Below are 46,624 nucleotides of genomic sequence, written 5' to 3' on the forward strand. Positions count from 1 at the left end.
CATTCATCCTCGAACTGGACCGGCTCACAATTTCCGGCGGCTGGTCCATCGGCCTCGTCGCCATGACGGTGGAAATCGCCGCGGGCCTTGCCGCCGCCATCCTGGGCGAAGCGCTGGGGCGCGGCCGCGAGGTACGACGATGACGGCCGTTGCCCTGCATGCGCTCTTTGCACTCGGCGGCGGTCTCGGGGCGGTCCTGCGCCACTGGGTCGCGCGTCGCGTGACACATGACCTGCCGCTCGCAACCCTGGTGGTCAATGTGCTCGGTACCCTGCTGCTGGGTATTTGGCTCGGCCAACCCGCAAGCGGTGCAGCGGACCCGGACCAAAGCCGCCAGCTGATCCTCGGTTTCTGTGGCGGGTTCACCACCTTCTCCAGCTTTGCCTATCAGACGCTCGACCTGCATCGCGCCCGCTCGATCGCCAGCGCCGCCGCCAACATCCTCGCCAGCGTGGCGCTCTGCGCGCTTGCCTACCTGTTGGGGACCTCTCTGAGCGGCTGAGCCGGGCGACAGCGCTGGGGGACCAGTCCCCCAGACCCCCTGGAGTATTTCCGACCAGAAAGAAACAAGAGGGTCCCTGCTTCTTTCTGGTTCACAATACTCCCGCCGGAGGCGCCGCACCCGGCAAACCGCGCAGCCGGGGCGAGGATACGTCACCTCTCGTCCCGCGCCGAGGAGGAGGAACGACGACGAGATCCCGAGCGCGCCGAAGGCGCACTGCCTGGTTACAGCGTCTTGAGGTATTCGACCAACGCGCGGCGGTCCTCCTCGCTCAAACCCGCGGTGCCATAATCGTGGCCCGAATTGAAGTTGCCCGGGATCGGCTCGCCATCCTCGCCACGGGCGCGGAAGGTGAACGGGTTCTGGTCAAGACCCGACACGAAACCGACCTTGACCGGGTCAAACTCGCGGCTGCCGACGCCAAAGACCTCGGGCCGCGTGGCCGCGTCCTCGGGCAGTTCCGCGTCAAGCGCGGTGGCGACGTTGCGCATGCGCGCGGGCAACAGCAGGTCATAGAGCGTCGGCACCGAACCATTATGCAGATAGGGCGCGGTGGCCCAGATCCCGTTCAACGAACGGGCCTTGTAGGCCAAGAGGGGATGCTCCTGCGTCAGGCATTCCTCGGCATCGGCTTTCTTCTTCGCGTCGCTGACACCGGGAAGGTATTCGGTCACCAGCCCGGTCTCGGTGCGAATCCCGCTGGGCCGATCATCCTCGCCCAGGATCGCGGCCAGAACCTCGAACAACTTGCCACGGATGGTGCCCACGGTCGCGTTGACCAGCATCAGGCGGGTATAGTCCTCGTCCCGGTCGATGCGGGTGAATTTCGTGTCCACAAGCTGGCCGCCGAAATTGCCCGATTTCGAGCGATGCAGGAAGGTATTGCAGGTGGTGAACACATCCGTCCCCAACTCTGCCAGCGGCGTCATGCTGATTTTCATATTGCTGCTGGTATCGGTCGGCGCCATGTGGCTGTGGCAGTCTGCGCAGCTTTCACCGTCGATCTTGCGGGCAAAGACCTCGCGCCCACGTGCTGCGAGATCCCAGTCGATGGCTCCCAGCATCTCCTCGGGCCAGCGCGGCGATTGCAGGCTTTCGAGCTGGCGTTCCAGCGAAATCAGCTCGCGCACCCGGGCGCTGGAGGGGTAGCCGCGCAGGACCTTGGACTTGTCCGTTTCGAGATGAGCAAAGACGCCAATCACCTCGGAGGTATTGCGCACCAGCGCGCCCAGCTCGGTATTCTCACCCAGGAACCGGATCTTGAACATGCGCGGCGCGATACCGTTCCATTGCAGCTGGTCCTGCTGTGAGGTGTTCCAGATATGCGGATAGCTGGCCGGCGCGTCGGCAAGCACATTGGTGATCTGGTTCGGGTGGCGGATGGTCAGCGCCACCTTGTTCAGGATATGGCCCTGCGCATCCAGCCGGGCATGGCCATAGCGTACCTTGGGTGCTGCGTTCTTGTCGGCCAGCGCCTGTTGCCAGACGATCTGTTCGTTGAGTTGCAGTTCCAGCGACTCGCGCCCGTCGATCGTCTGGTCGGACCCCAGCACCGCGCGCGCGAAACGGTCGAACCGGTCACGATCGGCGACGGTGTCCTTGAGCGCCTGCAACAGGTCCTCTTCCATCCGCTGGAAATCGGCCAGCGTCGGCGCGCCCTCGACCCGCAGGCGGCGGCCCTGATGAGTGATCTCGTTGGTGTGGCAGGCCGAGCAGGTCAGCCCGACCCAGGGTTCACGCATGGTCAGCGCATCGCAGGTTTCCGGGAAGGTATCGCACATCAGGTCGGCATCCAGGGTCTTATCCTGATCCACCACCCAGCCCAGCGGCAGCCCCTCGGGATTGTGCACCGGGTCGGGATTGGCGATATAGCCCAGCTCGTCCATATAGGCACGGTCCAGAAAGGCGCGGATCGCCCCATCCCCGTCACCGGGTTGTTCCAGCGCACGCATCCAGGACAGCGGCAACAGACGCGAACCCTGGGTGGTGGTGTACCACCATCGGCGTTGCGCATCGTTCCAGCCCTGGTCGAGGCATTCCACGTCGCGACAAACATTCCAACCTGCTTGCGCCTGCGCCCGCTCTGCCGACGCCGTGATGGCAACCAGACCAGTCGCGAGGGTGATACCAATCAGCTGTTTCGAAATCATCAGTCTATCTCCGGTCTGTTGCGCATCCCGTTCCATGCCCCGCAACCAAGTCACACTGGGGGTAACGACGCCATCTTGCCGCAACCCTTGCGTGTTTTTCAAATGTCTTGTTCAGTTTTCTGGGCCTCTACGCCCGTTTCAATCCCACCCAACCAAAATGCTGAGTGGTACCCGCTGCCAACCGCTCTTGACGTAGGACCGGGTCGAAATTCCCCGACGAAACCCTGCACCGTTCGATGAACGGCCTTACACAGGCACCAACTCAGCAGGTTATGATTTTTACCGAGCCACTCACTCTCAGCTATCAATGAGACGTAGGGTAAGGCTTGGAAATGCGACAATAATCACCCGAAATGGTGAAACACGCTATATTCGTGAAAAGACCCCTCGAATCATCAAGACCCATGGCCCCGACTGACCAGCACGATCAACTCGTTCTCTCAATTTACGATGCCGCGCTGGACCCTGGAAAGTGGCCGGAGCTTCTCACACGGATCGCGCGCTATGCTGGGGGGATCGGTGCGATGATCTTCGAGGTCGAAACGCCGGGCGATCAGCCGCATCTGCTGGCCTCGCATTTCAGCGACACCTACCAGATCGACTTGGTGGAAGGGTATCTGAACCAGCACAACGATCTGGAAATCGCCGATCAGGCCGTTTTTGCGCGTCATTCCCGCGCCTCGGACGACATTCAGCTGATTCCCGATTCGGTGCTGGCCGCATCCGAGGCCGAACTGCTGGCGCGGCCCAATCAGAAAACGATGATGGAATATGGCATCCGCTATCGCTGTGGCGCGCTGTTGAACAAGGATCAGCTGTTTCACGACCGGTTTTCGATGCAATTCGGGTCGGACGCCTCAGAAGACCTGCCGCAGCGGCTGGCGCGCGCATCGCGGCTGTTACCGCATATTGCCAAGGCGCTCAGCATCGGGCGCCCGCTTCAGGCGGTACAGAAACGGCACGACACAGTGTTGAATGCACTGGACAAGCTGGATGTAGGCTTCTGTGTTCTCGACAAGCGCATGAACGTGATCGCCGGCAACGAAGAATTCCGCCGCCAGTCCGAGGAAAGCGGCGTATTCCGCCGAGACCCGCAGGGCAAGCTGAGTTTTCGTAGCGATGACGATCTGAACCGCGCCCGCGCCTTGCTGGGCAATCCGAAACAACATGGCAGATTCGGCGCCCGCCCCCGCAAGGAAGCGTTGGAGGCCGTTCATCAGAGCGACTCCCATAACGGCGATGCGCTGTGCATCGACATCTCTCCCCTGCATCAGGCAGATGACATTGGAAACGAGGCGCTGGACGGGTACCTGTTGATGAGCACGGACACCAGCCGCACCTATCGGCTGGAAATGCCAACCATCGCCGCCTTGTTTGACCTGAGCGAAGCCGAGTGCGCCGTGTTCGAACTGATGGCCGAAGGCAAAACCAACAAGCAGATCGCCGAAGAACGTGGCCGTTCTCTGGACACGGTCAACTCGCAGGTAAAGTCGATCCTGTCGAAATCCAATTGCGGCAACCGGACCCAGGCCATCCGCATGGCGACAAATATCTCGTCTGGTTTCCTGGTCAGGGATTAATCGGCCATATCGACCGTCATCACAGGTCGCTTGTGATCAGGTCTAGACCTCCAGCTCTTGCGCGAACGGGAAGAACCACGCCGTGAGGCTGTCAAACATCTCGCGCACCGTGCCGGCGCGGCTGTCGAACTCCGATAGACAGGCGCAAAGAGTGCCCAGTTCGCCGCATTGATCCGCCACCTCGACCAGTGTTGCCGACTGGTTGCGGCTGTACCCGCTCAGCGCCGACATCCTCAGCTCTTCGGGCCAATGGCGGGCCCGCTGGGCCAAGGCCTCGGCCAGACGCAGCACCACCTCACCCTCCTGCTCCTCGAGGATGCGCCGCAAGGGCGGGTAGAGGTCGGGGTTCACCCCCCGGAACATGCGAAACGCCAAGTCCGTTTGCGGCATGGCATCGCTGGCCAGCAACCGGGTCAGGTCCTCTTCTTCGCCGAAGCGCCGGTAAAGGTTGGCGATATCCGAAATACCCGGCGCGCCATGGGCCCAGAACTTTTCCAGCCGCCCGGCCAGATCGGGAGCGGCCTCGAACAAGGCGTCGAATTCCTCCTCCGCCCGCTTGACCCGCCCAGTCGCAAGCGACAGGGCACGCGGAGAGCAAACAACGGGCTTCTCTGAGCGCTCCCATCGCCACAGCGTGTCCGAGCGTGGCCGAGAACGGATCAGCCACTTATCCAGAGGACTTTCGGCCAGGCGGTAGGCGTCTATATAGGATTTTGAACTGGTAAAGCGCAGATCACCCAGCCCTTGCATCACCTTTGGTTCAGGTCGCGCTTCGGTATAGGCGATCGCGCTCAAGATCGCGCGATGATCACCGACAAACTCCATGTTCGCGTCAGCGGCGGCGGCCATTGCCACCGTATCCGTACCGCTGCCCGCCACCAGCAGACATTGCCAGATCGGATGCCTCCAATATCCGCGTTGCAAGGCGCTTGCCTTATCTTCTTCTGCCTCGTCCTTGCTGCGGGTCTGCAACGCTTCGAAATAGCGCGGCGCCAAATCGGCCACCTCGGCGAACCGGGCGGCGGCAAAGGCGCGCTGGATGTCGCGCGACAGGCGCGAGGCCGATCGCCAGTCGGACCCGTCGGGGCGATAGACATCTTCATGCGTGCGCACGCCCAGCGGATCAGCGGCGCGGCTTTCGCTGGCTTCGCTGACGGTGGTGAAATCCTCGTCCGCCGTGCTCAGCCCGTGCTGCGCGGCCGAGGTGAATTCCTGCTCTTCGGCCAGTTCGCGCAGGTCGTCGCCCAGATCGAACGCCTCTTCCTTGCTCAGCACCCGGCCGAGCAGCACATTCACCCGCGCCCGCCAGGCGGCGGGCAGAGTGTCCAGATCCTCGCCCAGCGACAGGTCCAGCGCCCGCGCGGTAACGGCATCAAATTCCGGCACCTTGCGCGGCGACAGAAACGCCTCGTAATAGAGCGCCTGAAGATCGCGCATCTCGGGGTCCATCTTCTCCCACCGCTGGCGAGCGCCCTGATCGGCGCCATCGGGCGGACCCAGCCGGAAATAGTCGCGCGCGGCGGAACAGACCGCCAGCGCATCCTTGCGCAGCCGCGCCTTGCGTTTGCGGTCGACGGCGGTATCGGCCTCACGCGGGCCGGCAAAGAGGCCGGCGACCATCATCCGCCGCACATCGGCGCGGTGGCGCAGGTCAAAGGGCGGCTCTCCCGGTTCGACCAGCCAGTATTCGTTCTCCAGCTTTTCGCGCAATGCCTCTGCTTTGCTCAGCGGCAGCACGGTACCCTCGGGCAGGCCCAGACAGGGCACCGCCAGCACAAAGCGGATCAGGTCGGTGTTGATCTGCCGCAGCACCAGACCGGGATGGGCCAGGCTGCGCAATTCGGGATCGTCGATCCGGTCGAGGATGCGTTCATAGAGGAAGCGATGGGCGAATTCCGAGCGGAACGCTTCGGCGCCATCCTCTTCGAGGTCAGCAATCAGATCGGCGATATCGCCGTCATGGCCGCGCGCGTATTGCACAAAGATCAGCAACGCCAACGGATGCCCCTTGAGCAGGCGGCTGACCGTGTGACGCAAACTCTCGTCGGTCAATACCGGGGGGCGGTCGAGGCCCTTGCGCTGCATGTCCTCCTCGGACAGGCGCCGGTCCTCTTCCTCGATCAGCTGCGCGCCCGCCTCGACCGAGAGGCCATCCAGCGCGATACGGCGTGAGGCCGGGCCAAAGCGGTCGTCCAGCTCGTCGCCCTCCAGCGGCTCGGCGCGACCCGACAGAACGCAGCGCAGGCCGGGCAGCTCGCGGCGGAACTGTTCCTCGACGTCGAGGATCAGGCGCACCACCTCGCCGCCCTGCCGGTCGACCGCCTCGAAACTGTCAAAGGCCAGCGCGATGGGCTGCGAGCGCAGTCCATGCGCCCAGTCGCCTCGGAACCAGCCGGGCAACTGGCTTTCCAGGAAATCGGCCTGTGCGCCATGATCGCGCACCTCGCCCATCAGATCGGTCGAGGACAGGGCCGCCCGCCGTGCCCGCAGTTGCTTGGACACATTCGCGGCGGCCTCGGGTGGTTCCAACGTGCGGTTCACGCCCACGGCGATCTGGTTCAGAATCTCGCGGGCGATCTGGAACGGCGCCCCGGATTTGAGTTGTGGCCGGTCAAAATCGAGGATCACGGTGATCGGTGCATCGCGGCGGGTCTGCCAATCCTGCAACAGCCGGGCCAGCACAGCCGATTTGCCGATGCCCCCGGTACCGGTCAGCAGCAGAGGCCGCGTATCCTTGGTCTTGCCGCGCAGAAAGCGGGACAGGCGCCGACGTACATTGTCATAGCCGAAATGGCGGCGCGGCAGCACGATGACCAGATCGCGCCATTTCTGCACCTCTTGAATTTGCCGTTTGGCCTCGCTTTCGAGCGTTTCGAGGGGGCTGCCATTCAGCGCCGGCACCGCACGGGCAAACTGGACCGCATCCAGAATCGCGGCGTTGTGGCGCAGATGAGTCAGCAGGCGGGTTTCGTCATCGCTGCTCTTGGGCCGGGCCACCTCGACCCGCGCACCGGCCAGCAGCTGCTTGAGCATCTGCCCGAACAGATCGTCGGCCCAGGGAGGTGGCGCCAGGTCCAGCGCCTGATCCAGTTGCGCCCGGGTCAGGAACCGGCGCAGCGCAGCGTTGCGCGGATCGGGTGCCAGCATCCAGCCATAGCGGGGCGCCGCCCCCGGCGCCGGGCACAGAACCTCGGTCACGCCGCGCGACAGCGCGCCCAGCACGTCGTTGCGCAGGTCGGGTCGTCCGTCGATCCCGAGCGCGTCGCACAGCTCGTCAGGCTCGTAACAACCGCAAACCGCGCTCAGCTCGTGCGCCAGATCGATCAGGGCCTCTCGCATTACTCGTCCTCTCCAACCCGTGCGCCGACCCGTCCAAAGAGCGCATCCGCCGCACCCGCCACATGGGTTTCGACAAACTCTGACATCCGCTCCAGCGGCGCGTCCGCGCCAGCGAGCGAGGCGACGATATTGCTGAGAAAACCAAGGCTGGTCTCGTCAAAGGGCTTGTCCCGCGCCCCGCGCATGTTCAGCCAGTGACGGAATACCTGTCCCGGATCGGCCAGATCCCGAGTGCGGATTGCTGATTTCAACACAAGACTGGGGTCGAGCCCGTTGATCTGGATATCTTCACTCAGGCCGATCAGCACCAGCCGCAGATTGTCTTGCCGCCCGATCTGGTCATAGAGCGTCGACAGGAACTCGCGTCCCGAGGCATCGGACAGGTCGTGCCGGTCCAGATCGTCGAGCAGGATCCAGACCATGCGGTCGCCCAGCCGTTCGTTGACCTGCTGCATGAACTTGGAGACCAGCCGCTTGACATAGGCGGGCGTTGTCGTGTCGGGCGCTTCGGGCAGGCTGGCCACTGCATCGGGGGCAAAGCTGGCCAGCGTATCGCAGGCCATGCGATAGGCGTCGACCTGCACGTCTCCGGCGCGAAACACGATATGGTGATGCTCGGGCGCGGCAAAGAGTGCGCGCAGGATCTCGACCGAGAAGCTCTTGCCGGGACGGGTGATCGGCACGTCTTTGTCGGTTTCCACATGTACCCGCAGAATACGGCGGTCGCCCTTCCACAGCTTTTCCAGCGCGGCGATGTAATCGGCCCGGCCAAAGACCGGGCGGCGCCCGTCCAGACAGCCCCCCACCGGGCTGAGACCGGGGATTTCGGCCAGCTTGCCCAGCATCCCCTTGGCCGTCAGATCAGCGGCGATCGCGGTCAGCGGCACCGCCACGTTGAGCGCGCGGTGGTGCCGGGCATCGGGTGGCGGGGTCAGGGCCTCAAGCCCCAGATAGTGCAGCGCCACCGGTTGGCCGTTCTGGTCCAGCGCCAGCCCGCCCGAGGAGCCGTGCGCCGTGGTCGCCTGATGAAACAGGCGGTGCTGGCGCGGTTGGCCATAGACCACCTTGCCGCCGGTAATGGTGTGTTCCTCAGACCCCGGATGATGCAGGATCCAGACCCCGTTCGGCACGTCCTGCGTTACCTTGCCCAGATCGAACCAGCCCCGTTGCAGGCCCGGCGCTCCGGTCAGCCGGATGACAGCATAATCCCAGAACCCTTCAACCGCGTTCAGCCAGCCACGCCGCTTGGCCAGCTTGTCCCAGGCGTAATCTTCCTCCAGAACGGGTCCGGTCTCGCTGTGAGCAACCAGCCAGTCCTCGGCCACGTCGAACACGGCGCCCTTGCCCTCTTCGATGCCGGTTGTCGACGAATAGTCGAAGCGGATTTGCAGATCGCCCGGCTCCAGGTCCAGCTCGATCACATCCTTGATCACGTGGAAATTGGTCAGGACCATCGAGGGACCGATCAGAAAGCCGCTGCCGGTCACCCGATCGCCCATATCATTCCGGGCCTCGACCCGGCACAGCCGCCTGCGGCCCAGGATGATGCCGGGCAGTATGTTGCCGGGATCGGTCCAGAACGCGGTTTCGTTCACCAGGGATTCGGTATTGGCCCGTTGCAGCGAGGCATGGGCGCGCTTCAGCCCCAGCGCGCTGATCATCTTTTGCGCCAGTTGACGGCGATGCACCGGCAAGGGATCCGTGGCACCGATGTCGAACAGGCCCGCCGACACGGCGGCGGCAAAACAGTCGGCCACCGCCTGCGGACCGCCGAGCGCCGCCAGCGCCAGGCAGAGCGCATCGGCGTCGCGGCCCGGGTCCAGCCCGCCACCGCGCCCGGTCACCACCATTGCATGGGCAAAGCTGACCGGTGCCCCCGGCAGACGCCGGGCGGCCAGCCAGCCATCGTACCAGCCGCGCAATTGCGGACGCGCGAAATGCAACCCCCGCACCACGCCCAGCACACAAGAGATCAGCCGTTCCTCGGTCCAGTCCTGTTCCGTCATTCCCCCTGCCCGTTCAGCAACCCGGTGGCAAAGGCCCCGTCGCCCATCCCCAGCACCGCCTCAATATCATGTGCCAGGTTGGTCTCCATCGACTGCCCGCCGAAATGCAGCCCGCAGAGCTGGCCCGGATTGTGCAGCGACAGGATGGCCGAACCCGAGTTTCCGGGCAAGGTGGTCGCATCATGGCTGAAAGCCCAGCCGCGCGGATCGCCCGCCACCGCGCCGGGGCGTGCCTCGATCATGCCGGGACTGATGTATTTCACTCCATAGCGGTCGCCATAGAGCTCGCCCAGCCGCGCCCAGAAGGCCAGATAGGTATCCCGGTCCTCGCGCGGGTCGGGTCCGCGCACATTGCGCGGTTCGGCCGGATAACCCGCCACCAGTATCTTGGTCAGTGCCGGATCGGTGGTCGAGATCAGGCCCCGGTCGATCGGGTCGGGCGGCGGCGCGTGGCTGTTGTCGGGGTCGATCCGCATCAACGCCATGTCAAGCCGCGCCATGTTGACCGTCCGCCCGATCCGGGACGCGCCCGCCGTTACCACCTCGGTCAGGGTATAGCGGGTGGTTTCGTCAGAGGCCTCGGGGTCGAAGATGATCGAGACCGGAAAGCGCAGCTTGAACGGGCGCTGGCCGTTTTCCTCGGGCATCGGTTCGGCAAAGGCGTCGATCACGTGGCGGTTGGTCATCACCAGCCCGTCCGAAAGCAGGAACCCGGTGCCGACATGCACCCAGACCCCCTGCGGGTTGCGGGCGTCGATGCGGCCTACCGCGCGCACCAGCGGCTGCCAGCGATTGACCGCCGTCAGCAGGTCGGCGCGCCAACTGCCCAGCAGTGGATCGAACAGTTCGTCTCCGTTCTCGTGAACCCGGATCGCGGGTCGCCCGCTGAGCTTGACCAGCGCCTCGAGCGCATAGCCGACCTCGCCCGGGCTGAGCCGCACATCGCGGTCCGGGTCGAGATGCGATTGCACCGCCTGGCGGATCTTGTCCGCCGCTTCGGCCTGCATGGCGGTATCGACCAGATCGGGCGCGGACTCGGCCCGCGCCTTGAACAAGTCGTTGACCGTTTCCATGACAGTATCCAGCCCCTCGCCCCTGAGCCGGTCGACCGAGGCCTCATAGCTGAGGTCAGCCGCGCTCTCAGTCGTGCCGCCGCGCCCGGCAGCCAGTCGGCGAAAGGCGCGGTCCAGCGGCGCGGGTGGCGCGGCGGGGGCCAGCACCAGCCCCGGCTCGCCCAGCGGCTGCCGGTCTCCCAGCAGATCGGCCAGCGCCGGAGACGGCATTTCGCGCATCGCGTTCTCGACCGTGACCGAGGCTTCGGGCTGTTCGCGCAGGCGCCAGTCGAAGGCGAGGTATTCCGCCTCGGTCTGCAATCCGCCTGCGTCGAAATCGGCGCCGAACAGCAGCTCGGCGGGACCGGCGCTTTCCGAGGCCGCCCCCCCGACGATGTCGGCGGGGTCCAGCGCCAGCAGCGCCTCGGCATCGACGATGCCCGCACCCATCATGCCGTGATCCCAGCCCGCGGGCGCGTGCGCGGTCTGACGCAGCGCGGCGCGGAACAGCTCTTGCAGGGGCCAGCCACGACGATGCGCCTCCTGCCGCAGCGCGCTCCAGCCATGATGCTCCAGCCACAGCGCCGCCACCCCGGCCGTCAGCGCAACGGCAAAGGAGGTACCCTGCCCGGTATCGGTCACATCACTCAGATCAACCTGACCCGGACGGCGGCGGGCCACATGCAGGTTCTCGGCCGGGGCCGAGACGTCGACCTCGGGGCCCCGGCACGAGCCGCGCCAGCGCCGCCCGGCATGGTCGACCCCGGCCACCGCGATCACGTTGCGGTCAAAGGCGGGATAGGTGACGAAACGCACGCAATTGCCCGCCGCCGCCATCACGATCATGTCCGCCGAGACCGCGCGCGCCACAGCCCGGCGCATCACCCGTGGGCCAAAGCCGCTGCCCAGGCTCATGGTCACGATCCGGCAGCCCTGGGCCCGCGCGTGGTCAAGCGCGCGGGCCACCGGAACCCAGGACCCGACCACCACGGCGTTATTGGTCCGCAACGGCACCAGCGAGGCGCGCGGTGCGCTGCCATTGACCCGGCCCGAGCGGCGGCTGATCACCAGCGAGGCGGTGCCGGTGCCATGGCCCGGTGATCCCATAGAGGGCAACAGCGGGTCGGTCGGGTCAGGCGTGTTGTCGACAAAATTGTAACCCCGCGCCATGTCGATACCGTGATCCAGTTCGTTATGGGCGGCCACGCCGGTATCGGGCTGGCCGATCCGCTGACCGGCGCCGGTGACCCCGAACCGTGTCATTGCCCGGTCGGCCCGGATCAGCCGCAGCGCCCAGTTGCGATCCGCCAGCGGCGGCGTGTGCGCCCGGCACAGGTCCCAGATCACATCGCCCACATTTTCAACAGGGGGCGGCACACTTTCGGCATCGGTGAAGGGCGGCAGGATATCGGGCGTGACCGAAACCAGACCCAGCGCCTCTTTCAACGCCGCCGCCTCGGCAAAGAGGTATCCGGGCGATTGTTCGATCGGAACGCCAGGGAATTGCAGGACCAGCATGTCGTCATCCGCCTGGGTCGCGCGGAACAAGTCGAACCGATCCCCTTCCAGCAGTGTCGCGATGGCGCCGCGCACGGCCTCAACCGTGACCGGTTCGGGGTATTCCAGGGTAAAGGACAGGATGTCTGTGGGCAGCGCCTCTTGCCCCGTGGGTGTGGCCACCCGCGCCGCTGCTTTCAACAGGTCCAGCATGGCGGTCTCCTTCAATATGCGAATGGGAAATCAGGTCTCAAATATCCCGCAACTCTAGCACCGACGCTCCGTGATTTGAAGAAAAACCCTCGCGCGTTGCGGGCATATGGGGCGCGGGTATTACCTTGCGTTGTGCAATCGGTTCTCTGTCCGCCCCCGCGCACGGGACTTGGCAATCGGGCGCCGACGCAGTACTCCTCTGTCCAGATAGACGTTTAACCCCTTGGATTTACAAGTCTCGGTCGAGAAGGAAGGCAGCGCGTGCGCCCCACGAACCGAAAAACCATTCCGCCGCTTGAAACCGTGTTGACGGGCGTTTCGCTGCTGGCCGGGCTCGAGACCGAGGTTCTGGCCGAATTCGCGGCCGATCTGGAGCTTGTCACCGTCTATACCGGCCAGACCGTCATGGAGCAGGGTGAAACCTCGACCGAAATGTACGTTGTGGTCCGCGGTCGTCTGGTTGGTCTTTTGTTGTCGCCCAATGGCAAGGAAGTCGCGTTTACCGAGATCACATCAGGTCGCTATTTCGGCGAATTGTCGGCTCTGGACGGGCGGCCGCGCTCTCTCACCATTTCTGCCGCCGAAACCACGATTCTGGCGCGGATGCCGGCGCAGCGGTTGCTCGACTGGATGGCGCGAGAGCCGCGGCTGGCGCATAACCTGGCCATCGACCTGGCCGAGCGCAACCGGACACTGACCGAACGGGTGTTTGGCCTGGTGGTGCACGACGTGGACAAGCGGGTGCGGGCGCTGCTGATCCAGCAGGCGCAGGCGGCACGGCAGCTCAAGCCGGGCGGCGTTCTAGAACCCAGCCCGACCCATGACGCGATTGCCAACTATATTGGCGCCACCCGCGAGGCCGTCAGCCGCGTGATGGCACGGCTTGCCGCCGCCGGAGTGATCGAGACTGGGCGTCGGCGGCTCGAAATCGCGGATATCGAGCAACTGTTCGAAGGGCTATGACCTGCCCCAGCGCTCCTTGAGCCGCAGGCATTCGGGCAGCATCCAGCGCTCGCCCGAACGGATCGCGCGTTCCAGCGCCGCCAGATCGCCGCTTGGTCCGTCGCGCCGCGCGGTTTCCTCGGCCATGGCATGGATCACCCGAAAGGTGGGTTGCAGGAATTCGAACCCCTGCTCGCCCAGAACCCTGCTGCCATAGTCGAACTCGGCCTGGCCCTCGTCGACCCGTCCCGCGGCAATATCCCCGATGCCGGTCAGCATCCGGGCATAGACAAGCCAAAAGGCCAGTTGCCTGCTCTGGGCCAGTTGCTTCAACTCGCTGGCATGGTCGCGAAACGCCCCCCAGTCTCGGCGGATCGCCGCCGGAAAGGCGGCACCAAAGGTGAGCGTGTGACACAACGTGTGGGTCATCTCGGAGGCACGTGCCGAGGCCAGCGCCGCCGCCGTGGCGGCGCGGGTGTTCTCGGGGGTGCCGGTAAAGGCCTCGATCGCGGCAATGCAACACAGAACGGTGGCGTGATTGTCGGTGGCGCCGAACGGCCGCAACGGCTCGGCATGAAGGGCCGGGTCATAGGTGGCGAGGAACCGGTCCAGATATTGTCGCGCGTCGTCGAACTCCCCCCGGAACATGTGGCTCGACCCCAGCATCCGGTCCAGCACCAGCGCATGCAGGCCGGTCGGATCCGAGCGCGCGATATCGGCCAGCCCCACGGCAAATTCGTGGCCCGCGTCGATATCGCCCTGCACGCAGATGTCGATCCAGCGAAAGAACATGGTCGAGAACACCCGCTGGCTGCCACCAGTACGTTCGATCAGCGCATTGATCCGGCCCAGCACATCCTCGCCGGCGGCTCGGTATCCCTTGGCCCCGATCAGCGCCGGGAACAGCGCCAGCAGCGTGTCGGCCTCGAACTGATCGCTCCAGTCGCCCTCGCTGGTGCCGATCCGGGGCAGCAGCGCCAATGCCCGGCGGAACAGGGCCACCGCCTCGGCATCAGCCGATTGCGCGGCAGCGGCGCGCCCGGCCTCGGCCCACAGTTCTGCGGCAGGGCGCAACCGCCCGGCGCGCTCCAGCTGATCGGCCAGCAAGGTCGGTTCCACCGCCTGCCCCGCCGCGCGGCGCCGGTCCAGAGCTTCGGCTATGGCGGTGTGAATGCGCTCGCGATCGCGGGTCAGGATGATGTCATAGGCACAATCCTGAAGAAGCTGGTGCCGCAGGATCAGCCGGTTGTCGTGCTGGCTGTCGCGGGCAAGGTGAAGTTCCGCCAGCCCCGCCGCGATCAGCTCGTCCAGCGCCTCTTCGATGGAGCCGGGACCGGGCCAGAGGTCGCGCAGCAGCGGCAAGGGCGCCTCGCGCCCTATGCTTGCCACCAGTCGCAGCAGGGGTCGGGCGCGGACCAGCCGCCTGATGCGGGCCTGAAGGCTCTGTTGCAGGCTGGAGGGCACAGACATGTCCGGCAGGCTGTCGGCAGCCACATCCTCGGGCCCGGCCAGCCGCGCGCGCATCTCCAGCGCCAGTTCCTCGGCAAAGACGGGAATACCCTCGGCCCTTGCCACCAGTGGCGCCACCAGCGCCTCGGCGCCCTTCACATCTCCAAGCACCTCGCGCACGATGCTGTTGGTATGCTCCGGTGACATCAGCCCCAGCGAGATCGGCACCGATCCGTCCACATGCATCAAGCGCGGGTCGGGCAGTGCGTTGCGGGCGCTGACAATCAGCATCAGGCCCGGCGGGCGGCGCGAGGCCAGTGTCAGCAGAACGTCTATGGTCGAGGGATCGGCCCATTGCAGATCGTCGATCCACAATACCTTGGCCCCGGATGCGGTTCTGCCGAAATGATCGGCCAAGAGGCCGATCACACGCGCCCGGCGCTGACGGCGCTCGGCCTGGGTGGCTCTGGGAACGGCCTCCAACTCGGCCCGCAGGGTCGCTGCGGCAGGCAGATCGGGATCGTGATCCAACAGCAGCCGGAAGGCGCCATAGGGTGTGTCGCGGCCTTGCTGAGGACAGTTGACATGGCGCACCGGCCGGTCCTCGCGCCGGAGACGGTCAAGGAACTCTCCCACCAACCGTGATTTTCCGATCCCGTGCTCACCGGCCACGGTGATCAGGTTGAACGCCCCCATCGCCACCGCATTCCAGCAGGCCGACAGCCGCGCCAGTTCCGCCCGGCGATTGACAAAGGGCACCCGGTCTGGACGCGCCAGCAGCGCCATGCCCAGATCGGGGGTCCGGCGTGCCTCGACCGCGTAGACCGGCGCGGGTTCGTCGATCCCCTTGAGCTGCCTGAGGCCGAGGAAATTCAACTCGAAATGATGCTTGATGAGCGCCGCCGTGGTGTCCGAGACCACCACACCGCCCGGCTGCGCCTCGGCCTGAAGCCGCGCGGCCAGATTGACCACCGCGCCATAGGCCCGCCCGCCCCGCGCGTGCTGGCTGAGGTGCCGGTCGCCAATCACCACCGGCCCCGAGGCGACCCCGACCCGCACCTGCATCGGCCGCGCCCCCGGCACCGCGATGGCGCCGACGCGGCGGCAGGACTCGCAGGCCGCCATCACCCCGCGCAGCGCGGCATCCTCCAGCGCCTGCGGATAGCCGAAATAGATCAACACCCCGTCGCCGTGATACTGCGCCACATGTCCGCCATAGCGATCCACCGCGCCGTCCACCGCACGGTAGAATTCACCGAGCAGATCGGTGAACCGTTCCTCGCCCAGGGAATGGGCAAGTTGGGTTGATCCGACCAGATCGCAGAACACCACGGTCAGATAGAGGCGTTCGCTCTGGTCCTCGACCGGGGCGGGAGGCACAACGGCGGCAGGCGCATCGCGCAGGTCGGCGATGCGTGCCAGGATCTTGCGCCTGTGCCCCAGTGAGGTCACCCCGAGATCCGTCAGATCCTGATCCGACAAATGCTCCAGCACCTCCAGGTCGATATCGGCCTGTTCGAACCGCTCGGCATAAGCCTCCAGGCCGAGATCGGCCAGCCAGGAGGTGACAGAGCCGATGGTTCGGGACATGTCGGTCATTTCTCCGTTATCCGGTGATCGCCTTGATCGGTTCCTCGAAGCCATGGAAACCCGGCGGGAAACCCGGCCCCGGCGGATGCCATTCCAGCGGCTCGATGCTCTGCGGGAAGCGGAGCAGGTTGAGCGGGTCGTACTTGTGTTTGATCAAACGCAGCAGCCAATAGGTATCACCCCAGTATTCATCGGCAAAGCCGGGATTGTCCGGGCTGGGATAGTTCTGATAGCTCTGCCCGGTCCAATGCGGGGCAAAGGCCGCCTCCCACCCCGCGATGAACGCCAGCATGGTTTCCTTCTCCTGTTCCGTCAGCCAGAACACGTCAAAGAACAGGTCGCAATACACATCCCGGTGAAAAAAGGCGGTTTCGCTCTTCGGCATCCGGGCTATGGCGCCGCCATAGATCTCCATCGCGGCGATCGTATAGGGGCTGGGTGAGGTTCGGAAATAGTCCAGCAGCGTCTTCCAGCCTGCCGCGTCGATCGGCTTGGCGACATAGCGGCTGATCTTCGCCTCGGGCGGCGGCATCGGCGACATGTCGGCGGGGAATTCCGGCACCTCGTAGGGCTCGCTCAGCAGGATGCGGTTCAGGTCGATATATTGCTGCGGATCATAAAGCGCCTGCAAGGTCGCGCCCGGCAGCGCCAGCACCGGGGCCAGCTTCTCCTGCAACTCCTCGCGGGTTCCGCGATACATGCCGCGCATCAGCAGCACCGGTTCCTTGGTCTGCCCCTCGGGCCCCTCAAAGGCCCAGATCATCTGATAACCCATGGTGTCGGGCGCACCGGTACGCATGAAGTTCTCTTGCAGCCAGGCCAGCGAGGTGGCGGCATCCTGAACGCCCGCATCGGTCTGCATCGACCAGCGCACCGAAAAGCCCGCGAAGGTCGAGCTGCGATAGAGCCGGTACTTGACCCCCAACAGCACGCCGAAATTGCTGCCGGTGCCGCCGCGCACCGCCCAGAACAAATCGGGGTTCACCTCGGCATTGGCATGCACGATGCGACCATCGGTCATCATCACGCGGATTTCCTCGACCTGGTCGCAGTTCATGCCGAAAATACGCGCGGTAAAGCCATATCCGCCACCCTGCATGTAGCCGCCCACGCAGACATCGGGGCAGGCGCCGCCGGGCGTGTGCAGATTATAGGGCAGAAGCTTGGCGTTGAACTTGCTGAATTTGGTGCCCGGTCCAACCCAGGCGCGCAGCGCCTCGGGGCTGACGCAGACATCGTTCATCCGGCCGACATCGATCAGGAACCCGTTCTGCGACGAGAAGCCCGCCGTGCTGTGCCCGCCCGAGCGCACCACGACCGCCATCGACAGCGCCCGCGCCACCCGCAGGCATTCGGCCACGTCGGTCTCGACCTCGCAATAGACGATGACCTGCGGATAGGCCGAGAACCGGGGGTTCGACAGCATCCGGTCGGTGTCGTATTCGGGATCGCCCGGCAGCACCACCGTGCCCAGAATTCTCTTTTGAAGCTCTTCTGCGTATTTCGGGGGAAGGCCTTGGAGAGCCTCGTTCTTGATCCGGTTATGGGTCCAGATTGCGGCTCTTTCGCGCAAACGTTGCGCACGACTATCATACCAAAGCACGGCTATGTCCTAAACAGAGAATACCTGCAGGCATGGTAGAAGAGCAAAGTTGTTTTTGGCAATCGCTTCTCGCGCTTAGGCCGTAAAATCTATTGCTCAAAAAGAATTGCAGCCGGCGTCACAGCCTGTCGCGCAAGCTGAACCACAGCATCGCCAGGATCAAGAGCGGCGTGCGCAGGGCCGGACCGCCCGGAAACGGGCGCCCGGGCACGCGTGCCATCAGATCGAACCGTTCCGCCTGTCCGGCGATGGTTTCCGCCGCGATCTGACCCGCCAGCGTTGCCAGTGCCACGCCATGACCCGAGAAACCCGACAGGCTCAGCATATTGCCCGACAGCCGTTCGAAATGCGGCATCCGGTTCATGGTGATGCCCAGCGTGCCGCCCCAGGCATGGTCGATGCGCACATCCGCAAGCTGCGGAAAGATCTCCAGCATCGGCTTGCGCACCTTGGCGGCGATGTCGGACGGAAAGCGGTATCCATAGCTTTCGGTGCCACCGAACAGCAGCCGGTGATCATCGGAGAACCGGAAATAGTTGATCACGAACTTGCTGTCGGCCACCGCGTGGTTGTTGCGGATCAGCGCCTCTTGCCGTTCGGGCCCCAGCGGTTCGGTAGCGATGATATAGTTGTTGATCGGCATGACCCGCGCCGCCACCCGGTCGTCGAGCCGGCCCAGATAGCCGTTGCAGCCCAAGACCACATGGCGCGCGGAAATCTCGGCCTGATCGGTGCGCAGATGGGCGGGATCGCCCTCGGTAAGCGCGGTTACCTTCGAACGCTCGAAGATGCGCGCGCCCGCGGCCACCGCCATCCGGGCCAGACCCAGCACCAGTTCCAGCGGGTCGATATGGCCCGCATCCTCGTAGATAGCGCCGCCATGATAGGCATCCGAGGCCACCAGGTGCCGCATCTCGTCCCGATCGAGCGCCCGGATCGCGGTATAGCCATAGTCCTCGCGCATATGGCGGACATGGTCGTGGCTGTGCCGGACAAAGCGTTCGCGATGATCGGCATGGATGATGCCGGGATGGAAATCGGCATGCACCAGATCCGAGGCCGCCAGCTCGCGCACCAGATCGACCGATTGCCGCGCCACCTGCCACAGGGCATGGGCATGGTCGCGGCCCAGCATCTTTTCCAGCTCTTCCTGCTCCAACCGTTGACCCTGCCCCACCTGGCCGCCATTGCGGCCAGAGGCGCCGAAGCCCACGCGCTGCGCCTCGAGCAGGACCACGTCATAACCGCGCTGCGCCAGATGCAGCGCCGCCGAAAGGCCGGTGAACCCGCCACCCACGATACAGACATCGCAGCTCAGCGCGCCCTTTGCCTGGGGGAACGGGTCGAGCTTCTTTGCCTGCGCGGCATAATAAGACGGCGGGTATTCGCCGGGGCGGTCGTTTACGGTCAGCAGGTCCATCATCTCATCCCCTGTTTCGCCGCCTGCTATAGCAGCAAATTCAGAGGCCTGCCAGATATGATCAAATTTTTGACCCGCCGTTATCTCAACCCGCCATGCCGATCAGTGCCACCCCTGCCGCCATCAGCGCCGCCGCCCCCAGACGGCGTTTCCAGTTGCCTTCTCCCAGAAAGACAAAGCCGATCAGGGCGGCAAAGATCACCGAGGTTTCGCGCAGCGCGGACACGGCACCAAGGGGGGCAAAGTTCTTGGCATAAAGGACCAGCCCATAGGCCGCCATCGACACCAGCCCGCCCAGGATGCCGGTGGCCCAGACCTTTGGCTTCAGCCCCGCCAGCGTGCTCCGTTTGCGGATCGCGACAAAGCCCGCGATGAAGAGATGCAGGAACGCCCCCCAGGCCCAATAGGACAGCGTGTTCTGCGACAGCCGCACCCCGATCCCGTCGACCACGGAATAGGCCGAGATACACAGGCCCGTGCCCACCGCAAACCCCAGCGCCGCGCGCCCGACCCCGTGGCGCAGCGCCGACCAGCTGCTCAGCTGGATACCGGCGGCGATGGTGGCGATGCCGACCCAGGCCTGCGCCGGCAGCGTCTCACCCAGCAAGAGCAGCGCCCAAAGCGCCACCAGCGCCGGTACGATGCCGCGCGCGATGGGATAGACCACGCTCAGATCGCCATGACGATAGGCCTGACCCAGCATGTAGTAATAGCCGAAATGGATCACCGTCGAGAGCAGGATATAGGGCAGGCTTTCAGGCGCCGGCAACGGCAGCAGCATGACCATGATCCCGCCGGCCAGCACATGACCCGACGCGACAAGGCCCAGCATCGTGGTACGGTCCGCCGCGCTTTTGACGATGGCGTTCCAGACCGCGTGCAACAGGGCCGCCGACAGGATGATGGCGACGATGCCCGCCGACATCTCAGTCCTCGTCCTGCGTGGCGGGCAGGGTTTCGATCAGGCGGGTCTCCAGCAGTTGACCGTTGGCATAAAGGATCGGATAGGCCACCGCCGAGACATGGCTGTTGAACTCGCGCAGGGCGCGCAGCGTTTCCAGATGGCAATCGCTGGTGTCGAAACTCTGCACCTCGCCATTCTGCAAGCGCCGGAAATGCCGCTTGCGGCTGCTGCGCTCGGCGCGTTTCAGCTCGGTCTTTTCCAGGCTCAACAGGCGCGCGCTTTCCAGATCGTCCGAGATCAGCACGTTCGAGGCCAGTTTCATGTTGGCCAGAATGGTCTCGTGCATCTGCTGCAATTCGGACCAGCCCTCTTTCGAGAACTGGTTGCCGGTCTTGCGCAGATCGCCCGCCAGAACGCAAAGCCGCCCGGCCACCACGTCACCGGCGGTTTCCAGCCGCACCGCATATTCAAGCATGTCACGCGCGCTGCGCGCCGCGTCCTTGCCGATCTGATCGGCGGGCAGCGCGGCGACATAGCGGCGGATGCCCGACAGGCAGGCGTTTACTTCTTTATCCAGCGATTGCACCGCCTTGATCCGGGTCTTGTCGCCATCGCGATAGAGGCCCAGAACCGGGCGGAACATCGCCTCGACCAGATCGGCCATGCGCAGCAATTCTCGCTTCAGGCTCGACACCGCCTGTGCCGGGCTGCCGATATGGGCGGGGTCGAGGCTGGAGGCCGGGCGCGCCAGGGTGTCCGCATCGACCGGCTGCGCCGGGTCCGGCAACAGCCGTGCCAGCGGCGCGGCCAAGAGGTTGCAGAACGGCAGCGCCAGCACCAACAGCGAGGCGTTGAAGGCCAGATGCGCATAGACCAGTTCCTGTCCGCCATGCTCACCGGCGCCCAGACCGTTGCGCAGTGCCAGGTTGACCGCGAACAGGCATAGCACCGCCCAGGTGCCGCGCAACGCCAGATTGGCGAATGGGATGCGCCGGGCGGGCATGGTCATGCCGCGCGACAGCCAGACCGGGATAAAGGCGCTGCCGAAATTCGCGCCCAGCACCAGCGACAGGCCGGCGGCAAAGGGGATCGCGCCGATCTGAACCAGCGTCACGCACATCAGGATCGCCGCAACCGAGGAATGCATGACAAAGGCCAGCGCGCCGCCGACGATGAACGCGGTGACATAGTCGCGCGCCAGATAGTCGGCGATGGCGGGCAGAAAGGCACTGTCGCGGATCGGGTCCATCGCCTCGCGCAGGAACCGCAGCGAGATCAGGATAAAGGCGATGCCCATCAGGATGCGCCCGAACTGACGCGCCTTGCGCTGTTCGGTCTTGACGAACAGCCAGCCGCCCACCGCCAAGAGCAGCGGCACCAGCCAGTCCAGCCGCCAGGACAGGATCTGGATCACCAGCGCCGAGCCCAGATCGCCGCCCAGCACGATCGCCAGCCCCTGACCGAACCCCATCAGCCCCGCCCCGGCAAAGCCCGAGGTCAGCAAAGCCACCGCGGCCGAGCTTTGCAGCACCACCGCCATGACCAATCCCACCGCCCCGGCCCGCAACACACCGCTATTACCGGTCATCACCCTTTGGAACGACGAGCCATAGGCGCGCTCGATTCCGGTGCGCACCATCCGCACCGCAAACAGCAGCAGCATCGTCGCGCCCGCCAGGCTGATCAGAAAGGAAAAGATCGCCATGGCTCAGCCTTCGGGGCAGGTCGCGCTTGGGTGCAAAGGGTGGTTCAACGTGGCGGGCTCCTGTTCTTGTGTCCGAGTGGTCCCCGCCGCTCTCGGAAAGATATGAGACTCAATAGGTCGGGGGCCAGAATTGGCCCAAGCTGCCTTTGTTTGCGCAAACGTGCAATGGGCAAACCCACAAAACCGGTATTTTCCGGGCAAAGACGGTCACGAAATGGCGATCAGAGCAGCGACAGCGCCAGCAACAACAGTACAAACCCGGTCAGGACTGTTCCGATACCGCGCATCCAGGCCGGGCTTTGCCCCAGTTCCAGATAGCGCGACAGGATCAGACGGGCCTTGACCAGCGCCAGGATCAACACGCCCGCGCCGATCAGTGCCTGCGGCACCGGCACCAGCGTCAGCAGGGCGCCCGCAAGGCTCAACCCCAGCAGCGCCAGCCAGGCGCGGCTCAATGGGTCGGAGAGGAACCTGCGCATCGGCTCACCCCGCCAGATAGACGACCGGGTAGAGCAGGACCCAGACCAGATCGACCATATGCCAGAATTGCGCGCCCGCCTCGATATTGCGGGGCGCATCGCGCCAGGCCACCAGCAGCAGGATCGCGACCCCGGCCAGAACATGCGCCGCGTGAAATCCGGTCAGCAGGTAATAGAACATGAAAAACGGATGGGTGTCATAGCTGATCCCCTGGGCCACCTTGCCGGCATATTCCGCGCCCTTGATGACCAGAAACAGCGCCCCCAGCCCCGCCGCAAGCAGCAGGGCCCAACGGGCCCGCGAGCGCCGGTCCGAGCGGCAGCAGTGGAGCGCGCAAGCCGCGAGGTAGCCCGAGGTCACAAGCACCACGGTGTTGAGCGCGGCCCCGGTGCGGTAAAGATGATCCTGCGCCTCGGCAAAGCCCGACGGATCGGTCAGCCGCACCGCCAGCAACGCCACCAGACCGGCACCGAACACCAGAAGCTCGGACAGGATCAGAACCCACATCATGAGTTCGCCCGGCAATTCGTCGATCAGCGAGCGCTCGCTCATGCGCCGACCAGTTGCCGATAGATCTGCGGCAGGGCCAATGTCAGCCGGTTGGGGTCGGGGATCACGGCAAAACCGCCCTGCCCGAACATGCGGGGGAACCAGCTTTTGCCGGATTTGTCGATGGTGACGCCGAACACCGATTGCCCGGCGCGGCGCGCCTCGCGCACCGCCATGGCGGTATCCTCGATCCCGTGGCGGCCCTCGTAATGGTCCAGATCGTTGGGCTTGCCGTCGGTGATCACCAACAGCAGCCGCCGCTTGCGCCCCTGCCCGGCCAGATCGGCCGAGGCATGGCGGATCGCGGCGCCAAGCCGGGTGTAGAAACCGGGTCGCAGCGAGGCGATACGCGCCTCGACCTGGGTGCTCATCGCCTCGCCGAAGCCCTTGCAGCGCTGCACATAGACGCGTGCGCGTTTCAACGAGCTGAAGGCGTGGATGGCGAAATCGTCGCCGCAGGCATCCAGCCCCCAGGCCAGCGCCGCCAGCGCCTCGCGTTCGATGTCGATCACCGCACGGCCCGAGACCGCGCTTTCGGTCGAGCGTGAGACATCAAGCAGGATCGACACCGCCAGATCGCGCGCCACCGGGCGCGACTGCATCCAGATGCGCTCGCTGCCCTCGCCATTGGCAAGCCGGTCCAGATGGCCGCGCACGGCGGCCTCGACATCCAGCTGGTCGCCGTCCAGATGGCCGCGCGTCATCATCCGGCCCGGGCGCAGCGCCTCGAACTGGCGCTTGACCGCGCGGATGCGGCGAGTGGTGGCCGGGTCGTGGGTAAAGGCATCGGCGCCGTCCCGGATCTCGGCCTCCGACGTCAGCACATTGACATGGTCCGGCAGATAGGCGCCGGTGCGCACGTCCCATTCGGGATAGAGCACCCGGCCCGAAAGCCGCTCGCGGTCCACATCCTCGGGCGCCAGATCCAGATGCAGTTTCAGCCGTGTCGGTGGCGCCTTGGAAATCTGGCCCAGTCCGATCTCGTCCTGATCGTCGGCGGCCTTTTTCGCGTTGTCGGGGTCATCGTCATCGACGCGGCGGTTGAGGTTCAGGAACTCGGCCCAGCTGAGGATCGCTTCGAACTTGTGCAGGATGAAGCTGTCATGGCGCGCGGCCATGTCGGATTTGCGGCGCCGGGCGCGATGGGTCTTTTCGCCCGATTCCTCGGGCGGCCCCTCGGTATCGCGGCTTTCGGCCTCGTGATGCTCGGACAGGGCCACCGCGCGCAGCTCGGGCCAGAGCGGCACCGGGCGAAACGGTTGATAACCGCGTGGGGCGGTGAGGGTCTCGTCCATCGCCTGAAACTGCGCAGCCCGCGCCGAAAGCGATTGCGGGTCGCCCAGCATCTGGCGGATCAGCTCTTCGACTGCGGCCTCGGCAGGAGGCAGATCCGGCAGGTCGCGCTGCTGCAAGAGGCCCTTGCACAGTTCGGCGTAAAGCGGGCGCAAACCCGGTGCGTCGGAAAGCGTTGCCGCCACCATCGCCTGTGCCGCTGACAGCGCCCCCAGATCGGCGCGCAGCGGGTCATCCTCGTCGACACGGGTGCCGGCATGGGCGGCGGCGGCGGCCAGCCAGACATACAGCGCCCCGTTGGCCGCGCGCATCGGAAACACCGCCAGCCGGTCCGGCAGGCGCAGCACCTCGCCGTCGAAACTGGCGCGCGGCAGCGCCTCGGCCTCGGTGCCCAGACGGCGGCGCCAGCTCAGCCGGTGGCGCGAGATCTCGGGCGAGACCGGGCGAAGCTCGACCCCGGCGTTGCCGCCAAGGCCCCGAAAAAGAACGGCCAGCCGTCCCGCGACCTCTGACAGGTCGACCGCGGCTCCTTCGTGCACCAATGGTGCGTCGAGACGGCTGGCAAGGCTATGCCACAGTTTCCCGATTGTCTCCTCGGGTTCCCATGGCTCGAAGTCGATCTGAACCATCGCCGGCCTCACCCAAAGACGGCGGTGGTCAGATCGAGGAGCCCGCGTTTGATATCCTCGTCATCGGTCAGGGGTTCGACCATGGCGGCCAGGATGGCGCGTTCGGTCGGCATGCCTTGGGCGATCAGTGTCGCGGCATAGACCACGAGGCGGGTGGAGACCCCTTCCTCCAGATCCTGCCCCTTGAGCCCGCGCAGCTTGCCCGCCAACCGGATCAGCGGTTTGCACCGCTCCAGCGGCAGGCCGCTTTCCTCGGAGACGACACGCGCCTCCAGCTCGGGCGAGGGAAAGTCGAACTCCAGCGACAGAAAACGTTGCCGGGTCGAGGGTTTCAGGGTCTTGAGAATGTTCTGGTAGCCGGGGTTGTAGGACGCCACCAGCATGAAGCCGGGCGCGGCCTCCAGCTCTTCGCCGGTGCGGTCGATCGGCAGGATACGACGGTCGTCGGTCAGCGGGTGCAGCACAACGGTCACGTCCTTGCGCGCCTCGACCACCTCGTCGAGGTAACAGATCGCGCCCTCGCGCACCGCGCGGGTCAGCGGCCCGTCGACCCAGACCGTCTCGCCGCCCTTGAGCAGGTAGCGCCCGATAAGGTCGGCGGCGGCCAGATCGTCATGACAGGCCACGGTATAAAGCGGGCGGCCGAGTTTTGCCGCCATATGGGCCACAAACCGGGTCTTGCCGCAGCCCGTCGGCCCCTTCAGCAGAACCGGCAGATTGTTGTCATAAGCGGCGGTGAAGATATCGCATTCATCGCCCTGGGCGAGGTAGAAGGGGGCGTCTGCCGCCCCCGTTCCCATATGTTTCGATCCGTCCATCTGCATCACTCGGCCGGTGTTTCGACGGCGCCGCGCTCGATGATCTCGCGCCGCGGTACCCACATGGCATAGATGAACAGCAGTGCGCCGATCACCACCACCAGGCCCGAGCCGAAACGCATCCAGTAGAAGATCGCGACCTGGTCCTGCACGTCCATGAAGTATTCGCCCATGACCCGTTGCAGGTGGGTCTGGATGGTTCCGGCGAAGGTCAGCACAAAGGTCATGAAGACCATGCCGCTGCTCATCAGCCAGAAGGACGCCATGTTCAGCACCTGATTATAGGGATCGCGATTGCGCAGGATCGGCATCGCATAGCTGAAGATCGCCAGGTTCAGCGCCACATAGGCCCCAAAGAACGCCAGGTGCCCGTGGGCGGCGGTGATCTGGGTGCCGTGGGTGTAATAGTTCACCCCGTGCAGCGTGTGCAGGAAACCCCAGACCCCGGCGCCAAAGAAAGCCAGCGTGGCACAGCCCAGCGACCACAGCAGGGCGGCCTTGTTGGGATGATCCCGGCGACCTTTCCACACCATGACAAAGGCAAAGGCCATCATCGCGAAGAAGGGGATGACCTCTAGCGAGGAGAAGATCGAGCCGATCCACTGCCAATACCCCGGCGTCCCGATCCAGTAATAATGGTGACCGGTGCCGAGGATGCCCGAGAACAGCGCGGCGGCGACGATGACATACAGCCATTTCTCGACCACCTCACGGTCAACGCCGGTCAGTTTCAGCATCAGATAGGCCAGGATCGAGGCCATGATCAGCTCCCACACGCCTTCGACCCAGAGGTGTACGATGTACCACCAGTACTGCTTGTCCAGCGCCAGGTTCGACGGGTTGTAGAAGCTGAACAGGAACAGCAGTGCCAGACCCCAGAGACCCAGAAGCAGGATGTTGGTGATCGCGGTCTTCTTGCCCTTCAGCACCGTCATCGAGACGTTGTAGAGAAAGATCAGCGCCGCCACGACGATGCCCGCCTTGACCCATTTGGGCTGTTCGATGAACTCGCGCCCCTCCTTGCCCAAAAGCCAGTGGCCCTCGAACAGGTTGAACACATAGGTCACCACCACGCCCAGCGTGCCCAGAACCAGGATCGCCAGCTGGATATAGGCCAGCTTGGTCGAGTGGATTTCGCGCTCGGCCTCTTCGGGGATCAGGAAATAGGCCGCCCCGAAGAAGCCGAGGATCAGCCAGACCACCAGCGAGTTGGTGTGCAACATCCGCACGATGTTGAACGGCAACAGCTCGCTCAGCGTGTTGGGGGCCACATAGATCCAGCCGGCGAGCAGACCGCCCAGCACCTGGATCGCAAACAGGCCCATCGCTACGGCAAAGTAGACGAGGGCGATTTTCTGGGATTCGTATTTCATGTCTGTGCTCCCTTCTCAGCCGGCGTCGTTGGGCGGCCAGCCCTGGGTGTCGATCGTGTTCGTCCACAGCAGGAAATCGGACAGGTTCCGCATCTCCGTGTCGCTGAGGTCAAAGCGCGGCATCTGGCGACGGCCTTCGATGCCGGTGGGTTGCGCCTCCATCCAGCCCTTGAGCATCTCAAAGGCGGCATCGGGATCGTCCTGCACGCCCCAGCGCGTCATCACGTTGCCCAGTTCGGGGGCGAAATAGGCGCCCTCGCCCAGGATCGAATGGCAGTTGATACAGGCGTGTTTCTCCCAGACATGCTTGCCGTCGGCGACACTGGCGGTCAGCGTTTCGGCATTGGTCGAGGTCGACCTGATATAGCGGTGGGAATGGGCCGACAGGGCCAGAAAGATGAGGATGAAGAAGAGGGACCCGCCATAGAAAATGTTGCGGGCCATGCTTTTGGTCATGACTTCGCGCATCGCGCTCTCCTTTGCGCCGCGTTTCTGATGGGGCGACAATGGCGGGCGGGGCGAAAGATGCCTTAACCAAAGTCAAGACAGGCGCCGAATGCCGCTCCTCGGCCCTTGCGGGCCTCCTCGCGATGCATGGCGAGGACGCCCGCAAGGGCGGAAGATCCGACAGGATTTGCGCTGGACAGCGGGTGCGGCTGCGGGTCACTCTTGGTGCAAAACAGGCCGTTTACCATGCCCGCAAAAACCCTCGCCCCAATCCACGCGTTCGATTTCGACGCTGGTCATGCCACCCCCGTCACCGAGGACTGGCCCGCCGCCGCGCCCATCGCGGGCGCCGGGTTTCGCTGGCTACACCTCGATCTTTCCGATCCAGCCAGCGCCGACTGGCTGCACGCGCATATCCCGCCGGTGGCCGCCAGCGCCCTGACCCAGACCGAGACCCGACCCCGCTGTGATCCGCTCGCCGATGGCATCCTGCTCAACTTGCGGGGCGTCAACCTGAACCCGGGATCGGCGCGCGAGGACATGGTCTCGCTGCGGCTCTGGGTGACGCCCTCGCTTGTCGTCACCTCACGTATCCGTCGCATCCGCGCAACGGATGAGCTGCGCCAGCAATCCGACAGTGGGCGCGGGCCGGACAGTATCGCCCTGTTTCTGTCCGAGCTGCTGCACGGACTGTCGCACAGGATCGAATCCGTCTCACTGGAGCTCGACGACCGCACCGACGGGATCGAGGAAGAGGCGCTGGAAGGCGCCGGTGACGTGCATGACCGACTCAGCGCCCTGCGCCTGGAGGCAATCAAGCTGCGCCGCTACCTGCATCCGCAGCGCGAGGCGCTGGATGCGCTCTTGCGCAACGAGGCCGGGCTGTTCGATCCCGCCGGTCTGGTTCTGCTGCGCGAGGCTGTCGATCGCACGCGTCGCACCATCGAGGAACTGGATGCGACCCGCGACCGGCTGGCCGCAGTTCAGGATCAGATCGCCTCGGAACAGGTGCGCCTGCTGGGCCGCAACAGCTTCGTGTTGTCGGTGGTGGCCGCGGTATTCCTGCCGCTGGGGTTTCTGACCGGCCTGTTCGGGGTCAATATCGCCGGAATGCCGGGTACGGGTACGCCGCTGGCCTTCTGGCTGCTGGCTGGCGCCTCGGCGCTGCTGGGCCTGGCCATCGTGTTGCTGTTCCGACTGCTGAAATGGCTGTGAGACGCCGGAACTATCCGGCAGCGCCCGCGCGCGGACCGATCAGCGCCGGCCACATCGCCGCCAGATAGGTGGCGAACGCGGCCGTCCAGAGCAGCCCGGCCAGCAGCATTGCGGGGAGATAGAGCGCATCAAGCCCGCTGCCCGCCCAACGTGTGAGCGCCGCCGCAGCCATCAGGCCATAGCCCAGCACCATCGGCCCCGGCGCCACCAACGGGCGGCCGGAATGACCAAGCGCCGCCCGGCTCATCACCGCCAGCGTCATGCCGCCGACACAGCCGATGCCCAGCAGATGCAATGCCGCCAGTTCGCTGCCCAGGCCCAGCCCGGCCAGCCCCCACAGGATCATGCCCGCCGCCAGCATCGCCAGCGCCAGGTGCAACGCCCACAGGATCGGCTGAGACAGGCACCACAATCCGCCCCAGCGCATGAGGCGAAACGCCTGCACTGCACCAAAGGCCAGCGCGACCGCGCCGGTCAACCCGTCTGGTGCACCGCCCAGGACCAGCCCCGGCAAGAGCAGGGCCAGCCCCAGCGCCAGCCGCTCGACCGGCGCCCGGCTGACCGGCCAGAGAGTTTCAGCCACGCCTGCGCGTTTCATAGCGTTGCGGGTAAAGGCCGGGGTGATCCGCCCGCCCAGCACCGAGATCAGCGCACACAGCACCGCCAGCCCGGCGCGCAGCCCGGTTTCGGCATCGCCATAGCCGGTGCCGATCCAGTCCAGATGCAGCCACAGATTCGCGGCCCAGAGATAGGCCAGGAACAAAAGGAACATCAGGTTCTGCGGCTTGGGTCGTTTCAACAGCTGGGTCACGATCTTGAGCGACAGCACCGGCAGAAAGGCCAAATCCAGCAGCGCCACCCAGACCGGCGGCAGCGCGCCCGCGTACCAGACCGCCAGCCGCCCGGCCAGCCACAGCCCCGCCGCCAGCGCGATGAAGTACTGGCGCGCGCCGGGCGCGCCGGTCCAGTTGGGCACTGCGGTCAGAAAGAACCCCCCAAGCGCGGCGGTGGCATAGCCGAACACCATCTCATGGGCGTGCCACTGGCTGGGCACCTGCGCCAGCGCAAGCCCGTCGCCTGCAAGAAAAAGAACCCAGATCGCCCCGGCGAACAGGCCGTAAAGGCCCGCCGCGAGGAAAAATACCCGAAACCCTTCGGAAAAAAGTCGCGCCAGCGCGGTCATCTCTTGCCTCCTGCCCGCATGCGGTGCGCGCGCGGGATCCGTTCGCTCAGTTCCACCACGCTAGCGGCGACGACAATGCGTGACCTTAACGAAAGTCAAGGAGCGGCCCCGCGCGGGCTGCCAGAGTCGGACATGCCTCACCAGCCTTCGACGGAGACACCGTTATGAAACCAACCCCCGCCATTCGCAGAACCCTGCTTCTGACCAGCGCCGCCATGGCCCTGGGCCTGGCCGCACCCATGGTTGCCGCTCAGGACAGCCACGGGTCGGATGCCGGCGCCGCCTATCAGCCCAGCATGACCACCCTTGGTGCCCTGAACCTGGAAATCCCCGGACGCCGCGAAGGCGACCCGGTGATGACGCAGGAAGAGTACAACATCGGCAACAAGATCTATTTCGAACGCTGCGCCGGTTGCCACGGCGTGCTGCGCAAAGGTGCCACCGGCAAACCGCTGACCACCGACATCACCCGTGACGTGGGCTATGAATACCTGCGCGATTTCATCACCTACGGCTCGCCCGCCGGGATGCCCAACTGGGGCACGTCGGGTGAGATGAGCGAAGAAGAAATCGACATCATGGCGCGCTACATCCTGCTCGATCCGGCCTCGCCGCCCGAATTCGGCATGGCCGAGATGCGCGAGACCTGGAAAGTTCTGGTCGCGCCCGAGGATCGCCCGACCGAGAAGATGAACGATATCGACATCGACAACTTGTTCTCGGTCACGCTGCGCGATTCCGGTCAGGTGGCGCTGATCGACGGTGCCAACTACAAGATCCACGCCGTGATCGACACCGGGTATGCGGTGCATATCAGCCGGATCTCGGCCTCGGGCCGCTATCTGTTCGTGATCGGGCGCGACGCGCTTGTGAACATGATCGACCTGTGGATGGAAACCCCCGCCACCGTGGCCCAGATCAAGGTCGGTTCCGAAGCGCGGTCGATCGAGACCTCGAAGTTCAAAGGGTTCGAGGACAAATACGCAATCGCCGGTTCCTACTGGCCGCCGCAATACGTGATCATGGACGGTGACACGCTGGAGCCGCTCAAGATCAAGTCGACCCGCGGCATGGTCTATGACGACCAGAGCTATCACCCCGAACCGCGCGTGGCCTCGATCGTGGCCAGCCACTTCAACCCCGAGTTCATCGTCAACGTCAAAGAAACCGGCAAGATCCTGATGATCGACTATTCGGACATCAAGAACCTCAAGGTGACCGAGATCGAAGCCGAACGCTTCCTGCATGATGGCGGGTTCGACAGTTCCAAGCGGTACTTCCTGGTCGCGGCCAACGCCCGTGGCAAGGTGGCCGTGGTCGACACCAAGGACAGCACCCTGACCGCGCTGGTCGAGACCGGTGGTCAAACCCCGCACCCGGGCCGGGGCGCCAACCTGATGCACCCGACCTATGGTCCGGTCTGGGCAACCTCGCACTTGGGCGACGAGACCGTGGCGCTGATCGGCACCGACCCCGAAGGGCACCCCGACAACGCCTGGAAGGTCGTGCAGACCCTCTATGCCCAGGGCGGCGGTTCGCTCTTCGTGAAATCGCACCCGACATCGGAGCATCTCTATGTCGATGCGCCGCTGAACCCGGATGCGGAAATCTCGGGCTCGGTCGCGGTCTTCAAACTGGGTGATCTGGCCCAGGAAGAGCCGGAATACACCGTTCTTCCGATCGTGGAATGGGCCGAGATCGGCGAGGGCCAGCCCCGCGTCGTGCAGGGTGAGTTCAACCAGGAAGGCAATGAGATCTGGTTCTCGGTCTGGAACGCCAAGGACCTGGAAAGCGCCATCGTCGTTGTCGACGACAAGACGCTGGAACTCAAGGCCGTGATCAAGGACCCGCGCCTGATCACTCCGACCGGCAAGTTCAACGTCTACAACACCCGGTCCGACGTCTACTGACGCCGGTCCGTCGGGCGGGCCCGGTTGCGTCCCGGGGCCCGCCCATCCCCTTCCCCTCTCGCCAGCCCCAACCTGACGGAGCACGCCATGACACTCACCGGACATGTCCACCTGATCGGCGCAGGACCAGGAGATCCCGAACTGCTCACCCTGCGCGCCCTGCGCCTGCTGCAAGAGGCCCAGGTGGTGGTCTATGACCGGCTGGTCGATCCCCGGATCGTGGCCATGGCATCCGATGGTGCCCGGATGATCCCGGTGGGCAAGTCGCCCAAATGCCATCCCGTGCCGCAGGAGCGGATCAACCGCATTCTTCTGGACGAGGCCCGCGCGGGTCATGTGGTGGCCCGGCTCAAGGGCGGCGACCCGATGATCTTTGGCCGCGGCTCGGAAGAGGCGGCCTTTCTCATGGCCCACGGGGTGCGGGTCGATTACGCCCCCGGCATCACCGCCGCGCAGGGGGCTTCGAGTGCCACCGGCGTGCCGTTGACCCATCGTGGTCTGGCAACCGGCGTGCAATATGTCACCGGCCACCGGCAGGCGGGCCAAGTGCTGGACCTCGACTGGAAACGGCTCGCCGATCCCGACACCACGCTGGTGGTCTATATGGGCGTGGCCAATATCGGCCAGATCGCCATCGGCCTGATGACCGAGAACCTGCCCGCCACGACCCCGGTTCTTGCGATCAGCCGTGCGACCACGCCGGATGAGCGCCGCCTGCTGTCGCGGCTCGACCGGATCGCGGCGGATGCCCGGGCCGAGGCGCTTGAGGCGCCGACCCTCTTTATCATCGGCAAGGTGGTCTCGCTTTATGCCGAGCAGCCGGTCACCGAGTTGCTGGAACAGGCGGTGGCCCATGGCTGACAGTTCTTTCTTTCCCCGCTTTCAGAGCGGCACCGCAGTTGGAACAGGCAAGGCGTTGCTGACCGTTGCCGCGTTTCTGGCCACCACCGCCTTTGCCGCCGAAACCCTCGACCCCGACGCGCTCAGGCGGCTGGTGCAGCAGGATTGCGGCTCGTGTCACGGGCTGACGCTCAAGGGCGGGCTTGGCCCCGATATCCGGCCCGAGGCGCTTGGCCATTTCGACCGCGAGGTGCTGACCGGCGTCATCCTCGACGGCATCCCCGACACCGCCATGCCGCCCTGGCGCCCGCTGCTGACCGAGGAAGAGGCCGAATGGATCGCCCGATACCTGCAAGACCCGGAGGCCCGATGAAACCGCTTGTCCTGACTCTTGTCGCCGCGCTGCTGGCGGGCACCGCCAACGCCCAGACCGTCGCCACCGGCGATCTGGGGCTGGTGATCGAACGGGCCAACGGCTCGGTCCTGCTGGTCGATCAGTCCGAGCGCGCCGCTCTGGCCCGGATCGAGGGGTTGGGCGATCTCTCGCATGCCTCGCTGGTCTATTCTCCGGATGAACGCTTTGCCTATGTGTTTGGTCGCGACGGCGGTCTGACCAAACTCGACATCACCACCCGCCAGATCGTGAACCGTGTGCTGCAATCTGGCAATGCCATCGGCGGCGCCATATCCGACGATGGGCGGCTGGTGGCGGTGTCCAACTATGACCCCGGCGGGGTGCGCGTCTTTGACGCCGACACGCTGGAGATGGTTGCCGACATCCCCACCGGCGGCAAGACCATCGGCCTGGTCGATGCGCCGGGCCGCCGGTTTGTCTTTACCGTCTGGGATACGGGCGAGACATGGATCGCCGATTTCACCACGCCCGAGCCGATGCTGACCACCATTCCCGGCATGGGCAAGAATCCCTATGACGCGCTGATCACCGGCAATGGCCGCACCTATATCACCGGCCTCTTTGGCGAGGACGGGCTGACCGCGCTTGACCTGTGGGACGAGACGCCCCAACCGATCCGCGTGCTGTCCGACTATGGCCGGGGCCAGCAGGAAATGCCGGTCTACAAGATGCCGCATCTGGAAGGCTGGGCACTGACGGGAAGCGAATTCGTGCTGCCCGCCGTGGGGCATGCGCAGGTCCTGTGGGTCGATGCCGACACATTGACCGAGACCGGGCGCACCGCCACGCATGGCCAGCCGGTATTCGCCATGGCGCGACCCGACGGGCGTCAGGTCTGGGTCAACTTTGCCCATCCGCTGAACGACACCATTCAGGTGATCGACACGGTCAGCAAAGAGGTGATCCACCAGTTCAAACCCGGCCCCGCCGTGCTGCATATGGAATTCACGCCGCGCGGGCACGAGGTCTGGATCAGCGTCCGCGACGCGGGCAAGGTGATGGTCTACGACACCCGCACCTTTGAGAAACTGCGCGAGATCGAGGCTGACAGCCCCTCGGGCATCTTCTTTACCGCGCGCGCCCATCGGACGGGGTTGTAACCATCATGTGCCAGATCACCGACCCCATCGACCGTGCCCTGCTGGATGACTGGCAGCGCGATTTTCCCATCACCGACCGCCCGTTCCTGGGCCTGGCCGAACAGCTGGGCATCTCGGAGCACGAAGTGATCACGCGCCTTGCCCGAATGCAGGCGGCGGGGCGGATCACGCGGGTGGGCGCCACCATCGCGCCCGGCAGCGCCTCTGCCAGCACCCTGGCCGCGGTTGCCGCGCCCGAGGACCGGATCGAAGAGATCGCCGGGATGATCGGCGCCGAGCCGGGGGTGAACCACAATTACCAGCGCGAGGATGACTGGAACCTCTGGTTCGTCGCCACCGGCCCCGATCGGGGGCATGTGGACGCGACGCTGGCGCGGATCGGAGCGGCCAGCGGGCTGCGGGTACTCGATCTGCCCTTGCTGCGGCCCTTCAATGTCGATCTGGGCTTTCGGATGGGTGCCAGAACGCCGCGCGTGCCGACCCGGCGGGCGGTCGATGCCAGCGTGCTGCGATCCGGCGATACCGACCTGTTGCAGGCGCTGACCCAGGGCCTGCCGCTGGTGCCCGCGCCCTATGCCGAGCTGGCGACCCGGCTGGGCCTGAACGCGGGTGAGGCAATGGCGCGCATCGCGCTGTTGCAACAGGGCGGGGTGATCTCGCGTCTTGGGGTCATCGTGCGGCATCGGGCATTGGGGTGGTCGTCGAACGCGATGGTGGTCTGGAACCTGCCGCCCGAACGGATCGACAGCGCCGGGCCGGCGCTGGCCGCGCATCCCGGTGTCACCCTCTGTTACGAGCGCCGCCCGGTGCCGGGTGTCTGGCCCTACCGGCTCTATTCCATGATCCACGCCCGCTCGCGCCGCGAGGCGCTGGCGGTGCTGGACAGCGCAACCGCCCTGCCCGAACTGGCCGGTGCCCCGCACAAGGTGCTGTTCTCGACCCGCTGTTTCAAACAGACCGGCGCGCTGATCAAACCCCGCAAGGAGGAGGCCGCATGACCCCCGACGCAACCGACCGCCGCATCCTCAACCGCATGCAGGAGGATCTGCCGCTGACGGCCCATCCCTATGCCGCCGTCGCCGCCGAACTGGGTCTTGCCGAGGGTGAATTGCTGGAGCGGTTGGCCCGGATGAAGGCGGCGCGGCTGATCACCCGTTTCGGCCCCTTCTTCGACGCCGCCGCCATGGGCGGGGCCTTTTGCCTGTGTGCGATGGCGGTGCCCGAGGCGGAATTCGACACCGTCCTGACCAAAGTCAATGCCCACCCGGAGGTGGCGCATAACTATGAACGCACGCACCGGCTGAACATGTGGTTCGTGCTGGCCACCGAAACCCCTCAGGGGATCGCGGCCACCGCCGATGCGATCGAGGCGGAAACCGGGATCGCGGTCCTGCGCTTTCCGAAATTGCAGGAATTCTTCATCGGCTTCCGGGTGGCGGCATGATCGACGAGACAGACAGACGGATCATCGCGGCCATGCAAGAGGGGCTGCCGCTGGTGCCCGCGCCTTTTGCCCGCGTCGCCGCCGACCTGGCCTTGCCCGAGCCCGAACTGATGGAGCGTATCGCTGCCCTTAAGGCGCGCGGCGTGATCCGCCGCATCGCCGCCGCGCCCAACCACTACAAGCTGGGGATGACCTCCAATGGCATGACCGTCTGGGACGTGGATGACGCCCGCATTACCGATCTGGGTGCGCGCGTGGGTGCCCTGCCCTTTGTGACCCATTGCTATGAACGCCCCCGCGCCCGGCCCGACTGGCCCTATAACCTGTTTGCCATGGTGCATGGCGCTACCCGTGATGAGGTAGAGGCCAAGCGCGGCGAGATCGCCGCCCTGCTGGGCACCGCCTGCCGGGGGCATGACATCCTCTATTCCACCCGCATCCTGAAAAAGACCGGGCTGCGTCTGAAGGAAAGGACCTGACATGTTCCGGCTCACCGAATACATGCACCAGTTGATCGCACCGACCCCGGTGCGCCAGCGCCGCCCCGGCCCGGTGAAACCGGTGGTGATCTGGAACCTGACCCGGCGCTGCAACCTGAAATGCCGCCACTGCTATACCGTTTCGGCGGATGTGGATTTTCCCGGCGAGCTGACCCACGAACAGGCGATGGACACGTTGGAGGATCTGGGCCGGTTCAAGGTGCCCGCGATCATCCTGTCGGGGGGCGAGCCGCTGGACCGGTTCGATTTCTTCGACATCGCCATGCGCGCGCGCCAATTGATGCCGATGCTGGCGCTGTCGACCAACGGAACCAAGATACAAGGCGAGACCGCCGACCGCATCGCCGATGTGGGCTTCAGCTATGTGGGTATCTCGCTCGATGGGATCGGCGCCACCAATGACTGGTTCCGCGGCGTCGAGGGCGCCTTTGCCGACGCCCTGCGCGGGGTGCGCGCATGCAAGGCGCGCGGCATCAAGGTTGGCCTGCGCTTCTGCCTGACCGAGGGCACCCAGCACCATCTGCCCGACCTGCTTCAGCTCTGCGATGACGAGGGCGTGGACAAGTTCTATCTCAGCCACCTTGTCTATGCCGGGCGCGGCGACAAGAACCGGGGCGAGGATGCCGCGCATCTGCGCACCCGCCACGCGATGGACCTGCTGCTGGACCGCGCCTGGGTGGCCGCGGCCGAGGATATGCCGCTGGACATCGTGACCGGCAACAACGACGCCGACGCGGGCTATTTCCTGGACTGGGTCCGGCGCAATTTCGACGCCGGGAAGGTGGCGCATATCCGCGCCCATCTTGCCGCCTGGGGCGGCAATTCCAGCGGGCTGGGCGTGGCCAATATCGACAATCTGGGCCGGGTGCATCCCGATACCTATTGGTCCGACTACACCGTGGGCAATGTGAAGACGGCGCCGTTTTCCCAGCTCTGGACCGGCGACGACCCGATGCTGGCGCTGCTGCGCACCCGGCCCCGCCCGCTCAAGGGCCGCTGCGGCGCCTGCACGCTCAAGGATGTCTGCGGCGGCAATACCCGCATCCGCGCCCTGCAATTGACCGGCGATCCCTGGGCCGAGGACCCGGCCTGTTACCTGTCGGATGCCGAGATCGGTGTCACGGGTTCGGACCGCCTGACCGTCACCCCGTTCCGAGGAAAGAGACATGACCCGGCGCATCAGTTCTTTTGACACCCGCCCGCGCGGGGCCGCATCCGCAGCGCCTGTCGCGCGCGGCGGAGCCTCCGGCGGGAGTATTTGGAGCAAAGTGAAATACGGGGTCTGCGCCCTGATGCTGGCGGGACCCGTGGCGGCGGGACCGGCCGAGGACTATGCCGAGTTTTGCGCCAGCTGCCATGGCGCGGCGCGGCTGGGCGGGTTGGGACCGGCGCTGATCCCCGAGACGCTGGGCCGGATGCGCGGGCCGAAAGTGGCCGCCGTGATCCGCGAGGGCCGCACCGCGACCCAGATGCCGGGGTTCACGGACATATTGGACGAAGCGGCCATCGCCGCGCTGGCGGAGTATGTGAAGGAACCGCTGGCCGAGATCCCCGCTTGGGGCGAGGGTGAGATCACGGCAAGCCGGGTGCTGGACGGCGACTATGTGGCCGCCGCCGCGCCGGTCTGGGATGCCGATCCGATGAACATAACCCTGGTGGTAGAAACCGGCGATCACCATGTCAGCGTGCTGGATGGCGATACGTTCGACATTCTCGACCGGTTCGAGACGCCGTTCGCCGTGCATGGCGGACCCAAGTTCAGCCCCGACGGGCGCTATGTCTTCATCATGTCGCGCGATGGCTGGGTGCAGAAATACGACCTCTGGTCGCTGCAACAGGTGGGCCGGGTACGCGCGGGCCTCAACAGCCGCAACATTGCCATGAGCCATGACGGCAAATGGCTGGCCGTGGCCAATTACCTGCCGATGTCGCTGACCCTGCTGAGCACCGAGGATCTGTCAGTGGCGAGGGTCATGAAGGTGACCGCCAAGGATGGCACGCCCAGCCGGGTCTCGGCCGTCTATCAGGCGCCGCAACGGCAAAGCTTTGTCCTCGCGCTGAAGGACGCGCCAGAGATCTGGGAGGTGGCGACCGACCCCAATGCCGACCCGGTTTACGAGGGCTTCATCCACTCCCGCGAAAAGGGCATGGTCGAGGCGATCGCCTCGTCCGAAGGGCTGTTCGCCCGGCGCCGGATCGAGATTTCCGAGCCGCTCGACGATTTCTTCTTTTCCGACGACTACCGCAACCTGATCGGCGCCGCGCGCGACGGGGTGCGCGGGGTGGTGGTGAACCTCAATGTCGGGCGCGAGATTGCCGAACTGCCGCTGGAGGGCATGCCGCATCTGGGCTCGGGCATCAGCTGGGCACGCGACGGGCGCCGGGTGATGGCCACGCCGCATCTGAAAGAGGGCAAGCTGAGCGTCATCGACACCGAAAGCTGGACCCGCATCGCGACGATCCCGACCGAGGGGCCGGGCTTCTTTCTGCGCAGTCACGAGAACACCCCCTATTTCTGGGCCGATGTGTTCTTTGGCCCCAACAAGGACGCGATGCATGTGATCGACAAGCAGAGCCTCGAGATCGTGCGCACCCTGCGCCCGGCACCGGGTAAGACGGTGGCACATGTGGAGTTCACCCGTGACGGCAAACATGCGCTGGTCTCGGTCTGGGAAGAGGATGGCGCGGTCATCGTCTATGATGCCGCGACGCTGGAAGAGGTACGCCGCCTGCCGATGAAGAAACCCTCGGGGAAATACAATGTCTGGAACAAGATCACCTTCTCTGAAGGCACCAGCCACTGAGCCGGGCATCGAGGGCCGCTGGCCGGTCTGGAAACTGGCGCTGCTGCTGTGGCCGGCGGTGACGGCGACGGTGGCGATCAATCTGTTCATGGCAGCGCTGATGCTGCGCGTGGTGGGTGGTACACCGTTGGGTCCAGTTGCGGCGCTCCTCTGGTCGCTACCGCTGGGCATCCCGGCCAGCTGGCTGGCCGGACGCTGGGTGCGGCGCCTGCTGGATGAGGCCGAGAGTTGACCCCTCAAATGCGGTGGTAACGGAAATCGCAGATTTCCGAACCGGAAAATTGCAAAATTTTCCGGCCCGTTTTCCGTGTCGGAAAACGGGCCCTTCGTCGCGCGCGCTTCGCCTGATCCAGATGCGGAACCTGGCAGAGATTGCGTCCAGCACCGAAATCTGGGAACTCTGTCCCGCGGACCGGACCGCCGAGCAGACCGAAAGAAAGGCCAGCCATGCGCATAGACCCCTTTGGCGTCGAAATCTGGATGAACGAGTTCGAGAACCACTGCGCCTATAACCTGGCCGAAACCTGCGTGGCCTCGCTCGACATCGGTGAGTTGCTGGAACTGGCCGGGCGCAATGACGACGTGATGGACGACCTGCGCGCGATGAAGATGACCTATGGCGCCATCGAAGGCTCCGACCGGTTGCGCGATGCGATCTCGACCCTCTACCAGCATCAGCAGCGCCACAATATCGTGGTGACCCATGGCGCCATCGGTGCCAATGCGCTGGTGCATGAAACCGTCGTCGAACCGGGCGATCACGTGATCGCCATCCGCCCCACATACCAGCAGCATTACTCCATTCCCGAAAGTTATGGCGCCACGGTCGATATCCTGCATCTGCGGCCCGAGAACGGCTTTCTTCCGGACATGGCGGAACTGGCCTCGCTGATCCGGCCCGAAACCCGGCTGATCGCCTTTGCCAATCCCAACAATCCCACCGGCGCTTTGATGGAACATGACCTGTTGCAAGAGGTCATCGCGCTGGCCCGCCCGCACGGTAGCTGGATCTTGTGTGACGAGGTCTATCGTGGGACCAATCATCAGGGCGACGGTTTTGCCCCTGCCATCGCCGATCTCTACGAACGCGGTATCAGCGTCGGCGGCATGTCCAAGACCTTTTCTCTGGCCGGTCTGCGGCTGGGCTGGATCGCCGCCAATCCCGACCTGATCGCTGCGGTGTCGATCCATCGCGATTACAACACGATCAGCGTCGGCATGCTGGACGATTACTTTGCTGCCATGGCGCTCGAGTCCAAGGATCGCATCCTTGAACGCAGCCACCGCATCACCCGTGGCAATATCGAGATCCTGGCCGATTGGGTCGCGGGTGAACCCGATATCTCTTGGGTCCGCCCGCGCGCCGGCACAACCGCGCTGTTGAAATACAACTTCGACATGCCGTCGCGCGACTTCTGTGTCCGCCTGCTGGAGGAGACCGGGGTGATGTTCACCCCCGGCTCGGCCCTGCATATCGAGGGCTGGCTGCGCATCGGCTATGCTAACGACCCGCGGATCCTGACCGAAGGACTGGCCCGTGTCAGTACATTCCTCGCCCATCTTCGGGATCACAGGGATCGCAACCGCTAACTCTGACGCGCTGCGCTGGCTAGCGGACTTTACCATTGCCGCGCAATCACCCAGAAGGAAAACCGGACCGCGACGCAGGAAAGGGTACCCCATGGCAAATCCCCTCTATGACCGCCTCTTCGGCATCCATGCCGGGCAGAAGACGCCGTTTCTGCACCTACCCGATGGCCGGGTAATCAGCCACACTACTTTTCTGGCACAAGCGGCCCGGCTGGCCCATGCCGCCACCAATCTGGGGTTGAAACCGGGGGACCGGGTGGCAGCGCAGGTCGAGAAATCAGTAGAGGCGCTAGCGCTTTATGCCGCCTGCGCCCAGGCCGGGTTGATCTTTCTACCGCTCAACACCGCCTATACCGCCGACGAACTCAGCTATTTCATCGACAACAGCGGCGCCGCGCTGATCGTCTGCGACGGGCGCAGCCGCGACATGCTGGCCCCGATCGCCAAGGGTCTGGGCGCCCGGATCGAGACCCTGAACGCCGATGGTTCGGGCAGCCTGACCGAGCGCGCCGCCGCGATGCCCGAGCGGTTCGACACCGTCGCGCGGGAGGGCGGCGACCTGGCGGCCTTTCTCTATACCTCGGGCACCACGGGCCGCTCAAAGGGCGCGATGCTGACCCAGGACAACCTGTTGTCCAATGCCGAGACGCTGGCGCGCGAATGGCGGTTCACCGCTGATGACGTGCTGCTGCACGCGCTGCCGATCTTTCACACCCATGGCCTGTTCGTGGCCACCAATATCGCGCTGATCACCGGCGGCAGCATGATCTTTCTGCCGAAATTCGACCTTGACCAGATCATCGCGCAGATGCCCCGCGCGACCGCAATGATGGGGGTGCCGACCTTCTACACCCGCCTTCTGGGCGATACCCGGTTCACCCGCGAGCTGGCGCAACATATGCGCCTCTTCGTCTCGGGCTCGGCGCCTTTGCTGGCGGAAACCCATGTCGCGTTCGAAGAGCGCACCGGCCACCGCATCCTGGAACGCTATGGGATGACCGAAACCAACATGAACACCTCAAACCCCTACAAGGGAGAGCGCCGCGCCGGCACTGTCGGTCTGCCCCTACCGGGGGTCGAGCTGAAGGTGACCAACCCCGATACCGGCGAAACCCTGCCACAGGGCGAAATAGGCGTGATCGAGGTGCGCGGCCCCAACGTGTTCAAGGGCTACTGGCAGATGCCGGAGAAAACCGCCGCAGAACTGCGCCCCGACGGGTTCTTCATCACCGGCGATCTGGGTTTCGAGGATCCCGATGGCTATGTCACCATCGTCGGACGCGGCAAGGACCTGATCATCTCGGGCGGGTTCAACATCTATCCAAAGGAGCTGGAGCTACTGCTGGACGATCAGCCCGGCGTTCTGGAAAGTGCGGTGATCGGGGTGCCCCATCCCGACTTCGGAGAGACCCCGCTGGGCATCCTGGTGCCGCAACCGGGTGAAACCCCCGATACGAAGGCAATCATGGCCCGGGTCGAAACAGCGCTGGCTCGGTTCAAACACCCGCGGCAACTGATCCTGATGGAGGAGTTGCCGCGCAACACCATGGGCAAGGTGCAAAAGAACATCCTGCGCGAACAGTTCAAGGACGTGTTCCAGCCGGAATGAGGGGCAAGCCGATCGCTTCGGCGCTGCTCTGATCTGGTTTAGCCGGTTATCCGACCACTATGGGCGCCGGTTCATTCAACTGTGACCGATTTTGCCAGATTGCGGGGCCGGTCGACGTCGATCCCTCTGAGGCTGCCGATCAGGAACGAGATATAGTGCGCGACCATCAGCGTCAGAATCGTGTTCCAAACCGGGCCGACAGCCGGGACCGTGATCACCGTCATCGCATCGGCATCCTCGATCTCGGCCGGAAGAAGATCCGAGATCACGATGCATTGCGCCCCGCGCGCCCGGATCTCGTTGATGTTCGAGACCATCTTCTTGCGCTGCATTTCGTCGGTCAGGATGCACAGCACCGGCATGCCATATTCGATCAGCGAGATGCTGCCATGCTTGAACTCTCCCGCATTCATCGCCTCGCAATGCAGATACGAGGTTTCCTTGAGCTTCAGCGCCGTTTCCTTGGCAATGGAGAAGTCGACCCCCCGCCCGATCGCAAAACAGCTCTGATAGCCCGAAACCCGCTCGGCGATGCTGCGGAACTGGCGCTCGCGTCCGACCATCTCGGCCAGCGCTGCGCGGAACTCCTCGGCCGAAGCGAACCAGCTCTCATCGCGCTGACCTCCCAAGGCCTGCCGCATCGCGTCAAGGAAGAAAAAGACCGCTAGGAACATGTTCGTTACGGTCTTGGTACTGGGCACCGAGATCTCTGGGCCGGCCGACAGGGGCAGAACCAGGTCCGAGACAAACTCCAGCGTGCTCCCCGCGACATTGACGAATGAAACGACCTGCGCCCCTTTCTGCTTGGCCGCTTTGACCGCGCCAATAGTATCGGCGGTTTCGCCCGATTGGCTGATGGCCAGGACCAGCGTCGTCTCCGAGATCATCGGCGGATTATAGCGCATCTCCGACCCGACCTCGGAAATCACATCAATGGGCAAATCGAACTGCCGCGCCAGCGCCTCGGCAAAGATCGCACTGAACGAGGCCGAGCCACAGGCGACGACAACGATCTTGGTAAAGCGGTGTTGCTTCAGATACTCGTCGAGCGCGGCCTTGTGGTTGCGAATCTCGCGATAGAACGCCTGTGCCGCCGCTGGCTCCTCGTGGATTTCCTTTTGCAGGAAGGTATCGAAACCATCCTTGCGGGCCTTTTCGACCGACCAGTTGATGGTGATCGGTATCGCCTCGGAATCCGTTCCCATCTCGTCGAACACCGCGACCCCGTCGCTGTCGAGGATAACGCATTGTTTGTCCTTCAGGCAAAAGACGTCCTTGCCATAGGGGACCAGGCTGGACAGGTCGGACGAGATCGCCGATTGCCCGTCTTTCTGGATATAGTTCAGCGGGCATTCATTACGGATGCCGCCGATCAGGTCGGGTGCATCTGCGAATTGGATGACCACCGCATAAGCGCCGACCAAACGGCTTTGTAGCCGCGCGAGCACCTGGCGATAACTCCCTGCGCCGCAGTCCTGATAGAGTTTCGCGGCCAAATTCGCGATGACCTCGCTATCGGTTTCCGACTTGAACAGATAGCCTTCGTCGATCAGCTGATCCTTCAGCGCCTTGTAATTCTCGACAATGCCATTGTGGACGATTGCGATCTTGCCGTCGCTCGACAGATGAGGATGCGCGTTGATGTCCGACGGCGCACCATGGGTCGCCCAGCGGGTGTGACCGATACCAGCGGACCCATGCAACTGGGACGTTGGCTTGAGCAGTTCCTTCTTCAGTTCGGACAGTGCCCCCTGCCGTTTTACGACATGAAGCCGCCCGTTGCTGAGAACAGCCATGCCGGAGGAGTCGTAGCCGCGATACTCCAGATTGGTCAGCATCCCGAGAATCTCTTTCTGCGCGTCGCCCACACCGGCGACACCGACCACTCCACACATATGCTCGTTCCCTTATCCTGCCTGGGTCCTTGCCGACCCGTGTTAGCCCCCTGATATAGGGCCGAACGCATAATCGGAAGTCACTTGCTGTTTCAATACTGAATGACTGTGGCTTGGGTTGCGGGTGCCTGTGAAAGCGGGATTTGGCTGATCACCGGCATTGCCAAAACAAGAGCGAACATGGCGCTGATGCATCTTTGGAAGCGCAACGCCACAAAAACCCGCAAGACATTCGCATGACGAATGCAGAGGTTGGGGACCGCTCGCTCCGGCTATCCTGCTCGCAAAGGCGCCCCCAGCCTGCGCGACAGGTCGACCGCCGCATCGCGCACGATGTTGCCGATCTCGGTCAGCCGCGCGTCGGGCATCCGGTCCGAGGGCCCCGAAACCGAGATGCCACCAACCGCCTCTCCCGTGAAATCCACAATCGGCGCCGCGACGCATCGCATTCCGTGGGTCCGTTCCTCGTCATCCAGCGCCCAGCCCCGGCGGTGGATCAGGTCAAGCTCGGCCAGCAGCTGTTCCTTGTCGAACAACGTCTTCATCGTGAACTGTTCCAGCCGTGGATCGGGCAGCAACCTGTCGATGCGGGCGCGGTCGTATTGCGACAACAGCGCCTTGCCGATCCCCGAGGCATGCAGCGGCGCGCGCGTGCCGGGTTGAAAAAAGGCGCGGATGTTCGATTGGGTCTCTACCTGGCTCAGGAACAGGATCTCGCCATCGCGTTCGATACCGATATTGGCGGTTTCTCCGGTCATGTCCATCAGCTTGCGCAGAACGGGGCGGGCGCGCTCGACCAGCGAACTGCGCAGCAAAAAGGCGGATCCCAGTCGGAACAGGTCTGGGCCGATATGCCAGGTCTGGGTTTCCGGGTCGATCTCGGTCAGACGGCGGCTCTCGAATGTGTGCAGCGCCCGGTACACCGTCGCCGGTGCCAGGTCGAGCCGGTCCGCCACCTCTGACAGCGTCAGCCCCCGCGCCGAGGCGAGGCATTCGAGGATGTCGATGGCCCGGTCGAGCGACTGATTGGTGTTCTGCTCGCTCTTGTCGGCAAAGGCCTTGGGTCGCCCTCTTTTCCGTTTCTCCGTCGCCAAACCGCTGCACTCCTGTCGTTTCTTCGTTTTTCAGACTTCGCACTTCGGAGGACTGAAAAACTATAGGTACATGTTATTAAACATATAAATGGATATTTATTTAGTATGAAAAACATTTTCAAAAAAATTGTCAAGGGGTCGTGCCCGGTTGATGATAGGACACCGAATCCGTTGAACGAGGCACAAGATGAGTTTCCAGAACCCCGTTTTCATCCCTGGGCCGACCAATATCCCGGAGCGCCTGCGCAAGGCCTGTGACATGCCGACGATCGACCACCGTTCGCCATTGTTCGGGCAGATCCTGCACCCGGCACGAGCGGGGGTGCAGGCCGTGCTCAAGAGCGAAACAGCCGAGGTCTTCATCTTTCCTTCCACCGGGACCGGGGGCTGGGAAACCGCGCTGACCAATACGCTGTCGGCGGGCGACGGGGTGCTGGCCGCGCGCAACGGCATGTTTTCCCATCGCTGGGTCGACATGTGCCAGCGTCATGGGCTGGCGGTCGAGGTCGTCGAAACCCCCTGGGGCGAGGGTCTGCCGGCGGATCGTTACGAAGAGATCCTGACCGCCGACACCGAACACAGGATCAAGGCGGTTCTTGCCACCCATAACGAGACCGCAACCGGGGTCCGCTCGGATATCGCGGCGGTGCGTCGCGCGCTCGACAAGGCGGGGCATCCGGCGCTTCTGTTCGTCGATGGGGTCAGCTCGATCGGGTCGATGGATTTCCGCTTCGACGACTGGGGGGTGGATGTGGCCGTCACCGGCTCGCAAAAGGGCTTCATGCTGCCGGCCGGGCTGGCGATTGTCGGGTTCAGCCCCAAGGCGATGGAGGCGACCCGCACCGGCACCCTGCCGCGCACCTTCTTCGATGTGCATGACATGACCAGGGGCTATGCCAACAGCGCCTATCCCTATACCCCCGCGGTGGGCCTGATGAACGGGCTGAACGAGGCGTGCAGGATGCTGCTGGACGAGGGGCTGGAGAATGTCTTTGCCCGCCACCACCGCATCGCCGAAGGCGTGCGCGCGGCGGTTCGCGCCTGGGGGCTCGATCTGTGCGCGGCCTCGCCGGATGTCTATTCCGACACGGTCAGCGCCATCCGCACGCCCGAGGGGTTCAACGCCACCGATATCGTGACCCATGCCGCCAGCAAATATGGCGTGGCCTTTGGCGTCGGGTTGGGCGAGGTCGCGGGCAAGGTGTTCCGCATCGGCCATCTGGGCAGCCTGACCGATGTCATGACGCTGTCGGGCATCGCCACCGCCGAGATGTGCATGGCCGATCTGGGGCTTGATGTTCCGCTTGGGTCGGGTGTTGCCGCCGCTCAGGCGTATTTCCGGTCACATAGCGCCGCCTCGGTGCTGAAAGCAGCCTGAGGGAGGGACCAGGAATGTATATTCCTTCCTACGAGGACATGCTTTGTGCGCATGATCGGATCGCGCCGTATATCCGTCGTACGCCGGTGCGGGTGTCGGATTATCT

General features: G+C 64.6%; 38 protein-coding genes (1 of these 38 only partly in view). 19 read left to right on the forward strand and 19 right to left on the reverse strand.

Translation table 11 applies throughout. The features are described 5' to 3' along the window. Positions 1-143: the end of a FluC/FEX family fluoride channel gene (locus MB818_RS15525; protein ID WP_234177018.1), read on the forward strand. 238 nt of this gene lie to the left of the window's left edge; only the last 143 of its 381 coding nucleotides appear in the window; its start codon lies off the left edge, out of view; the stop codon is at positions 141-143. Then, the gene (crcB, locus tag MB818_RS15530; RefSeq protein WP_238905675.1) at positions 140-502 is read left to right on the forward strand and encodes a fluoride efflux transporter CrcB; all 363 of its coding nucleotides are present in this window, start codon (positions 140-142) and stop codon (positions 500-502) included. The genes MB818_RS15525 and crcB overlap by 4 nt, the downstream gene beginning before the upstream one ends. Before the next feature lie 224 nt (positions 503-726). Here crcB and MB818_RS15535 read toward each other — a convergent pair whose 3' ends face one another. After that, positions 727-2,652: a di-heme-cytochrome C peroxidase gene (locus MB818_RS15535; protein WP_238905677.1), complete on the reverse strand. Its 1,926-nt coding sequence runs from the start codon at positions 2,650-2,652 to the stop codon at positions 727-729. Positions 2,653-3,056: 404 nt separating this feature from the next. Here MB818_RS15535 and MB818_RS15540 point away from each other — a divergent pair, with 404 nt between their 5' ends. Then, entirely contained in the window at positions 3,057-4,232 is a 1,176-nt protein-coding gene (locus MB818_RS15540) for a helix-turn-helix transcriptional regulator (RefSeq protein ID WP_234177014.1), read from the forward strand. Positions 4,233-4,274: 42 nt separating this feature from the next. On the opposite strand, the gene MB818_RS15545 is transcribed toward MB818_RS15540, so the two are convergent. From MB818_RS15545 to MB818_RS15555, 3 genes are read right to left on the reverse strand one after another with little or no spacing between them, the layout of a single operon-like run. Further along, complete coding sequence (locus tag MB818_RS15545) at positions 4,275-7,571, reverse strand: hypothetical protein (RefSeq protein WP_238905679.1); 3,297 nt, start codon at positions 7,569-7,571, stop codon at positions 4,275-4,277. Then, entirely contained in the window at positions 7,571-9,577 is a 2,007-nt protein-coding gene (locus MB818_RS15550) for a trypsin-like serine peptidase (RefSeq protein ID WP_238905681.1), read from the reverse strand. The genes MB818_RS15545 and MB818_RS15550 overlap by 1 nt, the downstream gene beginning before the upstream one ends. Continuing rightward, positions 9,574-12,339: a S8 family serine peptidase gene (locus MB818_RS15555; protein WP_238905683.1), complete on the reverse strand. Its 2,766-nt coding sequence runs from the start codon at positions 12,337-12,339 to the stop codon at positions 9,574-9,576. The genes MB818_RS15550 and MB818_RS15555 overlap by 4 nt, the downstream gene beginning before the upstream one ends. A 261-nt stretch (positions 12,340-12,600) precedes the next feature. On the opposite strand from MB818_RS15555, the gene MB818_RS15560 reads away from it, so the two are divergent. Continuing rightward, on the forward strand, positions 12,601-13,302 hold the full coding sequence (locus MB818_RS15560; protein ID WP_234177007.1) for a Crp/Fnr family transcriptional regulator: 702 nt from the start codon (positions 12,601-12,603) through the stop codon (positions 13,300-13,302). Here the strand turns inward: MB818_RS15560 and MB818_RS15565 are convergent. From MB818_RS15565 to MB818_RS15615, 11 genes are all read right to left on the reverse strand, one after another. Then, on the reverse strand, positions 13,297-16,320 hold the full coding sequence (locus MB818_RS15565; protein WP_234217178.1) for an adenylate/guanylate cyclase domain-containing protein: 3,024 nt from the start codon (positions 16,318-16,320) through the stop codon (positions 13,297-13,299). The genes MB818_RS15560 and MB818_RS15565 overlap by 6 nt on opposite strands. 16 nt (positions 16,321-16,336) lie before the next feature. Beyond that, on the reverse strand, positions 16,337-17,893 hold the full coding sequence (locus MB818_RS15570) for an FAD-binding oxidoreductase (protein WP_238905684.1): 1,557 nt from the start codon (positions 17,891-17,893) through the stop codon (positions 16,337-16,339). A 148-nt stretch (positions 17,894-18,041) separates the two neighbouring features. Next, positions 18,042-19,343: an NAD(P)/FAD-dependent oxidoreductase gene (locus tag MB818_RS15575; RefSeq protein ID WP_234177068.1), complete on the reverse strand. Its 1,302-nt coding sequence runs from the start codon at positions 19,341-19,343 to the stop codon at positions 18,042-18,044. Between the two features lie 85 nt (positions 19,344-19,428). Further along, positions 19,429-20,268 carry an EamA family transporter gene (locus MB818_RS15580; RefSeq protein WP_234145753.1) on the reverse strand — a complete coding sequence of 280 codons (840 nt, stop codon included), beginning with the start codon at positions 20,266-20,268 and terminating at the stop codon, positions 19,429-19,431. A 1-nt stretch (position 20,269) separates the two neighbouring features. After that, a complete protein-coding gene (locus tag MB818_RS15585; RefSeq protein ID WP_238905687.1) occupies positions 20,270-21,952 on the reverse strand; it encodes a Na/Pi cotransporter family protein in 1,683 nt (560 codons plus the stop codon). Between the two features lie 221 nt (positions 21,953-22,173). Then, complete coding sequence (locus MB818_RS15590; protein ID WP_234145755.1) at positions 22,174-22,431, reverse strand: cytochrome C oxidase subunit IV family protein; 258 nt, start codon at positions 22,429-22,431, stop codon at positions 22,174-22,176. A 4-nt stretch (positions 22,432-22,435) separates the two neighbouring features. Continuing rightward, a complete protein-coding gene (locus tag MB818_RS15595) occupies positions 22,436-22,984 on the reverse strand; it encodes a cytochrome c oxidase subunit 3 (RefSeq protein WP_238905688.1) in 549 nt (182 codons plus the stop codon). After that, complete coding sequence (locus MB818_RS15600; protein ID WP_238905689.1) at positions 22,981-24,903, reverse strand: nitric oxide reductase activation protein NorD; 1,923 nt, start codon at positions 24,901-24,903, stop codon at positions 22,981-22,983. Before MB818_RS15600 ends, MB818_RS15595 begins: the two co-directional genes overlap by 4 nt. Before the next feature lie 8 nt (positions 24,904-24,911). After that, entirely contained in the window at positions 24,912-25,721 is an 810-nt protein-coding gene (locus tag MB818_RS15605) for a CbbQ/NirQ/NorQ/GpvN family protein (RefSeq protein ID WP_238905690.1), read from the reverse strand. Between the two features lie 5 nt (positions 25,722-25,726). Next, entirely contained in the window at positions 25,727-27,094 is a 1,368-nt protein-coding gene (locus MB818_RS15610) for a cbb3-type cytochrome c oxidase subunit I (RefSeq protein ID WP_234140176.1), read from the reverse strand. Positions 27,095-27,109: 15 nt separating this feature from the next. Then, complete coding sequence (locus tag MB818_RS15615; RefSeq protein WP_234145759.1) at positions 27,110-27,562, reverse strand: c-type cytochrome; 453 nt, start codon at positions 27,560-27,562, stop codon at positions 27,110-27,112. Between the two features lie 225 nt (positions 27,563-27,787). Between MB818_RS15615 and MB818_RS15620 the strand changes: the two genes are divergently transcribed. Further along, positions 27,788-28,756, forward strand: coding sequence for a zinc transporter ZntB (locus tag MB818_RS15620; RefSeq protein ID WP_234163287.1), 969 nt, complete (start codon positions 27,788-27,790; stop codon positions 28,754-28,756). 10 nt (positions 28,757-28,766) lie between these two features. On the opposite strand, the gene MB818_RS15625 is transcribed toward MB818_RS15620, so the two are convergent. After that, positions 28,767-29,939 (reverse strand): NnrS family protein, encoded by a 1,173-nt coding sequence (locus tag MB818_RS15625; protein WP_238905691.1) that lies wholly within the window; start codon positions 29,937-29,939, stop codon positions 28,767-28,769. A gap of 164 nt (positions 29,940-30,103) precedes the next feature. Here MB818_RS15625 and MB818_RS15630 point away from each other — a divergent pair, with 164 nt between their 5' ends. The 10 genes from MB818_RS15630 (at position 30,104) to MB818_RS15675 (ending at position 39,184) form a co-directional block, all read left to right on the forward strand. Beyond that, positions 30,104-31,849 carry a cytochrome D1 domain-containing protein gene (locus MB818_RS15630; RefSeq protein ID WP_234145761.1) on the forward strand — a complete coding sequence of 582 codons (1,746 nt, stop codon included), beginning with the start codon at positions 30,104-30,106 and terminating at the stop codon, positions 31,847-31,849. 87 nt (positions 31,850-31,936) lie between these two features. Continuing rightward, on the forward strand, positions 31,937-32,710 hold the full coding sequence (gene cobA, locus MB818_RS15635) for a uroporphyrinogen-III C-methyltransferase (protein ID WP_238905692.1): 774 nt from the start codon (positions 31,937-31,939) through the stop codon (positions 32,708-32,710). After that, entirely contained in the window at positions 32,703-33,062 is a 360-nt protein-coding gene (locus MB818_RS15640) for a c-type cytochrome (RefSeq protein WP_234140182.1), read from the forward strand. Before cobA ends, MB818_RS15640 begins: the two co-directional genes overlap by 8 nt. Beyond that, positions 33,059-34,204 (forward strand): cytochrome D1 domain-containing protein, encoded by a 1,146-nt coding sequence (locus tag MB818_RS15645; protein WP_234184976.1) that lies wholly within the window; start codon positions 33,059-33,061, stop codon positions 34,202-34,204. Before MB818_RS15640 ends, MB818_RS15645 begins: the two co-directional genes overlap by 4 nt. Before the next feature lie 5 nt (positions 34,205-34,209). Then, entirely contained in the window at positions 34,210-35,202 is a 993-nt protein-coding gene (gene ahbB / locus MB818_RS15650) for a siroheme decarboxylase subunit beta (RefSeq protein WP_238905693.1), read from the forward strand. After that, on the forward strand, positions 35,199-35,648 hold the full coding sequence (locus MB818_RS15655; RefSeq protein WP_238905694.1) for an Lrp/AsnC family transcriptional regulator: 450 nt from the start codon (positions 35,199-35,201) through the stop codon (positions 35,646-35,648). Before ahbB (MB818_RS15650) ends, MB818_RS15655 begins: the two co-directional genes overlap by 4 nt. Beyond that, positions 35,645-36,127 carry a siroheme decarboxylase subunit beta gene (gene ahbB / locus MB818_RS15660; protein WP_234176994.1) on the forward strand — a complete coding sequence of 161 codons (483 nt, stop codon included), beginning with the start codon at positions 35,645-35,647 and terminating at the stop codon, positions 36,125-36,127. Before MB818_RS15655 ends, ahbB (MB818_RS15660) begins: the two co-directional genes overlap by 4 nt. 1 nt (position 36,128) lies before the next feature. Then, entirely contained in the window at positions 36,129-37,340 is a 1,212-nt protein-coding gene (gene nirJ / locus MB818_RS15665) for a heme d1 biosynthesis radical SAM protein NirJ (protein WP_238905695.1), read from the forward strand. Between the two features lie 100 nt (positions 37,341-37,440). Beyond that, positions 37,441-38,952, forward strand: coding sequence for a nitrite reductase (locus MB818_RS15670; protein ID WP_238905703.1), 1,512 nt, complete (start codon positions 37,441-37,443; stop codon positions 38,950-38,952). Next, positions 38,909-39,184 carry a hypothetical protein gene (locus MB818_RS15675; RefSeq protein WP_234140189.1) on the forward strand — a complete coding sequence of 92 codons (276 nt, stop codon included), beginning with the start codon at positions 38,909-38,911 and terminating at the stop codon, positions 39,182-39,184. Before MB818_RS15670 ends, MB818_RS15675 begins: the two co-directional genes overlap by 44 nt. 4 nt (positions 39,185-39,188) lie before the next feature. On the opposite strand, the gene MB818_RS15680 is transcribed toward MB818_RS15675, so the two are convergent. After that, positions 39,189-39,401, reverse strand: coding sequence for a hypothetical protein (locus MB818_RS15680; protein ID WP_234163282.1), 213 nt, complete (start codon positions 39,399-39,401; stop codon positions 39,189-39,191). On the opposite strand from MB818_RS15680, the gene MB818_RS15685 reads away from it, so the two are divergent. Then, a complete protein-coding gene (locus MB818_RS15685; RefSeq protein ID WP_234140190.1) occupies positions 39,400-40,542 on the forward strand; it encodes an aminotransferase in 1,143 nt (380 codons plus the stop codon). The genes MB818_RS15680 and MB818_RS15685 overlap by 2 nt on opposite strands. A gap of 91 nt (positions 40,543-40,633) precedes the next feature. Then, on the forward strand, positions 40,634-42,151 hold the full coding sequence (locus tag MB818_RS15690) for a malonate--CoA ligase (protein ID WP_234140191.1): 1,518 nt from the start codon (positions 40,634-40,636) through the stop codon (positions 42,149-42,151). 71 nt (positions 42,152-42,222) lie between these two features. On the opposite strand, the gene glmS is transcribed toward MB818_RS15690, so the two are convergent. Beyond that, on the reverse strand, positions 42,223-44,046 hold the full coding sequence (gene glmS / locus MB818_RS15695; RefSeq protein WP_234140192.1) for a glutamine--fructose-6-phosphate transaminase (isomerizing): 1,824 nt from the start codon (positions 44,044-44,046) through the stop codon (positions 42,223-42,225). A 102-nt stretch (positions 44,047-44,148) separates the two neighbouring features. Here glmS and MB818_RS15700 point away from each other — a divergent pair, with 102 nt between their 5' ends. Beyond that, on the forward strand, positions 44,149-44,286 hold the full coding sequence (locus MB818_RS15700; protein WP_238905696.1) for a hypothetical protein: 138 nt from the start codon (positions 44,149-44,151) through the stop codon (positions 44,284-44,286). Positions 44,287-44,318: 32 nt separating this feature from the next. Here the strand turns inward: MB818_RS15700 and bhcR are convergent, their stop codons facing one another. Continuing rightward, positions 44,319-45,140 (reverse strand): HTH-type transcriptional regulator BhcR, encoded by an 822-nt coding sequence (gene bhcR, locus MB818_RS15705; RefSeq protein WP_234168241.1) that lies wholly within the window; start codon positions 45,138-45,140, stop codon positions 44,319-44,321. A gap of 187 nt (positions 45,141-45,327) precedes the next feature. Between bhcR and bhcA the strand changes: the two genes are divergently transcribed. Continuing rightward, the gene (gene bhcA / locus MB818_RS15710; protein WP_238905698.1) at positions 45,328-46,518 is read left to right on the forward strand and encodes an L-aspartate--glyoxylate aminotransferase BhcA; all 1,191 of its coding nucleotides are present in this window, start codon (positions 45,328-45,330) and stop codon (positions 46,516-46,518) included. Positions 46,519-46,624 lie beyond the last annotated feature (106 nt).

Origin of the sequence: Ruegeria alba, from assembly GCF_022321465.1 — a bacterium.
GTDB classification, from domain to species: Bacteria; Pseudomonadota; Alphaproteobacteria; order Rhodobacterales; family Rhodobacteraceae; genus Ruegeria_B; species Ruegeria_B alba.

Coding starts and splice junctions, on each gene's coding strand:
- crcB (WP_238905675.1), top strand. CDS start 140: ATGACGGCCGTTGCCCTGCATGCGCTCTTTGCACTCGGCGGCGGTCTC.
- MB818_RS15535 (WP_238905677.1), bottom strand. CDS start 2,652: ATGATTTCGAAACAGCTGATTGGTATCACCCTCGCGACTGGTCTGGTT.
- MB818_RS15540 (WP_234177014.1), top strand. CDS start 3,057: ATGGCCCCGACTGACCAGCACGATCAACTCGTTCTCTCAATTTACGAT.
- MB818_RS15545 (WP_238905679.1), bottom strand. CDS start 7,571: ATGCGAGAGGCCCTGATCGATCTGGCGCACGAGCTGAGCGCGGTTTGC.
- MB818_RS15550 (WP_238905681.1), bottom strand. CDS start 9,577: ATGACGGAACAGGACTGGACCGAGGAACGGCTGATCTCTTGTGTGCTG.
- MB818_RS15555 (WP_238905683.1), bottom strand. CDS start 12,339: ATGCTGGACCTGTTGAAAGCAGCGGCGCGGGTGGCCACACCCACGGGG.
- MB818_RS15565 (WP_234217178.1), bottom strand. CDS start 16,320: ATGTCCCGAACCATCGGCTCTGTCACCTCCTGGCTGGCCGATCTCGGC.
- MB818_RS15575 (WP_234177068.1), bottom strand. CDS start 19,343: ATGGACCTGCTGACCGTAAACGACCGCCCCGGCGAATACCCGCCGTCT.
- MB818_RS15580 (WP_234145753.1), bottom strand. CDS start 20,268: ATGTCGGCGGGCATCGTCGCCATCATCCTGTCGGCGGCCCTGTTGCAC.
- MB818_RS15585 (WP_238905687.1), bottom strand. CDS start 21,952: ATGGCGATCTTTTCCTTTCTGATCAGCCTGGCGGGCGCGACGATGCTG.
- MB818_RS15590 (WP_234145755.1), bottom strand. CDS start 22,431: ATGCGCAGGTTCCTCTCCGACCCATTGAGCCGCGCCTGGCTGGCGCTG.
- MB818_RS15595 (WP_238905688.1), bottom strand. CDS start 22,984: ATGAGCGAGCGCTCGCTGATCGACGAATTGCCGGGCGAACTCATGATG.
- MB818_RS15600 (WP_238905689.1), bottom strand. CDS start 24,903: ATGGTTCAGATCGACTTCGAGCCATGGGAACCCGAGGAGACAATCGGG.
- MB818_RS15605 (WP_238905690.1), bottom strand. CDS start 25,721: ATGGACGGATCGAAACATATGGGAACGGGGGCGGCAGACGCCCCCTTC.
- MB818_RS15610 (WP_234140176.1), bottom strand. CDS start 27,094: ATGAAATACGAATCCCAGAAAATCGCCCTCGTCTACTTTGCCGTAGCG.
- MB818_RS15615 (WP_234145759.1), bottom strand. CDS start 27,562: ATGCGCGAAGTCATGACCAAAAGCATGGCCCGCAACATTTTCTATGGC.
- MB818_RS15620 (WP_234163287.1), top strand. CDS start 27,788: ATGCCCGCAAAAACCCTCGCCCCAATCCACGCGTTCGATTTCGACGCT.
- MB818_RS15625 (WP_238905691.1), bottom strand. CDS start 29,939: ATGACCGCGCTGGCGCGACTTTTTTCCGAAGGGTTTCGGGTATTTTTC.
- MB818_RS15630 (WP_234145761.1), top strand. CDS start 30,104: ATGAAACCAACCCCCGCCATTCGCAGAACCCTGCTTCTGACCAGCGCC.
- cobA (WP_238905692.1), top strand. CDS start 31,937: ATGACACTCACCGGACATGTCCACCTGATCGGCGCAGGACCAGGAGAT.
- MB818_RS15640 (WP_234140182.1), top strand. CDS start 32,703: ATGGCTGACAGTTCTTTCTTTCCCCGCTTTCAGAGCGGCACCGCAGTT.
- MB818_RS15645 (WP_234184976.1), top strand. CDS start 33,059: ATGAAACCGCTTGTCCTGACTCTTGTCGCCGCGCTGCTGGCGGGCACC.
- ahbB (WP_238905693.1), top strand. CDS start 34,210: ATGTGCCAGATCACCGACCCCATCGACCGTGCCCTGCTGGATGACTGG.
- MB818_RS15655 (WP_238905694.1), top strand. CDS start 35,199: ATGACCCCCGACGCAACCGACCGCCGCATCCTCAACCGCATGCAGGAG.
- ahbB (WP_234176994.1), top strand. CDS start 35,645: ATGATCGACGAGACAGACAGACGGATCATCGCGGCCATGCAAGAGGGG.
- nirJ (WP_238905695.1), top strand. CDS start 36,129: ATGTTCCGGCTCACCGAATACATGCACCAGTTGATCGCACCGACCCCG.
- MB818_RS15670 (WP_238905703.1), top strand. CDS start 37,441: ATGCTGGCGGGACCCGTGGCGGCGGGACCGGCCGAGGACTATGCCGAG.
- MB818_RS15675 (WP_234140189.1), top strand. CDS start 38,909: ATGTCTGGAACAAGATCACCTTCTCTGAAGGCACCAGCCACTGAGCCG.
- MB818_RS15685 (WP_234140190.1), top strand. CDS start 39,400: ATGCGCATAGACCCCTTTGGCGTCGAAATCTGGATGAACGAGTTCGAG.
- MB818_RS15680 (WP_234163282.1), bottom strand. CDS start 39,401: ATGGCTGGCCTTTCTTTCGGTCTGCTCGGCGGTCCGGTCCGCGGGACA.
- MB818_RS15690 (WP_234140191.1), top strand. CDS start 40,634: ATGGCAAATCCCCTCTATGACCGCCTCTTCGGCATCCATGCCGGGCAG.
- glmS (WP_234140192.1), bottom strand. CDS start 44,046: ATGTGTGGAGTGGTCGGTGTCGCCGGTGTGGGCGACGCGCAGAAAGAG.
- MB818_RS15700 (WP_238905696.1), top strand. CDS start 44,149: ATGACTGTGGCTTGGGTTGCGGGTGCCTGTGAAAGCGGGATTTGGCTG.
- bhcA (WP_238905698.1), top strand. CDS start 45,328: ATGAGTTTCCAGAACCCCGTTTTCATCCCTGGGCCGACCAATATCCCG.